Source organism: Microbulbifer litoralis (assembly GCF_023634065.1).
GTDB classification, from domain to species: domain Bacteria; phylum Pseudomonadota; class Gammaproteobacteria; order Pseudomonadales; family Cellvibrionaceae; genus Microbulbifer; species Microbulbifer litoralis.
This window is the reverse complement of sequence record NZ_JALKCV010000007.1, coordinates 57,672-114,169: the sequence shown is the minus strand read 5'-3', so window position 1 is coordinate 114,169 and position 56,498 is coordinate 57,672. Positions and strand designations below refer to the sequence as shown.

At 62.2% G+C, this 56,498-nt stretch carries 57 protein-coding genes (2 of these 57 cut by a window edge); 27 read left to right on the top strand and 30 right to left on the bottom strand.

The genetic code is table 11. The annotated features are described in order from the left end of the window. The 6 genes from MWN76_RS12250 to radC all read right to left on the bottom strand — a co-directional run. Positions 1-101, bottom strand: the 5' portion of a protein-coding gene (locus MWN76_RS12250; RefSeq protein ID WP_250461710.1) for a disulfide bond formation protein B. It extends 457 nt beyond the left edge of the window; the window shows 101 of its 558 coding nt (coding positions 1-101); it begins with the start codon at positions 99-101; its stop codon lies beyond the left edge, outside the window. A gap of 9 nt (positions 102-110) precedes the next feature. Further along, positions 111-263: a DUF5993 family protein gene (locus MWN76_RS12245; RefSeq protein ID WP_250461834.1), complete on the bottom strand. Its 153-nt coding sequence runs from the start codon at positions 261-263 to the stop codon at positions 111-113. Positions 264-364: 101 nt separating this feature from the next. Beyond that, entirely contained in the window at positions 365-1,180 is an 816-nt protein-coding gene (gene mutM / locus MWN76_RS12240) for a bifunctional DNA-formamidopyrimidine glycosylase/DNA-(apurinic or apyrimidinic site) lyase (RefSeq protein ID WP_250461709.1), read from the bottom strand. Positions 1,181-1,501: 321 nt separating this feature from the next. Then, complete coding sequence (gene rpmG / locus MWN76_RS12235) at positions 1,502-1,657, bottom strand: 50S ribosomal protein L33 (RefSeq protein WP_250461708.1); 156 nt, start codon at positions 1,655-1,657, stop codon at positions 1,502-1,504. 35 nt (positions 1,658-1,692) lie between these two features. Next, positions 1,693-1,929 carry a 50S ribosomal protein L28 gene (gene rpmB, locus MWN76_RS12230; RefSeq protein WP_250461707.1) on the bottom strand — a complete coding sequence of 79 codons (237 nt, stop codon included), beginning with the start codon at positions 1,927-1,929 and terminating at the stop codon, positions 1,693-1,695. A gap of 452 nt (positions 1,930-2,381) precedes the next feature. Further along, positions 2,382-3,056, bottom strand: a complete 675-nt coding sequence (radC, locus tag MWN76_RS12225; protein WP_250461833.1) for a RadC family protein — start codon at positions 3,054-3,056, stop codon at positions 2,382-2,384. A gap of 90 nt (positions 3,057-3,146) precedes the next feature. Between radC and coaBC the strand changes: the two genes are divergently transcribed. From coaBC to slmA, 4 genes are all read left to right on the top strand, one after another. Then, complete coding sequence (coaBC, locus tag MWN76_RS12220; protein ID WP_250461706.1) at positions 3,147-4,358, top strand: bifunctional phosphopantothenoylcysteine decarboxylase/phosphopantothenate--cysteine ligase CoaBC; 1,212 nt, start codon at positions 3,147-3,149, stop codon at positions 4,356-4,358. A 25-nt stretch (positions 4,359-4,383) separates the two neighbouring features. After that, positions 4,384-6,762, top strand: coding sequence for a phosphomannomutase/phosphoglucomutase (locus tag MWN76_RS12215; protein WP_250461705.1), 2,379 nt, complete (start codon positions 4,384-4,386; stop codon positions 6,760-6,762). A gap of 79 nt (positions 6,763-6,841) precedes the next feature. After that, positions 6,842-7,744 carry an acetylglutamate kinase gene (argB, locus tag MWN76_RS12210; protein ID WP_250461704.1) on the top strand — a complete coding sequence of 301 codons (903 nt, stop codon included), beginning with the start codon at positions 6,842-6,844 and terminating at the stop codon, positions 7,742-7,744. Positions 7,745-8,056: 312 nt separating this feature from the next. Continuing rightward, the gene (gene slmA / locus MWN76_RS12205) at positions 8,057-8,662 is read left to right on the top strand and encodes a nucleoid occlusion factor SlmA (RefSeq protein ID WP_250461703.1); all 606 of its coding nucleotides are present in this window, start codon (positions 8,057-8,059) and stop codon (positions 8,660-8,662) included. 51 nt (positions 8,663-8,713) lie between these two features. Here the strand turns inward: slmA and MWN76_RS12200 are convergent, their stop codons facing one another. Together MWN76_RS12200 and pyrE are read right to left on the bottom strand one after the other, a co-directional pair. Beyond that, complete coding sequence (locus MWN76_RS12200; protein WP_250461702.1) at positions 8,714-9,328, bottom strand: hypothetical protein; 615 nt, start codon at positions 9,326-9,328, stop codon at positions 8,714-8,716. Between the two features lie 75 nt (positions 9,329-9,403). Beyond that, on the bottom strand, positions 9,404-10,057 hold the full coding sequence (pyrE, locus tag MWN76_RS12195) for an orotate phosphoribosyltransferase (RefSeq protein WP_250461701.1): 654 nt from the start codon (positions 10,055-10,057) through the stop codon (positions 9,404-9,406). Positions 10,058-10,170: 113 nt separating this feature from the next. On the opposite strand from pyrE, the gene MWN76_RS12190 reads away from it, so the two are divergent. Then, positions 10,171-10,938, top strand: a complete 768-nt coding sequence (locus tag MWN76_RS12190) for an exodeoxyribonuclease III (protein ID WP_250461700.1) — start codon at positions 10,171-10,173, stop codon at positions 10,936-10,938. A gap of 127 nt (positions 10,939-11,065) precedes the next feature. Here MWN76_RS12190 and rph read toward each other — a convergent pair whose 3' ends face one another. Then, positions 11,066-11,785, bottom strand: coding sequence for a ribonuclease PH (rph, locus tag MWN76_RS12185; RefSeq protein WP_250461699.1), 720 nt, complete (start codon positions 11,783-11,785; stop codon positions 11,066-11,068). A gap of 170 nt (positions 11,786-11,955) precedes the next feature. Between rph and MWN76_RS12180 the strand changes: the two genes are divergently transcribed. Continuing rightward, positions 11,956-12,834 carry a YicC/YloC family endoribonuclease gene (locus MWN76_RS12180; RefSeq protein ID WP_250461698.1) on the top strand — a complete coding sequence of 293 codons (879 nt, stop codon included), beginning with the start codon at positions 11,956-11,958 and terminating at the stop codon, positions 12,832-12,834. Positions 12,835-12,977: 143 nt separating this feature from the next. Here the strand turns inward: MWN76_RS12180 and MWN76_RS21000 are convergent, their stop codons facing one another. From MWN76_RS21000 to MWN76_RS12160, 4 genes are all read right to left on the bottom strand, one after another. Beyond that, complete coding sequence (locus tag MWN76_RS21000; protein ID WP_284500453.1) at positions 12,978-13,142, bottom strand: helix-turn-helix transcriptional regulator; 165 nt, start codon at positions 13,140-13,142, stop codon at positions 12,978-12,980. Positions 13,143-13,705: 563 nt separating this feature from the next. Further along, the gene (locus MWN76_RS12170; protein WP_250461697.1) at positions 13,706-15,247 is read right to left on the bottom strand and encodes an MFS transporter; all 1,542 of its coding nucleotides are present in this window, start codon (positions 15,245-15,247) and stop codon (positions 13,706-13,708) included. Then, complete coding sequence (locus MWN76_RS12165; protein ID WP_250461696.1) at positions 15,244-16,380, bottom strand: HlyD family secretion protein; 1,137 nt, start codon at positions 16,378-16,380, stop codon at positions 15,244-15,246. The genes MWN76_RS12170 and MWN76_RS12165 overlap by 4 nt, the downstream gene beginning before the upstream one ends. Continuing rightward, positions 16,377-17,813: an efflux transporter outer membrane subunit gene (locus MWN76_RS12160; RefSeq protein WP_250461695.1), complete on the bottom strand. Its 1,437-nt coding sequence runs from the start codon at positions 17,811-17,813 to the stop codon at positions 16,377-16,379. The genes MWN76_RS12165 and MWN76_RS12160 overlap by 4 nt, the downstream gene beginning before the upstream one ends. Before the next feature lie 83 nt (positions 17,814-17,896). On the opposite strand from MWN76_RS12160, the gene MWN76_RS12155 reads away from it, so the two are divergent. Continuing rightward, positions 17,897-18,553: a TetR/AcrR family transcriptional regulator C-terminal domain-containing protein gene (locus MWN76_RS12155; RefSeq protein WP_250461694.1), complete on the top strand. Its 657-nt coding sequence runs from the start codon at positions 17,897-17,899 to the stop codon at positions 18,551-18,553. 818 nt (positions 18,554-19,371) lie between these two features. On the opposite strand, the gene MWN76_RS12150 is transcribed toward MWN76_RS12155, so the two are convergent. Then, complete coding sequence (locus MWN76_RS12150; RefSeq protein ID WP_250461693.1) at positions 19,372-19,830, bottom strand: winged helix-turn-helix transcriptional regulator; 459 nt, start codon at positions 19,828-19,830, stop codon at positions 19,372-19,374. Positions 19,831-19,952: 122 nt separating this feature from the next. On the opposite strand from MWN76_RS12150, the gene MWN76_RS12145 reads away from it, so the two are divergent. Both MWN76_RS12145 and MWN76_RS12140 read left to right on the top strand, forming a co-directional pair. Then, the gene (locus tag MWN76_RS12145; RefSeq protein WP_250461692.1) at positions 19,953-20,537 is read left to right on the top strand and encodes a glutathione binding-like protein; all 585 of its coding nucleotides are present in this window, start codon (positions 19,953-19,955) and stop codon (positions 20,535-20,537) included. Between the two features lie 352 nt (positions 20,538-20,889). After that, positions 20,890-22,959 (top strand): S8 family peptidase, encoded by a 2,070-nt coding sequence (locus tag MWN76_RS12140; protein ID WP_250461691.1) that lies wholly within the window; start codon positions 20,890-20,892, stop codon positions 22,957-22,959. Between the two features lie 79 nt (positions 22,960-23,038). Here MWN76_RS12140 and MWN76_RS12135 read toward each other — a convergent pair whose 3' ends face one another. Continuing rightward, entirely contained in the window at positions 23,039-23,584 is a 546-nt protein-coding gene (locus tag MWN76_RS12135; protein ID WP_250461690.1) for a DUF805 domain-containing protein, read from the bottom strand. Between the two features lie 229 nt (positions 23,585-23,813). Here MWN76_RS12135 and MWN76_RS12130 point away from each other — a divergent pair, with 229 nt between their 5' ends. From MWN76_RS12130 to MWN76_RS12110, 5 genes are all read left to right on the top strand, one after another. Next, the gene (locus MWN76_RS12130) at positions 23,814-25,058 is read left to right on the top strand and encodes a sterol desaturase family protein (RefSeq protein WP_250461689.1); all 1,245 of its coding nucleotides are present in this window, start codon (positions 23,814-23,816) and stop codon (positions 25,056-25,058) included. 287 nt (positions 25,059-25,345) lie between these two features. Next, on the top strand, positions 25,346-25,966 hold the full coding sequence (gene gmk, locus MWN76_RS12125) for a guanylate kinase (protein ID WP_250461688.1): 621 nt from the start codon (positions 25,346-25,348) through the stop codon (positions 25,964-25,966). A 144-nt stretch (positions 25,967-26,110) separates the two neighbouring features. After that, positions 26,111-26,380, top strand: a complete 270-nt coding sequence (rpoZ, locus tag MWN76_RS12120; RefSeq protein WP_250461687.1) for a DNA-directed RNA polymerase subunit omega — start codon at positions 26,111-26,113, stop codon at positions 26,378-26,380. Positions 26,381-26,444: 64 nt separating this feature from the next. Beyond that, a complete protein-coding gene (gene spoT / locus MWN76_RS12115; RefSeq protein ID WP_250461686.1) occupies positions 26,445-28,562 on the top strand; it encodes a bifunctional GTP diphosphokinase/guanosine-3',5'-bis pyrophosphate 3'-pyrophosphohydrolase in 2,118 nt (705 codons plus the stop codon). A gap of 357 nt (positions 28,563-28,919) precedes the next feature. Next, a complete protein-coding gene (locus MWN76_RS12110) occupies positions 28,920-29,303 on the top strand; it encodes a RidA family protein (RefSeq protein WP_250461685.1) in 384 nt (127 codons plus the stop codon). A 141-nt stretch (positions 29,304-29,444) separates the two neighbouring features. On the opposite strand, the gene MWN76_RS12105 is transcribed toward MWN76_RS12110, so the two are convergent. From MWN76_RS12105 to MWN76_RS12095, 3 genes are all read right to left on the bottom strand, one after another. Continuing rightward, positions 29,445-30,503 (bottom strand): zinc-binding dehydrogenase, encoded by a 1,059-nt coding sequence (locus MWN76_RS12105; protein ID WP_250461684.1) that lies wholly within the window; start codon positions 30,501-30,503, stop codon positions 29,445-29,447. Between the two features lie 13 nt (positions 30,504-30,516). Next, entirely contained in the window at positions 30,517-31,398 is an 882-nt protein-coding gene (locus tag MWN76_RS12100) for an NAD-dependent epimerase/dehydratase family protein (protein WP_250461683.1), read from the bottom strand. Positions 31,399-31,615: 217 nt separating this feature from the next. Then, a complete protein-coding gene (locus MWN76_RS12095) occupies positions 31,616-31,876 on the bottom strand; it encodes a GlsB/YeaQ/YmgE family stress response membrane protein (protein ID WP_250461682.1) in 261 nt (86 codons plus the stop codon). Positions 31,877-32,119: 243 nt separating this feature from the next. Between MWN76_RS12095 and MWN76_RS12090 the strand changes: the two genes are divergently transcribed. From MWN76_RS12090 to MWN76_RS12075, 4 genes are all read left to right on the top strand, one after another. Beyond that, positions 32,120-33,043 (top strand): hydrogen peroxide-inducible genes activator, encoded by a 924-nt coding sequence (locus MWN76_RS12090; RefSeq protein ID WP_250461681.1) that lies wholly within the window; start codon positions 32,120-32,122, stop codon positions 33,041-33,043. Positions 33,044-33,050: 7 nt separating this feature from the next. Next, a complete protein-coding gene (gene recG, locus MWN76_RS12085; protein ID WP_250461680.1) occupies positions 33,051-35,141 on the top strand; it encodes an ATP-dependent DNA helicase RecG in 2,091 nt (696 codons plus the stop codon). 175 nt (positions 35,142-35,316) lie between these two features. Beyond that, positions 35,317-35,997, top strand: coding sequence for a hypothetical protein (locus tag MWN76_RS12080; protein WP_250461679.1), 681 nt, complete (start codon positions 35,317-35,319; stop codon positions 35,995-35,997). 192 nt (positions 35,998-36,189) lie between these two features. Further along, complete coding sequence (locus MWN76_RS12075; RefSeq protein ID WP_250461678.1) at positions 36,190-36,861, top strand: hypothetical protein; 672 nt, start codon at positions 36,190-36,192, stop codon at positions 36,859-36,861. A 33-nt stretch (positions 36,862-36,894) separates the two neighbouring features. On the opposite strand, the gene MWN76_RS12070 is transcribed toward MWN76_RS12075, so the two are convergent. Further along, positions 36,895-38,196: a dicarboxylate/amino acid:cation symporter gene (locus MWN76_RS12070; protein ID WP_250461677.1), complete on the bottom strand. Its 1,302-nt coding sequence runs from the start codon at positions 38,194-38,196 to the stop codon at positions 36,895-36,897. 167 nt (positions 38,197-38,363) lie between these two features. Here MWN76_RS12070 and MWN76_RS12065 point away from each other — a divergent pair, with 167 nt between their 5' ends. The 4 genes from MWN76_RS12065 (at position 38,364) to phoR (ending at position 42,059) form a co-directional block, all read left to right on the top strand. Beyond that, positions 38,364-38,975: a chorismate--pyruvate lyase family protein gene (locus MWN76_RS12065; protein WP_250461676.1), complete on the top strand. Its 612-nt coding sequence runs from the start codon at positions 38,364-38,366 to the stop codon at positions 38,973-38,975. Beyond that, entirely contained in the window at positions 38,972-39,853 is an 882-nt protein-coding gene (ubiA, locus tag MWN76_RS12060) for a 4-hydroxybenzoate octaprenyltransferase (protein WP_250461675.1), read from the top strand. Before MWN76_RS12065 ends, ubiA begins: the two co-directional genes overlap by 4 nt. Positions 39,854-39,944: 91 nt before the next feature. Further along, the gene (phoB, locus tag MWN76_RS12055; RefSeq protein ID WP_250461674.1) at positions 39,945-40,649 is read left to right on the top strand and encodes a phosphate regulon transcriptional regulator PhoB; all 705 of its coding nucleotides are present in this window, start codon (positions 39,945-39,947) and stop codon (positions 40,647-40,649) included. A 108-nt stretch (positions 40,650-40,757) separates the two neighbouring features. Then, positions 40,758-42,059, top strand: a complete 1,302-nt coding sequence (gene phoR, locus MWN76_RS12050; protein WP_250461673.1) for a phosphate regulon sensor histidine kinase PhoR — start codon at positions 40,758-40,760, stop codon at positions 42,057-42,059. A 399-nt stretch (positions 42,060-42,458) separates the two neighbouring features. On the opposite strand, the gene MWN76_RS12045 is transcribed toward phoR, so the two are convergent. Genes MWN76_RS12045 through MWN76_RS12030 form a run of 4 tightly spaced genes read right to left on the bottom strand, consistent with a single transcriptional unit; the run spans position 42,459 to position 44,737 of the window. Beyond that, positions 42,459-42,818, bottom strand: a complete 360-nt coding sequence (locus MWN76_RS12045; protein WP_250461672.1) for a hypothetical protein — start codon at positions 42,816-42,818, stop codon at positions 42,459-42,461. Further along, on the bottom strand, positions 42,818-43,432 hold the full coding sequence (locus tag MWN76_RS12040) for a DUF938 domain-containing protein (RefSeq protein ID WP_250461671.1): 615 nt from the start codon (positions 43,430-43,432) through the stop codon (positions 42,818-42,820). Before MWN76_RS12040 ends, MWN76_RS12045 begins: the two co-directional genes overlap by 1 nt. Beyond that, a complete protein-coding gene (yaaA, locus tag MWN76_RS12035) occupies positions 43,429-44,205 on the bottom strand; it encodes a peroxide stress protein YaaA (RefSeq protein WP_250461670.1) in 777 nt (258 codons plus the stop codon). The genes MWN76_RS12040 and yaaA overlap by 4 nt, the downstream gene beginning before the upstream one ends. A gap of 52 nt (positions 44,206-44,257) precedes the next feature. After that, entirely contained in the window at positions 44,258-44,737 is a 480-nt protein-coding gene (locus MWN76_RS12030; protein WP_250461669.1) for a DUF4265 domain-containing protein, read from the bottom strand. A 63-nt stretch (positions 44,738-44,800) separates the two neighbouring features. On the opposite strand from MWN76_RS12030, the gene MWN76_RS12025 reads away from it, so the two are divergent. Further along, positions 44,801-46,081 carry a M48 family metalloprotease gene (locus MWN76_RS12025; RefSeq protein WP_250461668.1) on the top strand — a complete coding sequence of 427 codons (1,281 nt, stop codon included), beginning with the start codon at positions 44,801-44,803 and terminating at the stop codon, positions 46,079-46,081. 79 nt (positions 46,082-46,160) lie between these two features. On the opposite strand, the gene MWN76_RS12020 is transcribed toward MWN76_RS12025, so the two are convergent. The 7 genes from MWN76_RS12020 to MWN76_RS11990 all read right to left on the bottom strand — a co-directional run bounded on the left by MWN76_RS12020 (position 46,161) and on the right by MWN76_RS11990 (position 53,276). After that, positions 46,161-46,961, bottom strand: a complete 801-nt coding sequence (locus tag MWN76_RS12020; RefSeq protein WP_250461667.1) for a putative porin — start codon at positions 46,959-46,961, stop codon at positions 46,161-46,163. 272 nt (positions 46,962-47,233) lie between these two features. After that, positions 47,234-47,563, bottom strand: a complete 330-nt coding sequence (locus MWN76_RS12015; RefSeq protein WP_250461666.1) for an antibiotic biosynthesis monooxygenase family protein — start codon at positions 47,561-47,563, stop codon at positions 47,234-47,236. Between the two features lie 154 nt (positions 47,564-47,717). Then, entirely contained in the window at positions 47,718-48,419 is a 702-nt protein-coding gene (phoU, locus tag MWN76_RS12010; protein WP_250461665.1) for a phosphate signaling complex protein PhoU, read from the bottom strand. Between the two features lie 27 nt (positions 48,420-48,446). Then, positions 48,447-49,322 carry a phosphate ABC transporter ATP-binding protein PstB gene (gene pstB, locus MWN76_RS12005; RefSeq protein WP_425606619.1) on the bottom strand — a complete coding sequence of 292 codons (876 nt, stop codon included), beginning with the start codon at positions 49,320-49,322 and terminating at the stop codon, positions 48,447-48,449. A 59-nt stretch (positions 49,323-49,381) separates the two neighbouring features. Further along, positions 49,382-50,668: a phosphate ABC transporter permease PstA gene (pstA, locus tag MWN76_RS12000; RefSeq protein ID WP_250461664.1), complete on the bottom strand. Its 1,287-nt coding sequence runs from the start codon at positions 50,666-50,668 to the stop codon at positions 49,382-49,384. Next, positions 50,661-52,040, bottom strand: coding sequence for a phosphate ABC transporter permease subunit PstC (gene pstC, locus MWN76_RS11995; protein ID WP_250461663.1), 1,380 nt, complete (start codon positions 52,038-52,040; stop codon positions 50,661-50,663). Before pstC ends, pstA begins: the two co-directional genes overlap by 8 nt. Positions 52,041-52,205: 165 nt before the next feature. Continuing rightward, a complete protein-coding gene (locus tag MWN76_RS11990; protein WP_250461662.1) occupies positions 52,206-53,276 on the bottom strand; it encodes a PstS family phosphate ABC transporter substrate-binding protein in 1,071 nt (356 codons plus the stop codon). Positions 53,277-53,622: 346 nt separating this feature from the next. Between MWN76_RS11990 and MWN76_RS11985 the strand changes: the two genes are divergently transcribed. From MWN76_RS11985 to MWN76_RS11970, 4 genes are all read left to right on the top strand, one after another. Next, positions 53,623-54,198, top strand: a complete 576-nt coding sequence (locus MWN76_RS11985; RefSeq protein ID WP_250461661.1) for a TRAP transporter small permease subunit — start codon at positions 53,623-53,625, stop codon at positions 54,196-54,198. Next, the gene (locus MWN76_RS11980) at positions 54,195-55,550 is read left to right on the top strand and encodes a TRAP transporter large permease (protein ID WP_250461660.1); all 1,356 of its coding nucleotides are present in this window, start codon (positions 54,195-54,197) and stop codon (positions 55,548-55,550) included. Before MWN76_RS11985 ends, MWN76_RS11980 begins: the two co-directional genes overlap by 4 nt. Before the next feature lie 149 nt (positions 55,551-55,699). Further along, positions 55,700-56,089 carry an acyl-CoA thioesterase gene (locus MWN76_RS11975; protein WP_250461659.1) on the top strand — a complete coding sequence of 130 codons (390 nt, stop codon included), beginning with the start codon at positions 55,700-55,702 and terminating at the stop codon, positions 56,087-56,089. Between the two features lie 332 nt (positions 56,090-56,421). Beyond that, positions 56,422-56,498, top strand: the 5' portion of a protein-coding gene (locus MWN76_RS11970) for a type I restriction-modification system subunit M (RefSeq protein ID WP_250461658.1). It continues 2,017 nt past the right edge of the window; only the first 77 of its 2,094 coding nucleotides appear in the window; its start codon is at positions 56,422-56,424; the stop codon falls past the right edge of the window.

Genomic DNA, 56,498 nt, shown 5'->3' with positions numbered 1-56,498 from the left:
AGGAGCAGCTGCCAGGCGAAGGCAAACCAGAGAATGCCGCTGACGCCGAGCAGCGCCAGGCTGTTGACGCAGGGGGCGGTGCGGCCGAGGGTAATTTTCACCGGGACCTCCTACAACGACAGGTTCATGGGGTCGGTCATATGGTAGAAGCACCAGGCGATGAAAGTTGCCAGGGTCAGCCACCAGGCACCGATACTCGCGCAGCGATGTCCGCGCCAGGCGAACCAGGCGGACAGCAGCACGGTGACAAAGGGCAACATCATGATCACGGGAGAGCTCCCCAATCGCCGATACCAATGGCGATTTATAGTCTGGGGAGAATATTTTCCCAAGGAAGGGCGTGGTAGCAGTTGATAAAGAGCCTTCAGCGCTGGCAGGAACCGCAGAAAAAGGTGCTGCGCTGGCCCAGCACCGCCTCGCGCACCGGGCCGCCACACTTGGGGCAGGGCTCGCCGGTACGACCGTAGACGTTGAGCTGCTGGGCGAAGTAGCCGGGCTGGCCGTCGCCGCCAGTAAAGTCGCGCAGGGTAGTGCCGCCCTGTTCGATGGCGCGGGCCAGTACCCGCTTGATGGCGTCGGCCAGCCGCTGGCAGCGGGCGCGGGAGATGCGCCCGGCGGCAGTCTGCGGGCGGATACCGGCCAGGAACAGGGATTCGCTGGCATAGATATTGCCGACGCCGACGACAATACGGCCGTCCATGATGAAGGTTTTCACCGACTGGCGGCGGCCGCGGGAGCGCTGGAACAGGGTGTCACCGTCGAATTCGTCCGACAGGGGCTCGGGGCCCAGGTGGCTGAGCAGGTCGTGGGCGACCGGGTCTTCGTCGGTCCACAGCAGGGCGCCGAAACGGCGCGGGTCCCGGTAGCGCAGTACCCGGCCGCTATCCAGTGTCCAGTCGACGTGGTCGTGCTTTTCCGGCGGGCAATCCGGTTCCACCAGCCGCAGGCTGCCGGACATACCCAGGTGCCAGATGGCGCAGCCTTTGTCGGTATGCACCAGCAGGTACTTGGCGCGGCGCTCCAGGCGCAGGATCCTGGCGCCGGCGATGCGCTTTTCGAAGCCCCGATCTATCGGCCAGCGCAGCTGGCGCTGGCGCACTTTGGCCGCACGCACTTTGTGCCCCTCCAGGTGTGGGGCCAGGCCGCGGCGAGTGGTTTCTACTTCTGGCAGTTCCGGCATTTATCTTTATCCAGCAACCGGCTCCACGGTGCCTGTAAGTGAGCCAAGTGGCGGCCCCGCTGCCGGTAGCTGTTTGCTCAACAGCCTCATCGGCAATCGTTTCACAAACAGCCCCCGGCAGCGGGCCCTTCGCATCTGACCTGGATGTTCTTTTTTGGCATTGATCGGGCCGGTGCGCACGGCGCACCCTACTGGAGTCCCGAGTCCCGAGTCCCGAGTCCCGAGTCCCGAGTCCCGAGTCCCGAGTCCCGAGTCCCGAACACCGACGCATAAAAAAGCCCGGAAGTTCCGGGCTCTTTCGATCCAACTAAAGGCAAAATCTTACTTGATCTTGCCTTCCTTGTAGATCACATGCTTGCGAACGACGGGATCGTACTTCTTGATCTCCATCTTTTCCGGCATGTTGCGCTTGTTCTTGGTGGTGGTGTAGAAGTGGCCGGTGCCGGCACTGCTGTTCAGGCGAATTTTCTCTTGCATCTTCCTGTCTCCGATCTCTCAGCGGCTGACGCCGGTTAGACTTTCTCGCCGCGGGCGCGCAGCTCTTTCAGCACGGTATCGATACCTTTCTTGTCGATCACGCGCATACCTTTGGAGGAGACGCGCAGCTTCACGAAGCGCTTCTCTGACTCCACCCAGAAGCGGTGGCTGTGCAGGTTGGGCACAAAGCGGCGCTTGGTGCGGTTCTTGGCGTGGGATACGTTGTTACCGGTGACCGGGCGCTTACCGGTTACCTGACATACCTTGGACATCTGTTGGCCTCTTCAAAACTCTCGGTGCCCGCGTCAGGGAATGCGGGGACATAATTCGGGATTCTAATCCGGTTCCTGGGCGGCGGCGGAAACTGTTCAGAATCTGGCCCGGCCGCAAAGAGCGGCGTTTTATACCAGAAGAGGTCCCCGGGAGCAAGTTTTGTACAGTGAATACCGGGACTCGGGACTCGGGACTCGGGACTCGGGACTCGGGACTCGGGACTCGGGACTCGGGACTCGGGACTCGGGACTCGGGACTCGGGACTCGGGACTCCAGTAGGGTGCGCCGTGCGCACCGGCCCGACCAATGCCAAAAAAGAACATCCAGGTCAGATGCGAAGGGCCCCCGGCAGCGGGGCCGCCACTTGGCTCACTTACAGGCACCGTGAAGATGATGGGCACGTCCATCCCACGCTTTGGCGGACACCCGCCATTCGCCTTCAAGCAAAGACCTACAGCAACCCCTGCTCGGCAAACGACAGCGCCTCGCCCTCGCCGACGATCATATGGTCCAGCACCTTGATATCCACCAGTTCCAGCGCCTTGGCCAGACGCTCGGTGATCCAGATATCCGCCTGGCTGGGCTCGCTGACGCCCGACGGGTGGTTGTGGGCGAGGATGACCGCGGCGGCATTTTTCTTCAGGGCTGCCTGTACCACCTCCCGCGGATAGACGCTGGCGGCGTTCAGGGTACCCTCGAACAGTTCCTCGAAGGCGATTACCCGGTGCTGGGTATCCAGGTACAGGCAGCAGAAGACCTCGCGACGGCGGTGGCGCAGCTGCGCGGACAGGTAGTCGCGCACGGCGCCGGGGCTGCACAGGGCATCGCTGCGCTGCAGTGTCTCCGCCAGGTGGCGCCGCGCCATCTCCAGCACCGCCTGCAGCTGTACGTACTTGGCATCGCCCAGGCCCTTGCCACGGCAGAACTCGCGCCGGTCCGCCTCCAGCAGCGGCCGCAGGCCGCCGAAATCCGCCAGCAGCTGGCGCGCCAGGTCCACCGCGGACATGCCGGTCACGCCGGTGCGCAGGAAGATCGCCAGCAGCTCGGCATCCGACAGCGCCTCCGCGCCCCGTTCGAGCAGCTTTTCCCGCGGCCGTTCCGACGCCGGCCAGTCCTTGATGGTCATCTTTCCTTCCATGGAGTCGATTCCTTTCCTTATTGATCGGGCACAGAAATGCTAATCTTACCCGTTCCCTGGATCATGGAAACAGCGCCTATGTCCTCCCTGGCCGACAAACGCATTCTGCTGGGCATCAGCGGCGGTATCGCCGCCTACAAGAGCGCCGACCTGGTGCGCCGCCTGAAAGAGCGCGGCGCGGACGTGCGGGTGGTGATGACCGCCGGCGCACAGGAGTTCGTGCGGCCGATGACCTACCAGGCGCTGTCCGGCAACCCGGTGCATACCGACCTGCTGGACCCGGCCGCCGAGGCGGCCATGGGCCATATCGAGCTGGCCAAGTGGGCCGAGCTGATCCTGATCGCGCCCGCCAGCGCACAGCTGATGGCCAAGCTGGCCGCGGGCATGGCGGACGACCTGCTGACCACCCTGTGCCTGGCCAGCGAGGCGACTCTGGCCATAGCACCGGCCATGAACCAGGCCATGTGGCGCCACCCGGCCACCGCCGCCAATACCGAGACACTACACACCCGCGGCACGCGGATCTGGGGCCCGGACGCCGGCAGCCAGGCCTGCGGCGATGTCGGCCCCGGCCGCATGCTGGAACCCGACGCGCTGGTCGCCGAGGCGGAATCCCTGTTCCGCCCGCAGCAGCACCTGGCGGGCAAGAGGGTGGCGGTGACCGCCGGCCCCACGCGCGAGGCACTGGACCCGGTGCGCTTTCTCAGCAACCACAGCTCCGGCAAAATGGGTTTTGCGCTGGCCGCGGCGGCGCAGCGCGCCGGCGCCGAGGTCACGCTGATCGCCGGGCCGGTCAACCGGCCCACGCCGCCCGGGGTCAAGCGCGTGGATGTCATCGGCGCGCTGGAAATGCGCGATGCCGCCGAGCGCGCCGCCGACCTGTGCGATATCTTTATCGCCGCCGCCGCGGTGGCCGATTTTCGCCCGGAGAAAACCTCCGGGCAGAAGATCAAGAAAAAAGAGGACCACGAGCGCGAGAGCCTGGCGCTGGTGAAAAACCCGGATATCGTCGCCGGTATCGCCGCGCGCGAGAAACTGCGGCCATTTACCGTCGGCTTCGCCGCGGAGACGGAGAAAGTGCTCGAGCACGCGCGGGGCAAACTGGCCCGCAAGCATCTCGACCTGATCATCGCCAACGACGTCAGCGCCGCGGACAGCGGCTTCGACAGCGACCGCAATGCGGTCACCGTGATCGACCGCAGCGGCAGTTGCGAACTCCCGCCGGCACTGAAAACCGAACTGGCGGAACAACTGATCGAGCTCATCGCCGACAGAGTATCGACACAATAACAATCAGCGTTACTGGAATTTCCCCGTGGCTTCCAACAAAACCGATCGCCTTCCCCTGATACACGGCGGCCTGCTGTTGCCGGCACTGCTGGCCGTCGCCGCCTGGATGGGCGGTGCCTACTATCTCGAGCGCAATATCATCGCCCCGCGCAGCGCCGGGCAGATCGCCGCGGCCGCCGACCGGCGGGTGCAGCAACAGGCCGTCAAGCTGCAGAAGCAACTGGGCGCACGGGCCGGCAGGCTACAGCAGCTCGCCGGCAGCTTCACCCCCGCCAGCCTGGGCGATACCTCTGCACTGCCGACCGGTGCCCGCGCGCAGTACTTCGCCCGCGGCGATATCCGCGTTGGCGCCGGCAGTGACCCCCAACTCAACTTCGCCCTGGTGGACCTGCTCAAACGCAGCCTGGAGAAAGGGCCGCAACCCGTGGAGATACTGACCACCGGCAGCGACGACAGCCGGCAACTGCACAATGCGGTGCCGCTGCCAGATGGCGGCGCGCTGCTGGTCACGCAGCCGTTCGAAACCTATGCCGCAAAACTGCAGGCGCTGCACAGTGGCGGCGGACAGCTGGTCCTGCTGCAGAAATTTTCCGGCGGCCCCGCACGCGCCCAGTGGCGCGCGGGGCGGGGCAGTGGCCGCGCAGCCAGGGCCGAGGTGAAAGGCAGCCACCTGACGATGGAATTCACCCCGGACACCGCCTTCGCCCACGAACACGGTATCCCAGGGCGCTGGTGCTATATCGGCGGCGGTATCGGCCTGCTGGTCACACTGCTGCTGTTGCTGCGTTTCCTGCCCCGGGACACACCGGCGCCCTGGGAGCGCGACAACCATCGCAGGGCCGGCGGCGGCCACGCCGGCAATCCGGAACCCGTACGGGGCCAGGCGGACCTGCTGGCGGAGAGCAACCGGGAGCCGCTGCCACAGCGGGCCGCCGCCGCGCCCAGCGCGCAGGACGAGGACGAACAGCCGCAAACCGCGCCCCGCGCGCCGGACAAGTCGGAACTGCAGACCGCCACCGATTTCCCGCAACAGGTATTCCGCGCCTACGATATCCGCGGTATCGCCGGCAGCGAGATCAATGAACCCTTCGCCTACCAGCTGGGCCGCGCGCTGGGCAGCCTGGCACAACACGCCGGCGAGGAACTGCTGCTGGTGGGCCGCGACGGCCGCAACAGCAGCGAACTGCTGGCCAACTGCCTGATCGAGGGCATCCTCGACAGTGGCTGCAACAGCGTGAACCTGGGCCTGGTACCGTCGCCGCTGCTGTATTTCGCCTGCGCCAAGGGCAAGAACACCAGCAGTGGTATCGTCGTGACCGCCAGCCACAACCCGGCGGAATACAACGGTTTCAAGATTGTCATCAAGGGCCGGCCGCTGGCGGAGGGCAAGCTGCAGCGCCTGCACCAGCTGATGCAGAAGGGTCCGTTCAAGAGTGGCCAGGGCAGCAACCGCGAGCAGGACATTCGCGAAACCTATATCGACGAGATCTTCAACGATGTGGCCCTGGCCGGCCAGCCGCGACTGGTGGTGGACGCCGGCAACGGCGCCACCTCGAACCTGGCGCCGCGGCTGTTCGAGCAGTTGGGCTGCGCCGTCACGCCCCTGTTCTGCGAGGTGGACGGCAACTTCCCCAACCACCCGCCGGATCCATCGCGCCCGGAAAACCTCGAGGCGCTGATCGACAAGGTCAAGGAGACCGGCGCCGATCTCGGCATTGCGCTGGACGGCGACGGCGACCGCGTGACGCTGATCTCCGCCTCCGGCCGCATCGCCTGGGCGGACCAGCTGGTGATGCTGCTGGCGCGCGATATCCTGGCCCGCAACCCCGGCGAGGATATCGTCTTCGACGTGAAGAGCAGCCGCGCGCTGGCACAGCTGGTCAACCAGTACGGCGGCCGCCCGATCATGTGGAAGACCGGCCACGCACCGATGAAAACCAAGATGCTCGAGACCAGAGCCATTCTCGGCGGCGAGCTGTCCGGCCATATCTTTATCAGGGACCGCTGGCTCGGTTTCGACGATGGCATCTACGCCGCCGCGCGGATACTGGAGATCATGGCCCTGCGCGAACAGGGGCTGGACGAACTGCTGGACTCGCTGCCGCAACTGGTGAGCACACCGGAAATCCTGATCGAAGTGGACGAGCGCGAGAAGTTCGCGCTGGTCGAAAAACTGAAAAAGCAGGGCGATTTCGGCGAGGCCGACATCAATACCATCGACGGCCTGCGCATCGAGTACGCCGACGGCTGGGGGCTGGTGCGCGCCTCCAATACCGGCGCTGCACTGACGCTGCGCTTCGAGGCCGTGGACGAAGAGGCGCTGGCACGCATCCGCGAACGGATCATGGCGCAACTGAAGAAAATCGACCCCAAGCTGGCGGTGCCCGACTGGCAACTGGTGTAGGCTGCGCCCAGCGATCGGAGCCGGATTTATCAGCGGTGCGCCCGGCGCGCCCCCCATTCGAAGAAGGAACCTGAACCCTATGTCACTGGATAGCAAATCCGCCCTGCGCGTCGCCGAGGTCCTGAACGAGGCGCTGCCCTACATCCAGCGTTTTATCGGCAAGACAGTAGTGGTCAAGTTCGGCGGCAACGCCATGGTCGACGAGGCGCTGCAGAACAGTTTCGCCCGCGACATCATCCTGATGAAACTGGTCGGCATGAACCCGGTGGTGGTGCACGGCGGCGGGCCCCAGATCGGCGAGCTGCTGGACAAGCTCAGTATCGAATCCCGTTTTGTCGACGGCATGCGCGTCACCGACAGCGAGACCATGGATGTGGTGGAAATGGTCCTCGGCGGTACCGTGAACAAGCAGATCGTCAACCTGATCAACTCGAACGGCGGCCGCGCCGTGGGTGTGACCGGTAAGGACGGCCTGCTGATCCGGGCGCGCAAACTACAGATGCAGAATGAGACCGCCGGCCTGCACGCCTCGGAGATCATCGATATCGGTCACGTGGGCGAAGTGGAGCGCATCGACACCGATGTGATCGACATGCTGATCAACAGTGACTTCATTCCGGTAATCGCCCCCATCGGCGTGGGGGAGGACGGCACCTCGTACAATATCAATGCGGACCTGGTGGCGGGCAAGATCGCCGAATTCCTGAAGGCGGAAAAGCTGATGCTGCTGACCAATGTGGCGGGGCTGCAGGGCAAGGAAGGCGAGGTGCTCACCGGGCTGACCACGCTGCAGGTGGACGGGCTGATTGCCGATGGCACCATCTACGGCGGCATGCTGCCGAAAATCGCCTGCGCGCTGGACGCGGTCAAGGCCGGGGTGACGTCGGCACACATCATCGACGGGCGTGTGCCCCACGCGGTGCTGCTGGAGATATTCACCGACACCGGCGTCGGCACACTGATCACCAACAACGGCGAATAGTGGCAGGTGGGCCCGGAATTGGCGACGAAAGATCGCCCCCAGGAGACCACAGCAATTGAAGCGCGCCCGGCGAATCGTTAGGATTCCGGCGCCGCTTTGACCGAGTCTGGGGAACGGGCAGCCATGCGCTTCCCCGCCCCGGCAATGGGCAGCATGGAAACGATGGCGCCAACCTGTGACCGGTGCCATCCCGAAAAGTGCCGGCAGGCGCCGGTATTTTTTGACGGCCGGCCATAGACCGGGCGCTCTCGGGACGAAAGCGGCAACAAGAAGAAACCAGCACCCGGTGCAGGCCGGGTAACAAGGCACTCAATGAGCAGCGAAAAAATCAACCGGCGTCAACAGATTCTGCAGTCCCTGGCCCATATGCTGGAGGCCAGCCCCGGCGCCCGCATCACCACCGCGGCCCTGGCCAAGGAGGTGGGTTTTTCCGAGGCGGCGCTGTACCGCCACTTCCCCAGCAAGTCCAAGATGTTCGAGGGGCTGATCGAGTTTATCGAGGAGACGGTGTTCAGCCGCGTGTCCCTGATCCTGCAGGACGAACCCTCGGCCCTGGCGCGCTGCCAGAAGATACTGCACCTGCTGCTGGCCTTCTGCGAGCGCAACCCGGGGATCACCCGCCTGCTGACCGGCGACGCCCTGACCGGCGAGACCGAGCGCCTGCACGGGCGCATCCTGCAGTTCTTCGACCGCCTGGAGACCCAGTTGAAACAGATCCTGCGCGAGGCGGAGCTGCGCGAGCAGCTGCGCCCGGCCATTCCCCTGGGCGGCGCCGCCAACCTGCTGATGGCCAGTGCCGAGGGCCGCATCGTCCAGTACGTGCGCAGCGGCTTCAAGCGCAAGCCGACGGAATACTGGGCGGAGCAGTGGCCGGTGCTGATGGCGGGATTCTTCCGGGAGACGGCACTGGCGGAGTGATTTGTCCATACCCCGGGCGAGCGGCACTGCGGGAGCCTGCGCGGCTTCTCGCTATCTGGTGATTTCGGCAAAGCGCGCCGCGGCGCGATCGAACTCCCTGTCGAGGCGGTCCGCCTCTGCCTCGCGCCGCTCCAGGCGCTCGCGCACCACTTCCACTTCCTGGCGCAGGTCCTCGATACGCTGCAGCAGTTCCGGCGCCACTTCGCCACCGTTGCGCTGGGTGCGCGCGGCCTTGGTTTCTTCCTGCTCGATCTGGTTGCCGAGTGTGGCGATATTGGAGCGCATGATCGCCATATCCTGCTGCACCGTGGCCAGCTTGCGCGAGCGGGCGCTCTCGATATCGGCGACGCTGTTGTAGCGCTTGAGCAGCTTGCGGTCGGCCTCCTCCTGCGCCCGGCGGCGCTTCTGCGCCTCCAGCTGCTCGCCGGTGAGCTGCGGGGGCACCACCTTCAGCACGCGACCGGAAAGACTCAGTATCTCGTAGCCATCGGCCACATAGCGCGGCGGCACCGCATCGTTCAGTACCTGTACGCCATTTTCGTCGGTGTAGCGGTAGAGCACATCGCCCCGGATCTCCGGCTTCTCCGCGGCCGACGCGGGCAGGCAGCCGGCCGCAGCGAGGGCCGCGGCCAGGAGCAGGGCTGTTGGTGGCGGGGCGATTTTCATCGCGCTTCTCACTGAAGTTGTCCGCAGCACCGCGGCGTCAGGGCCCGGACCGCGGCCGGCCCGGCCGGGGTGGGGTCACTGGCTGGAGACGCCGTAGCGCTGCCGGTAATCGACGATTTTCTGTAGGGTCTCGCTGTCCTGCGACTCCTCCTGCAGGAAGCTGACGATATCATCCAGCTGCACGATACCGAACACGGGGATATTGTACTGCTGCTCGACCTGCTGGATAGCGGAGAGTTCACAGTCCTCGCCGGCTTTTTCCTGGCGATTGAGACCGATCACCACACCGGCCGCCTCGGCACCGTTCCGGCCGATGATCTCCATCACCTCGCGCACCGCTGTACCGGCCGTAATCACATCGTCGATGATCAAAACCTTGCCTTTAAGCGACGCACCTACTAAGGTTCCGCCCTCGCCGTGATCCTTGGCCTCTTTGCGGTTGTAGCAAAAGGGCTTGTCCACGCCTTTCTGCGCCAGCGCCACGGCGGTCACCGCGCCCAGCGGTATACCTTTATAGGCCGGCCCGAAGATGACATCAAACTCCACTCCCGATGCGATAATCGCCTCGGCGTAGGCCCGCCCCAGTGCCGCCAGTGCGGCACCGGTGTGGAAGCGGCCGGCATTGAAGAAATAGGGGCTCTGGCGCCCGGATTTCAGGGTGAATTCGCCAAAACACAGCACCTGATGATCCAGGGCCAGTTGGATAAAATCGCGCTGATACTGCTGCATGGAAATTTGATAACTATTGTCTAAGGTGAAGGGAGACCTCCCCGCGGGAACGGCGGGGAGTGACTGTACATAATGTTAGTAATCATACACAGTCCGCTGGTAAGGGGCTAATAATGCGAATAGTGAGTCTGTCGGTAGACGGCATTCATCAGGCGGCTCAACGCGGCCTCTACGATTGGCTGGCGGACCAGGATGCGGATGTCATCTGCCTCCAGGACCTGCGCTCGCTGGAACCGGAACTGGACCACCCGGTCTTTCACCCGGACGGCTACTACAGCTATTTCTTCGACTCCGGTACGCCGCACGAAAACGGCGTCGCCATCTATACCCGCAACCAGCCGAAGGCAATCATCTTCGGTATGGGCTTCTCCAATGGCGAGGATATGGTCGGCCGCTACCTGCAGGCCGATTTCGAGCGCCTGAGCATCGGCTCGCTGCTGGCCCCGATGGCCACCGACGAACCGTCGCTGGAAAAGAAGGTGCAGTTCTTCGACGACATGCAGGCGCACCTGACCAAGATCAGCCGCAAGCGGCGCGACTTCATCTTCTGCGGCAACTGGGGCATGGCCCACCGCCGCGCCGATGTGCAGAACTGGCAGGACCACCAGGACACCCCCGGCTTCATGCGCCATGAACAGCGCTGGCTCGATCAGCTGTTCAACGATATCGGCTATATCGACGCCTTCCGCAAGGTGGTCAAGGACGCGGACGAGTTCACCTGGTGGCCGAGCGGCAAGGTGGGCGAGGGCGACGGCTGGCGCACGGATTTCCAGGTGGTGTCACACAGCCTGCGCAACCGAATCGAGTACGGCGCCATCAACAAGAACGTCGACTTCTCCAGCCACCTGCCGGTGATCATGGATTACGAACTGGAAGTGTGATGCGCATTGGTCGGAGCCGCAGGGTGCGCCGTGCGCACCGCTGATCCGATCGGTGCGAGACCGCCATGGATGGCGGTCATGCAGAGAACGCATGGAGCAATTGCCTGCGACGGCGCACCCTACCCAATCACTCTGCCAGTGCCTTCTTCTGCCTGGCGATCAGATCGTCGATCCCCGCCTTGCCCAGCGCCAGCATCTGTGCGAACTGCTGTTCGGTAAACGGCGCCCCCTCGGCGGTGCCCTGCACCTCGATCATGCCGCCATCTTCTGCCATCACCAGGTTCATGTCGGTGTCGGCGCGGCTGTCTTCCGGGTAGTCCAGGTCGAGTACCGGCTCGCCCTCGTAGATGCCCACGGAAACCGCCGCCACCATATTGTTGAGTGGGTCGGTCGCGATCATCTTCTCCCGCTGCATATACCTGAGCGCGTCCACCAGTGCCACACAGGCGCCGGTGATGGACGCGGTGCGGGTGCCGCCATCCGCCTGGATCACATCGCAGTCCAGGGTGATCTGGTGTTCACCCAGCTTCTCCAGATCCACCGCCGCCCGCAGCGATCGGCCGATCAGGCGCTGGATCTCCACCGTGCGCCCACCCTGTTTGCCGCGGGCCGCCTCTCGGCCCATGCGCGAACCGGTGGAGCGGGGCAGCATGCCGTACTCGGCGGTGATCCAGCCGCTACCCTGGCCGCGCAGGAATCGCGGCACCTCCGCAGCCACGGATGCGTTGCACAGCACCTTGGTATCGCCGAATTCCACCAGCACGGATCCCTCCGCGTGGCGGGTGTAGTTGCGGGTAATGCGGACTTCGCGCAGTTGCTCGGGTACTCGACCGCTGGGACGCTGCATGCTTCACCTCTCCATTTCTCAAAGCGCTCCATTATAACCATGCAGCCACCTCAAATAACCACGCCGCACGCTATTGAGCCATGCCCGACCCAACGACCGCGGGCCCTCCGCGCTGCAGCCGCGTGCTATGATGCCCGACCAATTCCAGGACGCCTTCAGGGGAAACAGTTATGGGCAGTAAAACAGTGCGCAGCATGACCGCATTCGGCCGCGCCGAGGCCTCCTACGCCACCGGCACCGCCACCTGGGAGCTGCGCTCGGTCAACCACCGCTACCTGGAACCGCACTTCCGCCTACCCGAAGCCGCGCGTCCACTGGAGACGAAGCTGCGCGAAGCCCTGCGCAAGCAGCTTTCCCGCGGCAAGCTGGAGCTGGGCCTGACCCTGAAGGCCAACACCGGCGAGCAGACCTCGGTCCAGGTGGATGAGGACTTGGTGCGCGCCCTGGTCCGTGCGGCCGGGCAGGTCTCGTCCCAGATCGACCAGGCGGCGCCGCTGAATCCACTGCAGGTACTCCAATGGCCGGGCGTGATCGCGGAACCGGAGACCGATGCCGAAGCCCAGTCCACGGCGATCCTGAAAGCCTTCAGGGAGGCCCTCGAGCAGCTCACTGCCAATCGCGAGCGCGAGGGTGCCGAACTGCGCAGGTTTATCGAGACGCGCCTGGAAGGCATCGAACTCCAGGTGACCGAAGTCCGCAAACTGCTGCCACAGATCCTCGACGCCCAGCGGGAAAAGCTGCGCACACGCCTCGAGGAACTGCTCGATGAACTGGACCAGGATCGCGTCGAGCAGGAAATCGTCATACTGGCGCAGAAGGCCGACGTAGACGAGGAACTCGACCGCCTCGACGCCCACGTCGCCGAAGCCCGCCGCGTACTCGCCGGCGGCGGCGCCATCGGCCGGCGGCTGGACTTCCTGATGCAGGAATTCAACCGCGAGGCCAATACCCTGTCTTCCAAATCCGTGGTCACCGACACCACCCAAGCGGCGGTGGAACTGAAGGTTTTGATTGAGCAGATGCGGGAGCAGATCCAAAACATAGAATGATGTTCTCGGGTATTCAATGCCGTTCTTTAATGCCTTTTAAATCAATCAGTTAATAAATTTTGATGATCACCACGAGGCGCTCTGCGAATGGCTAGCGCCCATCGTGAGAGGTGAGATCAGTTCTGGAGAGTAAAAGGGGCCACTCAGACCCCCTGCTGCTCAATCCAGGCCAGAAGATCCGATAATCGCCAAGCCACTGAATTACAGCCCACTTTGAGCCGTGCCGGAGCAGCTTGCTTTCGTTCCAGCGACCACCACTGAGTTCGGCTGACGCCAGTAATCGCGCGGCGATCAGGTTCTCTGACCAGTCACTCGCTCTGCCCGGAACGGGCCAGCAACTTGGTTCGCAGTTCTTTCTGGGGCGGGCTAAAGGCTTTGTCACTCATCCTTTGCTACCTCCGGATCACCACTGGGATAAGCGGGAAACTGGGATAGCCCATCTCCGTCCGGTAGAGAATCCCAATACGCCTTGATGCGATCAGGCCACAGAGCGAAAAAACGCTCCGACCGATCCCGCAGCTTAATCTTCATGGTGCCACGGCTCTGCTCATTGGTTTCCAGGAAATCTCTCTGGATAAACGGCTCAATTTCCCGAGTGTATCGACTACGAAGGCCAAGCTCGTTGATAAGAGTATTTTTGGATATCAGCCACTGCGTCTCACCGGCCACTTTTCGTCGCAGACCAATTGCTCTTCCGTAATCGCCCCGCTCTATGTCAACGAGACGGCGGCTCCATTTGTAAATGGCATCGCGAAGGCGAGCTAAAATGCGGCGCTCCTCCGAAATGAAGATGTGTAGTGGTCAAGTTGAATTTCGTCGCCATGCTTCGTTTTTCCTGGCATCCATTACTTGTCCTGTCAATAGGAGGGATCTATATCCTTTCTGCAACGGCTCTCGGAGGAGTAATTGGGTTAGGAGGCGATGAACGTAGAAATGTAGCCAGGGCCAGTGACAAAACGCATACCCAAAAAACCAAGTGAAATCCACTAATATCGGCGAGAACATGTGATTCTCGAGTGAGCACTTGTGCAATACCCGACAACCCTGTACTGGATAGTCTTTCAACGACGACAGGATCCCCTTCCTGCAAATACATACTTAGTGATGCTCGACTCGTGTCCCCTGCCACCCGTAGCCAAGTCGACATGATAGTGCCTGCCACTACGGGAGTCATGACACGAGCGACAGGAATGTAAGCGCCCAGTGCTATTGTATGCTGTGGATTAATGTTTGTAACAAAAGCCGCAATCAAGCCAATTAGCATAATGCTTTCACCCAGCGCTTGGAAAATAACCATGGAGATAAACTGCTCAGTTCTCCAGCTATGATTGATGTACCCCCCCATCCATGCAACAACACCAATCATCGTGAGTCCTAAAATGATAAGAAGCCGTGCCTCTATCCGTCGAGCCAAGAAGATGGCCATTGGTATCGAGGCCAAGTAAGAACCGAATGCAACGAACGTGGCAGTGCTAACCTGCAGTGGCTTGAGACTTCCCATTTCTTGAATAAATGTCGGAATAAGCAGTGAAGTAGGTGTCATCAAAATGCCAAACAAGCAGGCTATCACCATGCAAATTCTGACATTCCAGTTGCTCAGCCCGATAAGTTCGCCAAACTTGCTCCCCTTACTTATCACTGCCCGCACGACGGCAGAGGAAAAAAGGACACCTCCGCCTATCAAAGAGGAAACGACAACCCCAGAATCCCACCATCCCAGACGCTCTGCCGATTCAAGACCAATAAAGATCAGTATCAATCCACTGCAAAATATGGCCATGCCTCCCCAATCTATCTGATGCCATTGCTCATGATCGACGGCAGTCAGCGGTATGGCCTTCCAGCACAACAGAGCTATCAGTGGCGCAACAACGGTCGTCGTCCAGTAAATCCAGTGCCAACTGATCTCTTCTACAAAAAAACCGGATACCCCCACACCTGCATCCATTCCCGTTGATACACGCAGGCTATAGGCGGCCATGACCATCAGCCAGAATTGTGGTTGTAGATTGCGTAGTGCTAGAGAAACCGTCAGAGGGAGGTAAATACCCAGGCATAGCCCCGCGATGGAATGCAGAATAAGTAGCACTGGATAGTTCTGCGCGAACACGGGAATCAAGAAGGACGCCAAACCCAGAACGAGACTAGGAGCGACCAACACACGTGTCGGACCGATTACCGTGGCCAGCCAGGGGACTATCGGCATGGTAATCAACTGTGCGCCATTCAGTGCCGTACCCAACCACGCAGCCTCCAGCACATCCAACCCAAATTGACCACGCAGGTCGGGCAGCGCCATCGAAAACAGGCGCCCCTGCAAGGTCGTCAGGACCGCTCCCAGAAAAATCGCCATTACGGTCAAGACGGGCCGCGGCCGTACAGTATTGGAAAACATGTCCGGGAGTTTCATCATTGACCCGCTCCCTTACGAGAGGCGGAACTCACCACCTCTAACGAAGAGGACAGATAAGACGCTATCGGCTTTCCCTCGGTATTGATGGAAGTTTCAGCCGACATCCCCGGCCGCAACTTCGAGATGGAGTCCTGCCCTGGCTCCAGTTCAATACGAACCGGTATTCTCTGCACGACCTTGGTAAAATTGCCTGAAGCATTGTCAGCTGGCAGTAATGCAGTTTCACCACCACTCATAGGAGAGATTTCCGCCACACGGCCTCGGAACGTCATCCCGGGAAACGCATCGACGGTCAGTTCGACCGGCTGACCAGCCATAACATGGGCAAGTTGCGTTTCCTTATAATTGGCTATGATGTAAAGCCGCGCTGAGGGAACGAGAGAAACAATCTGCGTTCCAGTGGTGACCAGGCTGCCACGCTGAACCTTCAGCTTGCCAATGACACCATCGAATGGTGCCACGATCCGCGTATAGTCAAGGTCATGACGAGCAGCTTCGAGATCAGCGGTGGCTGCATCCAGCTTAGCTCGACGAATTTCCCTCTGGCCTTCTAGAACACTCAGCGAAGTATTTGCCAGTTCTAATTCTGCAATCGCCTCATCATGTTGACTTTCGGCGTGGTCTAAATCTGCCTGCGCTCTTTCAAACACTTGACGAGATAGTGCCCCCTCCTGAACCAGCTCAGACTGGCGTTCCGGGCTGGTTCGATACTGGTGTACTCTAACTTCAGCCGCGCGTACTTTGGCCTGAGATTGTTCAATACGTGCATGCTGCTGAGCCACCTCTCGATCTAGGTTTTCCAACTCAGCCTGGGCCTTGGCTTGGGCCGCTTCTCTGGCAGAGATCCTTAGCCGGATATCTACATCATCAATCTTCGCAATAAGGTCACCAGCCTGGACGGTGTGATAATCACCGACTGGTAATGCATCTATATACCCGGAGATCTTGGCGCTCAGTATCGCGAAATTCGATTTTACAAAAGCATTTTGAGTCGTTTGTATCGTTCGATTACTTGTCCAGTGATGCCAATGTGTCGTGGCCAGTACCACCAACACGAAAATAGCAATACACCCTATCCATGGTGTCAAGCGCATAGCCCAGAACTGCCGTTTACTCACTTCAGATTTACTCATGATGATTTACCCGTAAAATGCATGGTTGCGTTAGCGGTATGGAAACCGCCCCCCAGAGCACGGTTGAGTTCGGCGTCCAGCACCATGGCTCGAGACCTTAAATTTGCTTGCTGTTTACGTGCTTGAAGTAAGGCATTCTGGGCATTCAACACCGTTAGATAGTTGGTCAGACCAGACGCGTATTGTCGCTTGGCTAGATCAAATGCCGTACGTCTAGCAGACAAGGCTCGCTCTTGGGCCTGAAGCTGTGGCTCCAGCGCGTCCAACGAGATCATTTGATTCGCTACATCGCGAACAGCCTCCAGCAACACTTGGTTATAGGTTTCAACGGCGGCATCAAGATCCGATACTTGCTCTTTTAGCCGAGCATGTAATCGACCAGCATCGAAAATAGGCAAACTGATGGCGGGTTCAACACTGTAGGTGCGGCTACCTGCATCCAACCAGTCAGACAACCCCACGGATAGGCCTTGTCGAACCACACCTGCAAAGGCACGCAAGTTGATGCTGGGATAAAAATTAGTTTGGGCCACTTCAACGCCCTGAGTGGCCGCCTGGACGCGCCAACGCGCCGCCACAACATCAGCGCGCTGTCCAATTAGTTCAGCAGGTATTGATGTTGGTAAGAGGGAGTCCCGTGTTGGCTCCACGTGTGGCACCGCATCGGCCAACGCATTCATCGGTAACCCTGCCAAGGCTGCCAACGTATTTCGCTGCAAGCTGATCCGTTCATCGAGCTCAGCAATATCGCGTTCCGTCGCGGGCAGGTCACCCTCAGCTTGCCAGCGCTCAACTTCGGTATCGAGTCCCGCCTTAACCCGGGACTGGACAATACGCAGAGTTCTGGTGCGCAATTTGAGAGCGTCCTCAGCTAACTTTTTTCTCTCCAGCAATCTGGATAGCTCAAACCAACTTTCGGCAATCTGACTGGAAAGTAAAATTTTTGCGTCTTGCGCCTCGGCTTGCCGTGCTGCCGTTTCTCCCAGGGCAATGTTCAAGGCAGCACGTTGGCGCCCCCAGAAATCGAAGGTATAGCGAGCTTCCGCCCCGAGAGCATAAGTCGAACCATAGTGTCCCGCCAAAGGTGCATCGACATCGTATTGCTCTGCATAACGTTTACGCGTTGCACGAGCATTTCCTTCCACCGTAGGTGCACGTTCTGCGCTGGCTTGATCGGCAACAGCCGCTGCTTGCGAGACGCGTGCTTGGGCCAACCGTATATCAGGACTTTGGGAAAGCGCTCGATCTATCAACGCATTCAAGTCGGAATCATGATATCGCTCCCACCAATGCGATGATGGCTGATTCCACCCTGTATCTACGGCTCCAAAAGATCCCGGGCTCTGCAAAGTCGACTGTGGATTTTGTACATCTCGCATGCTAGCGCAGCCCGAAAGCGCAATTGCGAATATAAGTATCCAGGAGAGCTTCATAATCAATACCAATCTAACATTGTTAGTTTATGGCAAGAATGTTAGACTAACAGCGTTAGATGTCAATCCCTGTAGAGAAAATCATGACAACAAAAGCACCACGAATCGAGCGATCCAAGGTCATCGATACCGCACTGGTATTACTTGATCGGTATGGGATTGAAGGACTGACCATGCGCAAGCTGGCGCAAGCGCTCCAGATACAGGCCCCCTCACTGTATTGGCATTTCGAAAATAAACAGTCACTTATTGACGGTATGGCCGATGCCCTAGTTGATGCTGTTGCAAAAGATCTATCTGAAGCCCAGCCATGGGAGGAGCGCATTCGACAAGTTGCCGTAGAACTTCGACTCGCTCTGTTACGTCACCGTGATGGCGCGCGAGTATTCGCTGGAACCTATATCGTTACCGACAATGTGTTGCGTACAGGCGAAGCTATGATTTCCGCTTTTATGCGAGCGGGGGCAGATGCGGAACTGGCCGCAACCTCTAGCTTCACTGTGACATATTATGTTTTGGGTCTAGTCATGGAGGAGCAAGCATTGGGTCCCGAGAGCAATTTGGACCTCGCTGCACGCAAGCAAACTTTTCTTGACTCAGCACAAGATGAATATCCACATAGCTGGGCTGCACGCGAAGCGATCTTTTCAGAAAATTTCGGCCATCGTTTTGAAATTGGCCTAGATCTGATAATAGAAGGAATTAAGAAACGAATCACTTTGTCTCATCATCGACTGTAACTAATTCGAGAAGTGTTATATGCATATTGACACCAGCCACTTTCCAATAGTTTGGATGTCTTCTGTTGGGGTGCCAAATTGGGAGTCGAAACTAGATAGCTTACTACAACAGAACGAACAGTTCGTCTTGTTAACGTGCGAGATACCCGGTCGGGAACAGGATTCCGATAAGGAAGAGAGAAGGCGCTTCGCCCGATGGTTAAAGTGTAATCGGGAACAACTCAAGCGTGTGTGTGCAGGTAGCATCGTCGTCGTCACCAACCCAGTCGTGGCGTTATCTTTGCGAGCGACCTTGGTACCTTTTGGAAAAGCATTTGGATATCCAGTGCGAGCGGTAACAGAGAGTTCGGTCGACGATGAAATCCATAATCTACTTGCTGGCGTTTGAACTCAGGGTTACAGCAAAACAAATGGTCTTCAACTTGGTCATTTCGAACTCCTGCGTTTTCTAAAGTACTCGCACGAAGTTTCAAATATGCGAGAGCAAAATAAAAAAATAACTAATAAAACAATGGGGTGTTCTGTCGGTACAAACTTCGGGGTATCAACAGTGAAGCATCGGGGGTGCCGCTCTTGCTAGGCTTGCCAGCAGGTTTTTTCGGTTGAGACAATGTGTTGGTAAATCGGAAAAGGATCAGAAATTCCCAGTTTCCCACTTATCCCAGTTTATGATCATGGGTAGTAACCGATTGGGCCAATCAGAGATAAAGCTTCTACCCATGGCTAGTAAAATGGGTAGTATTGAGCGAACATCGATGCAAAAAATAAAGGAACAATCTGTTTTTAAAAACTTTTAAATTGTTATTCTTCGAGCAGGTTCAGAATATTGAATAGCTGTTCATGTCACGGGCCTCTGTCGCCATACGCTCCCAATTGAAAGCCCCGGGAAAATAAACGGGGCCCTTTCCTGAATATAACGAATATTCGTACTGAAGGCGATTTCTCTCGATCACTTCCTGATTTGTGATCGTCCATTCAGCCAATTGTCGCACGTTGTCGGCCAAAGAATGGCCAAGCGAAGTGAGGGAGTATTCGACCCCTGGCGGAGTGCCTGCAAGCACTATTCGAGCCAACATTCCATCACGCTCCAGGGTTTTAAGAGTCCTCGTTAGCATCTGTTGCGAGATGCCATTTACCTTTCGGGCGATCTCGTTGAAGCGTTGTGAACCGGGACGAAGCGCAACCACTACTTGAATTGTCCATTTCTCACCGACCCGGCTGAGCATTTCCCTTACGCCTTTACATTCAATTTCAGTTTCTGAGGTAGTCACATTCATCTGACTTACTCCTAAATATATGCTTTGACGGAATTTATTGTACTCCATACGCTTGAACTTCCAACTAACGAAACATCCACAATCTGGGAAGTTGGAAACACTACCGTCATATGGAGACTACGATGATTCTGTACTACTATCCGGGAGCCTGCAGCCTTGCCGTTCACATGGCACTTATCGAAGCAGGCCTGGACTACACGCTCATCAGCATCACTCACGAGAAAAAAACCGAAGATCGTCGTGACTTTCTGTCAATCAATCCGAAAGGGTATATTCCAGCACTTGCGCTCGACGATGGGGAAGTAGTGACGGAAAATATGGTTATTCTCAATTATATCGCGGAGATCAGTGGCAAGCTTCTTCCCCAAACAAATATCCTAAGATGGCGATCATTAGAAGCACTGGCTTTTATGTCCAGCGAGATCCATGGAAGCTATGCCCCCTTCTTCAGGAATTTTCCGGAGACTGAAAAAGAGCGGGCTCGAGAAAAGCTCGCAAGGGCGTTCTCCCTGCTAGACAACCAGCTGGGCGACAAAAACTATCTCATATGCGAGGAGCTTACGATCGCCGACTTCTACCTTTTCTGGGTCCTGATGGCATCTGCGAGAACAGGGCTCGAACTCACGAAAGGACTTCAAAGTTATTATGCACGAATGAAGCTATTGCCCTCCGTAGCCCGTGCACTCAATGAAGAAGGTTTAAGCTAAAGAGCGGCTAGCGTGCTGCCATTCCCCCAAGCCCACCCCTCCAACCAGCTTTACGGCAGCGATGAGACCTGCTTCTCAGATAGAAGACCATTTGTGCGACCGGACTACTGAGAATTGGCTTTTGGCGCACATTTCAAAAAGTTGTCTTTCTTTTGAGCTGAGGTAAAGAAATCCATCTCCGTTAAAACTAGGCATTAGGATAATTATCCCGATGCAATCCGGCCTCATAGTGAAAACTATTCCAATAAACTCGTGGGGCCGATTTGTTGTAAACGAGGTATCGGAAGCACCTGGATGCATCGGAGCCAGCTCCGGTCGCACCATAAAAATAATCACGGAGATCCAAGCAACAATGAAATTACCCTTCAACAAACTACTGCAGAAATCGGTACTAATGGGGGCGGCCGCCGTGGCGCTGGCCGCACCCATGGCCACCCAGGCCGTCGAGACCAGCAACCCGGCGGCGACACCCGCGGCCGCACAGCCGGTCACCGACCGCATCATCGTTAAATACAAGAACTCCACCCAGATGGGCATCGCCAGCAGCCTTTCCCAGACGGCGCTGGAACAGGCCTCGCGCATGGCCGGCACCGAGCTGAAGCATATGCGCCGGCTGGCCACCGGCGCCCAGTTGATGCGCCTGAATGGCCGCAAGGGGGAAACGGAACTGGCGGAAATTGTCGGCCGCCTGCAACAGGACCCGAACGTGGAGTACGCGGAACCGGACCTGCTGCTGCAACCGCTGGCGACCCCCAATGATCCCAACTACAGCCAGCAGTGGCACTACTTCGAATCCACCGGCGGCCTGAACCTGCCCACTGCCTGGGATACCACGGCCGGCGCGGGCGTCGTGGTGGGCGTGATCGATACCGGCTATCGCCCGCACGCCGACCTCAGTGCCAACCTGCTGCCGGGCTACGACATGATTTCCGACAGCACCGTGGCCCAGGATGGCGGCGGCCGCGACAGCGACGCCAGCGATCCGGGCGACTGGGCACCAGCGGGCGCCTGCTACTCTGGTTCCCCGGCCAGCAACAGCAGCTGGCACGGCACCCATGTGGCCGGCACCGTGGCCGCGGCCACTAACAATGGTACCGGCGTTGCCGGCGTCGCCTACGACGCGAAAGTGGTACCGATTCGCGTACTGGGCCGCTGCGGCGGCTATACCTCGGATATCGCCGACGCGATCATCTGGGGCGCCGGCGGTTCCGTCAGCGGCGTACCCGCGAACGCCAACCCGGCACAGGTGCTGAACCTGAGCCTGGGCGGCAGCGGCAGCTGCGGCAGCACCACCCAGAACGCGATCAATACCGCCCGCGGTCTCGGCGCCACCGTCGTGGTGGCCGCCGGTAACTCGAGCGCCAACGCCGGCAACTACACACCGGCCAGCTGTTCCGGCGTCGTCAGCGTCGCCTCCGTGGACAGGTCCGGCGGTCGCGCCTGGTATTCCAACTACGGCAACGTGGTGGATGTGGCGGCGCCGGGCGGCGACACCTCGGTCTCCAGCAACGGCGTGCTGTCGACACTGAACAGCGGCTCGCAGAGCCCGGGCAGCGACAGCTACGCGTTCTATCAGGGCACCAGCATGGCGGCGCCCCACGTGGCCGGCGCCGCGGCACTGCTGTACGCCGTGGACGGCACCCTGACGCCAACCGAAATCGAGTCGATCCTGACCAGCACCGCACGCAGCTTCCCGGCCTCCTGCAGCCAGTGCGGCTCCGGTATCGTCGATGCCGCCGCGGCGGTGGCGGCTGCCGGTGACGGCGGCGGCGATCCGGATCCGGAGCCCGGTGATGGCGAGCTGGAAAACGGCGTGGCGGAAACCAACCTGTCCGGTGGCAGCGGTGAAGAGCTGCTGTTCACCCTCGAGGTTCCGGCCGGGGCCAGCAACCTGCAGTTCGAGATTTCCGGCGGCAGCGGCGACGCCGACCTGTACGTCCGCTACGGGGCTGCACCCACCACCTCCAGCTACGATTGCCGTCCCTACCAGGGTGGCAACAACGAGACCTGCAGTATCTCCAATGTGCAGGCCGGCACCTACTATGTGATGCTGCGCGGCTATTCGGCCTTCTCCGGCGTCAGCCTGGTGGGCAGCTTCGACGAGAGCGGTGGCGGCAGCGGCAGCAGCTGGACCGAGACCAACCTGTCCGGCAGCCAGGGTTCCTGGCAGCACTTTACCCTGGACGTGGATACCGGCATGTCGACACTGGATGTGCAGATGTCCGGCGGCAGTGGCGACGGCGACCTCTACGTGCGCTACGGCAGCCAGCCCACCACCGGCAGCTACGATTGCCGCCCCTACAACTGGGGCAACAGCGAAAACTGCAACTTCAGCAATCCGGCGGCGGGCACCTGGTATATCAGCATCCGCGGTTACAACAGCTACTCCGGCGTGACGCTGGAAGCCGAAGCCAGCCCCTGATGAAAGCGGGTTGAAACAACGGCATAAAAAAGGGGCGGCCAATGGCCGCCCCTTTTTCATGGTATTGCCGCGCGGATGACTACTGCAGCTGCGACTGCTGGGCGCGCTGCACATAGTCCTGGTAGGCGGGAATGCTGACCGCAGCCAGTACCGGCACCAGCACCGCAAACACCAGGGCCAGCACGAAGCCGGCCTTCACCCCGGTTGAGTTGGGCGTGGTCTCCGGGCCGTACTGGTTGGCACCGTCGGTACCGCGGAAGAAAAGCAGGTAGATCAGCAGGCCCAGGTTCACCAGCGGCAGTACCAGCAGCAGCACCCAGATCCCCGACTGATTCAGGTCGTGCAGGCGGCGCACATATAGGGACAACCCGAACACCAGGCCAATCGCGAGTACCGCGACATAGACCAGCGTACCCAGCAGCCAGTTACCACTGAACATCAAAGCCATCGCGCCCCACCCCAGCGGCATGGTAATCAGGGACATGTAAAAAGTGTATGCAACCAGGCGCATACGACCGAGGCGACCGGAGTACGACATCAGCTTCGGCGCGACCGGCGTTCCATCGGTCCCCCCTGTGAGGTCGGTGGTTTGCGGTGAGGTGTAAGGGTTGGCAGCTGTCGTCATGATGCTTCCTGTTTCCATTTGTTTGTCATTATGTCCAGAACAATCCGGCCCCGCCGTACCGGCGGGAGGGAAATTATTCCAGCCCAGGCACGTCGCCACAAGCCGCATGTACCGGCGCCGGCAAACCTAACGGATTTTGAAAAACACGCTATTCCCCGCCTGTGCCGCCACTGCAACCTGTGGCAAAGTGGCTGCAATGCGACCGATATAAAAACATAAAGAGGTACCCGTGAGTCTCGTCACCCTGGCCATTCCCTTTTTCCTGGTTTCCGTCCTGGTGGAGCTGGCGCTGGACCGCTGGCGCGGCTGGGGCCTCTACCGGCTGAACGACGCCATCGGCAGCCTCGGCGCCGGCATCATGAGCCGCATTACCGGCTTGGTGCGCAAGGGCGTGGGACTGTTGATCTATATACCGCTCTACCAGTTGCTGACGCCCTACTACGAGGCGGCGGGGTTCAGCTGGTCGGCGGCCAACCCCTGGCACCTGTTGCTGGCGGTAGTGGCCTACGACTTCTGCTACTACTGGAAGCACCGCTTCGCCCACGAGATCAACCTCTTCTGGGCCGACCACCTGGTGCACCACCAGAGCGAGGACTACAACCTGACCACGGCGCTGCGCCAACCCAGCGGCGGCCTGCCGATCGGCTGGATCTTCTACCTGCCGCTGCTGCTGATCGGCCTGCCGGCGGAGCTGATGATCACCGCCGGCGCCATCGACCTGATCTACCAGTTCTGGGTCCATACGCAGAAATTTCCCAAGGTCCACTGGATGGAGTGGATCCTCGTCACACCGTCGAACCACCGGGTCCACCACGCCCAGAACAGGGTCTACGTGGACCGCAACTACGGTGGGGTCTTTATCATCTGGGACCGGCTGTTCGGCAGCTACCAGGAGGAGCTGGACGAGGCGCCCTGTATCTACGGTGTACGCAAGCCGCTGAACAGCTTCGACCCGCTGGCGGCCAACCTGCAGCACTACAGGCGCATGGCGCTGGACGCCTGGTACACAAAGAGCTGGTGGGACAAGTTCACCCTCTGGTTCCGCCGCACCGGCTACCGGCCGGCGGACGCCGAGGCGGCCATGCCGGTGCCGTCCTGTGACCTGGACGATTTCCACCGCTTCGACCCACAGATTGGGCGCGGCCGGCGCGCCTACGCACTGCTTCAGCACCTGTGCTATTCCGGCGCCACCCTGGCACTGCTGTGGTTCGCCGGCCAGATGAGCTACAGCGAACAGTTGCTGGCCGTGGGCCTGCTGGCCTCCGGCCTGATCATCAACGGCCGTATCCTCGACGGTCACCGGCTGGCCCGGCAGGGGGAGATGGCACGCCTGGCACTGCTGCTGGCGGTCACCCCGCTGTTGTCGACCGGCCTGGCAGCGGCCCTGGCGACGTACGCCACGGCCAGTGGTGTCGCCTGGTGGCAGTTGGCATTTACCGACAAAGAGGATACAGTCGTTGCCGTTAGCGATTAGCAACAGGAAGTAGAACCCGGTCACAGGGGGTATGTGGTGACCGGCAGTGCTTCCGCCGGGCGACCCCGGTCGGGCTCGGCGGCGCGGCGCGCACCTGCAGTACAGTGCGCGCCACGCTACCGAAAATCCCAACACTCCCCCCCAACCCGACCGGGGTTCAGCCTTTTACCCACACCGAGTGCCCCGTTAACAACCGTATCCCCCCGGCGGTCTTCCGCATTTAGTATCTGGCACCGCAGCGCGGTTATAATGCCGGCGCATTTGTCCCGATCGATACAGGATCCGTTGTGCAGACAGGAACTCTCTACACCGTGTCAGCGCCCTCCGGCGCGGGCAAGACCAGCCTGGTAAAGGCCCTGGTGGACGGCGACAGCCGCATCACCGTCTCCGTCTCCCACACCACCCGCGCCATGCGCCCGGGCGAGCAGCACGGGGTCAACTACCACTTCGTCGAGCAGGGGGAGTTCGAGGCCATGCTGGGCCGCGGCGCCTTCCTGGAGCACGCGCAGGTCTTCGGCAACTACTACGGCACCTCGCAGGAATGGGTGGAGCAGACCCTGGCCGCCGGCCGCGACGTGATCCTGGAGATCGACTGGCAGGGCGCCGCCCAGGTGCGCAGGCTGCTGCCGGATACCGTGAGTATCTTTATCCTGCCGCCATCGCAGGAGGCACTGCGCGAGCGGCTCACCGGTCGCGGCCAGGACGACGACAGCGTGATCGAGCGGCGCATGGAGCAGGCCATCGATGAAATGTCCCACTACAACGAGGCCGATTTCCTCGTGATCAACGACAATTTCGACCAGGCGCTGACAGAACTGAGCGCCATCGTCACCGCCCAGCGCCAGCGTCTGGTGTACCAGCAGCAGCGCTTCGCCGACCTGCTGCAGAAACTGCTGCGGCGCAACTGAACACCGGCCCGGCGCCGGTTGATCGATTTACGTACACCGCGCGCTGCGCTAGAATAGGGGGTCCCGCGGAGACTGTGTGGAGCCCCCACACCACCGCCACCGAATTCGCCCGATCGGGCACTGTTAAGTTGGAATCGAAAGTCTATGGCACGTATCACCGTTGAAGATTGCCTCGAGCATGTCGACAACCGCTTCGAACTGGTTATCGTGGGCAGCAAGCGCGCCCGCCAGATCGCCACCGGCGGCCGCGATCCACTGCTCCCGGAAGAGAACGACAAACCCACGGTCATCGCCCTGCGCGAGATCGAGGAGGGCCTGGTGGATGCCGGTATTCTCGACGAGCCGGAAGAGGAGGAGATGGCTGCCGAACCGACATCGGCGCCGGTCTACCTGTCCGAAGGGAACCTCGGCTGATCCCGCCAGAGTGATATTCCCTTCGACCCCGTTGAACGAACGATATTGAGAGGCGCGCGCGGCTTTGCACACCATCGATAGTCTGGCCCACCGCCTCTCGTCGTACCTTCCCCCCGACCAGATCCAGACAGTCCGCCGCGCCTACTTCTACGCGGAGCAGGCCCACGACGGGCAACAGCGCCGCTCCGGCGAACCCTATATCACCCACCCGCTGGCGGTCGCCACGATCCTGGCCGGCATGCACATGGATCACCAGAGCCTGGCCGCGGCCATGCTCCACGATGTGATCGAGGACACCGGCATTCCCAAGGCGGCGCTGATCGAGCAGTTCGGCGACGAGGTGGCGGAGCTGGTGGACGGCGTCTCCAAACTGACCCAGTTCGAGACCGACAGCCCGGCGGAAAAGCAGGCGGAAAACTTCCAGAAAATGGCCCTGGCGATGGCGCGGGATATCCGCGTGATCCTGGTCAAGCTCGCCGACCGGCTGCACAACATGCGCACCCTGGGTGCACTGAAACCCGCCAAGCGCGCGCGCATCGCCCGCGAGACGCTGGAGATCTATGCCCCCATCGCCAACCGCCTGGGCATGAACGATGTGCGCATCGAGTTCGAGGATCGCGCCTTCTTCGCCATCTACCCACTGCGCGCCAGCCGCCTGCGCGCGGCGCTGGTTGCCGCGCGCGGCAACCGCAAGGAACTGCTGGAGAAGATCCAGAATGCGGTGGAACTGCGCCTGCAGCGGGAGGGCATAGACGCGCTGGTGATCGGCCGCGAAAAGCACCTCTACAGCATCTACCAGAAGATGCGCACCAAGAAGAAGTCGTTCAAGGAAATCATGGACGTCTACGCGTTCCGCATCATCGTCGACAGCGTGGACGCCAGCTACCGGGTGCTGGGAGTCATGCACAACCTGTACAAGCCGGTGATCAGCGAGTTCAAGGACTATATCGCCATTCCCAAATCCAACGGCTACCAGTCCCTGCACACGGTGCTGCTGGGCATGCACGGCGTGCCGATCGAGGTGCAGATCCGCACCAAGGAAATGGACGAGATGGCCAACAGCGGCATCGCCGCGCACTGGCTCTACAAAGCGGCTGGCGACGAGGTCATCAACACCGGCGGCACCAGCCAGATACGCGCGCGCCGCTGGGTGCAGGGGCTGCTGGAAATGCAGCAGCGCGCCGGCGATTCACTGGAATTCATCGAGAACGTCAAGATCGACCTGTTCCCGGACGAGGTCTACGTCTTCACCCCCAAAGGGCAGATCGTCGACCTGCCGGCCGGCGCCACCGCGGTGGACTTCGCCTACTCGGTGCACACGGATATCGGCAACTCCTGCGTCGCCGTGCGTATCAACCAGCGCCTGGCACCGCTGTCGCAACCGCTGCAGAGCGGGCAGAAGGTCGAGATTCTTACCAGCAAGAACGCGCAGCCGAACCCCAACTGGCTCAATTTCGTCGTCACCGCCAAGGCCCGCAGTGCCATCCGCCATTTCCTCAAGCACCAGCGCCACCACGATTCCGTGGCCCTGGGCCGGCGCCTGCTGGAAAAGGCCCTGGGCAAGTTCGACCTGCGCCTGCAGGACCTGACTGAGGAGCAGCTGCAGCGGGGGCTGGAAGAGACCCGCTGCGCCACCCTGGACAAGCTGCTGGAAGAGATCGGTCTCGGCAACAAGGTGGCCTTCTCCGCCGCCAAACAGCTGGTGCCCGAGGGCAGCCGGGAAGTGGAGGCCAGCAATATCTCCTCGCCGCTGACCATCGACGAGCAGGAGGGCATGCTAATCAGCTTCGCCCGCTGCTGCCGGCCGATTCCCGGCGATACCATCGTCGGCCATATCAGCTCCGGCAAGGGCGTGGTGGTGCACCGCGACACCTGCCGCAACACCATCGAATTCCGCGAGCACCCGGAAAATATCATGCTGGTGAACTGGTCGCCGGACGTGAAGGGCGAGTTCCTCGGTGACGTGCGCGTGGAAGTGGAATCCGAACGCGGCATCATTGCCCGCCTGGCCACCCGCATTACCGAAGAGGGCGCCAGTATCGAGCAGATCCATGTGGACGAGAAGGACGAGCGCAACAGCGTCATCGCCATGACACTGGAAGTCGGCAACCGCGTGCACCTGGCGCGGGTCATGAAACGGCTGCGCAACCTGCCGGCGGTGATTCGCATCGCCAGGCCATAGGCCGGGACTCGGGACTCGGGACTCGGGACTCGGGACTCGGGACTCCAGTAGGGTGCGCCATGCGCACCATCCGGGCCAACGGCGCGCCCTACGACTGGAAAAGAATATCGAGCCAGATGTAAAGGTCCTGCAGCCGGGGGCTGTTTGTGAAACGATTGCCGATGAGGCTGTTGAGCAAACAGCCCCCGGCTGCGGGGCCGTCCCGGAATCCGCTTACGGGCCAGTCAACGGTGCGCACGGCGCACCCTACGACTCGTATCGCCCCGCGCGGGACCGCATGTTCCGGATTCGGACATTTCGCGCTATAGTCTCCCGCTTTCTTTTTCCGCAAGCGCCCCCACGGGGAAGGAGTACAGCATGCCCAATCGCGCGGTGATAAAAACAGACCGGGCACCGGCAGCCATCGGCAGTTATTCACAGGCGGTCAAGGTAGACAACACCATCTACCTGTCCGGGCAGATTCCGCTGGATCCGCAGACGATGGAAATCGTCTCCGACGACTTCGCCGAGCAGGCGCGCCAGGTGTTCAAAAACCTGCGGGCAGTGTGCGAAGCCGCCAACGGCTCACTCGGCCATATCGTCAAGCTGAACCTCTACCTGACCGACCTGGGCCACTTCGGTACCGTCAACGAAGTCATGACCGAACTCTTCGAGCAGCCGTTTCCGGCCCGCGCGGCGGTGGGCGTGAAAGAGCTGCCCAAGGGAGCGCTGTTCGAGGCGGAAGGGGTGATGGTTATCTGACAAATCTGCCGGGAGCAGATTTGCACAGCCGAAGGCTACCCGCGCAGCGGGTGGAGCGCAGGACGCGCTTCGTAAATGCGGAGCCGGTGCGCCGCACGGCACCGTAGAGCCCTTCGGGCGTTCAGGCGCCGCGGCTGTTCCCTAGCTCAAATCGCGTATTCCGTATTCAAGCACCACTTTGCCCACCGAACGCCCCGAGCGCAGTAGCGCCAGCGCTGCGTGGACATCGCCAAACGGGAAGCGGTGGCCCACCAGCGGCGGCGCCAGCGGTACTGCTTGCAGCTCGGCCAGCAGTGCCCGCATTTCCGCCTTCTGTTCCCACAGCCAGATCAGGTTGAACGCCAGTACCGAGCGGTTGCTGCTGATCATGTCCATCACGTCGTAGCGCGGGCGTCTCAGGTAGCGCCAGGCCGCCCTTAGGTAGTTCGGGCGCCGCCCTGTCGGGGTGAACTCGGCCGCACCGAACACCACCAGCCGCCCCATCGGCTTGAGCGCATCGAAACTGGCTTGTTGCACGGCGCCGCCGATCGCGTCCAGTACCAGGTCGAATCTCAGCCCCTCGCGCCTGAGCTGTCGGGCAAAATCCTTCTCCCGCACCAGCACTCTGTCGAAACCCTGTTCGGACAACGCGGAAACTTTGTCTCTATTGCCCACGGTGCCCACCGGCTCGCCGCCCAGCGCGCGCGCCAGTTTCATGGCCTGCAGTCCCACGCCGCCGGCGGCGCTGTGCACCAGCACCTGCTGGCCCGGCCGCAGCGCGCCCAGCCGGGTCAGCGCATACCAGGCCGTCAGTGTCTGCGCCGGCCAGGCGGCGCCCCGGGTGAAGTCCCAGCCGTGCGGCAGCGGTATCAGGGTATCCGGTTCGCTGTCGATCACCGACGCATAGCCCCCGAAGCGGGTCACGCCCATAACCCGATCCCCCGGCGCGAAGCCGGAGGTATCGGCACCGCATTCGGACACGGTGCCGGAGAATTCCAGCCCGGGAATAAAGGCGCCTGTCGGCGTGGCGGAGTAGAGTCCGGTCAGGGCAAAAATATCGGCGAAGTTGAGCCCGATCGCGCGCACATCGACGCGCACGCGATCGGCGGGCAGGGCGCCCAGCGGCGCGGATTTCTGTTCCAGCCTGGAGATATCGCCGGCCTTCGGCGTCTGCCAAAAGACGCGTTCGATCCCGGACCGGTCGTCGCCGCCACTGCGCATGCCGTATTATTTCTCAACCTTCAGATTCGAGCAGGGCGCTGTAACCGATCTTGTAATTCGGATATTTCATTTCGTAGCCACTGTCCAGCATGCGCTGGTTGCTGAGCTTTTTCGAGCGGCGCTCGCTGGTCTGCACGATCTCCCGCAGGTGGGCGCTGGTGTAACCCATCGCCTTGACCAGCCACTGCTGCAGGTCGTGCATCGGTACCGGCATGCAGTCGGCGCCGATATAGAGTTTTTCCGGCGACCAGCCGCGTTTCTGTTTTTCCATCAGGTGGATCAGGAAGCCGATACTGTCGTCCACGTGGATGCGGTTGCTGAACTGCGGCGGCTGCGGCGGTGCACAGCGACCCGCGCGCACCTGCGACAGCAGTCGGTCGCGGCCCGGCCCGTAAATACCGGCGAAGCGCACGATACAGGTGGTGGGCACCGCGTTGCTGATGATTTCCTCCGCCGCCAGCAGTGTATCGCCCTGGAAGCCGCTCGGGATCGGCGGCGTGTGCTCGTCGAGCAGTTGCTCGCCGCTCTGCCCGTAAACCCGCGTCGAGGAGACCCAGATCAGCAGGCGCGGCGGGCGCGGCAGGTTGGGCAGTGCCTCGGCGAGGGCATTGGCGGTGTCGATATAGGCCCGGTAGTAGCCGCTCTGGGTATGTTCATCCGGGGTAAAGGTCGCCAGTATCACATCGGCGCCGTCGGTCAGCAGCCGCTCGATGTCTTCCCTGCTGGTGGCATCGCCGCGGCGCCAGTTGACCGCGTCCGCGCGGCGCTTGGTCGCCAGCGCCACCAGCGGATTGCGCCGCACGCCGTAGATGCTGTATTCCTGCCGGTTCAACCGCAGGGCCAGGCGCGCACCCAGGTCGCCGCAACCGAAAATCCAGAGCTTTTCTTTTTCCATAAAATAACTGTGCGACAGATGCAGGCCTCCAGTGGGCCCGGATGTCGCTATCCCCTTGTTGTTGTGCTTGTAACCCCGATAGAAGAAGCGCGGAGTCCGGAACCAGGTGGCCCGGAAACCGCAACGCCTCTTCAACCCCGCTTTACTGCGGTTCTTGTCATTCTCTGTGTCGCCGCCCCTGCGCGGCAGCGGCCCCGCAAAAGTGGCTGTCGCGTACTCAGTGACTGCGACGCTTCAGCATACGATAAATGAACAGGAAAATGATCGCCCCGATCGTCGCAGTGACAATGTCGCCGATACCGAAACCGGTCACCGGCCCGCCGATACCCACCAGCGACCCCAACCAGCCGCCGATAAAGGCGCCGACAATACCGATCACAATGGTGACGATCCAGCCACCCGGGTCCGGGCCCGGCATGACCCATTTCGCCAGCGCGCCGGCGATCAATCCGAGAATAATCCAGGAGAAAATGCCCATGGAGGAACTCCTCGCTTTGTGTCCCTACACGTATAGCAAAATTCTGCGCCTTTATCGTCGAATTCGTCGAATTAATAGCAAATTTTACTAACAGCCTCCCCCGGTATCCCCAGTCACACCGCCACTTCCGGAAGAAACCCAATTACTTTCGAATAGTTGCCGGCAATGGCCCCGAAGGTATTGGCGCACAGCTATGATTTATGAATAATTGCTATTACCCTGAAATATGTGATTGCCTGAACAATGACACTGAACGAACTGCGCTATATCGTGACCCTGGCCCAGGAGCAGCACTTCGGCCGCGCCGCCGAACGCTGTTTTGTCAGCCAGCCGACCCTGTCGATCGCCGTCAAGAAGCTGGAGAAAGAGCTGGGTGTGGCGCTGTTCGAGCGCTCCAAGACACGGGTACAGGCGACACCGCTGGGCGAGCAGATCGTCGCCCAGGCGCAACTGGTACTGGAACAGTCGGCGGCGATCAAGGATATCGCCAGCGCCGGCAAGGACCAGCTGTCGAGCCCGCTGTCCGTCGGGGCCATCTTCACCATCGGCCCCTACCTGTTCCCGCACTTTATCCCGCAGTTGCAGCGGCTGGCGCCGGACATGCCTCTCTACGTGGAAGAGGGCTACACCGCGACCCTGCGCCAGCGGCTGCGCAAGGGCGAGCTGGACGCGATCATCATCGCGCTGCCGTTTACCGAACCGGACGTGGTCACCCAGCCACTGTACGACGAGCCCTTCGTGGTGCTGATGCCGGCCGATCACCCGCTGGCCAAGCACGAGACCATCGACCCGGAACAGCTGTCCGACGACAACGTGCTGCTGTTGGGCGAGGGCCACTGTTTCCGCGACCAGGTACTGGAGGCCTGCCCGCAGCTGCAGCACTCGATCGAGCGCGAGTCCGGCAGCGGCAATATCCGCACCGCCGCCGACGGCAGCTCGCTGGAGACACTGCGCCATATGGTGGCTTCGGGCCTCGGCATCACCGTGCTGCCGCTGTCCGCCGCCACCGCCTCACAGTACGCCAGCGGCCTGCTGGAGACCCGCCCCTTCTCGTCGCCGGCGCCGCAGCGCACCGTGGCGCTGGCCTGGCGCGCCAGCTTCCCGCGCCACCGCGCCATCGACATACTGCGCGAGGCGATCAGCCAGTGCCACCTGAAAGAGCAGTGAACCGGTCGTGAGCGCAGGCAAGTCCCTGGCGGAAACGCCGATCACCGCACTCAAGGGCGTGGGCGACAAGTTCGCCCAGGTGCTGGGCAAACTGCATATCGCCACGGTACAGGACCTGCTGTTCCACCTGCCATTGCGCTACCAGGACCGAACCCGAGTGGTGCCGGTGGCCGCGCTGGCGCCGGGCATGGACGCGGTGATCGAGGGCGAGGTGCGCGCCGCCGACGTGGTCTTCGGCCGCCGCCGCAGCCTGCTGGTCAAACTGCAGGACAACACCGGTACCCTGTCGCTGCGCTTCTTCCATTTCACCGCCGCGCAGAAAAACCGCTTCGCCCGCGGCGCGCGCCTGCGCTGTTACGGCGAGGCGCGCCGCGGCGCCGCCGGCCTGGAGCTGTACCACCCGGAGACCGAAATCGTCGGCGCCGAGACACCGCAGCGGCCCGACACGCTGACACCGGTCTACCCGCTGACCGAGGGCGTCAGCCAGGCGCGGCTGCGCGGCCTGGTGCAGCAGGCGCTGGCGATGATCGAGCGCGGCGTCACCGAACTGCTGCCCGCGGGCGCACTGCCGGCAGACCTGCGCTACCCGCTGGCGGATGCGCTGCAGTACCTGCACGCACCGCCGGCGGGCGCCGACCTGGAACAGATGGCCGAGGGCCAGCACCCGGCGCAGCAGCGGCTGGCGCTGGAGGAACTGCTGGCCCACCACCTGAGCCTGCTGGAACTGCGTCGCAACCACTCGGCCGTGGCCGCGCCGCCGCTGACCGGCGACCCGGCACTGGAGCGGGACTTTCTCGCGCAACTGCCGTTCGCCCTGACCGGCGCCCAGCAGCGCGTCTGTGCGGAGATCGCCGACGATCTGTCCGGCGGCCGCCCGATGATGCGGCTGCTGCAGGGCGACGTCGGCGCCGGCAAGACACTGGTGGCGGCGCTGGCGGCACTGAAAGCCATCGGCACCGGTGCCCAGGTGGCGGTCATGGCGCCGACGGAAATACTCGCCGAGCAACACCGGCGCAATTTCAGCGGCTGGCTGGAGCCGCTCGGCATCGGCGTGGCCCAGCTGACCGGCAGCCTCAAGGCGGCCCAACGGCGCGAGCAACTGGCCGCGATCGCCGGCGGCGAAGCGCAGCTGGTCGTGGGCACGCACGCACTCTTCCAGGCCGAGGTGGCCTTCCACAACCTGGCACTGGTGATCATCGACGAACAGCACCGCTTCGGCGTGCGCCAGCGGCTGGAGCTGCGCGAAAAGGGTGCCGCCGACGGTGTATCCGGCCGCCTGCAGCCGCACCAGCTGATCATGACCGCCACACCCATCCCGCGCACCCTGGCCATGTCCGCCTTCGCCGACCTGGACTGCTCGGTGATCGACGAACTGCCACCCGGGCGCCAGCCGATCGAGACAGTGGCCATCTCCAGCGAGCGCCGCGACCAGGTCATGGAGCGGGTGCAGGGGGCGGTGACCGACGGCCGCCAGGCCTACTGGGTCTGCACCCTGATCGAGGACTCCGAGACACTGCAGGCCCAGGCCGCCGAGACCACCGCCAGCGAGCTGGCCGAGACCCTCGACGACGTGCGCATCGCGCTGGTGCACGGGCGCCTGAAACCGGACGAGAAAGAGCGCGTCATGAACGCCTTCAAGGCCGGCGAGGTGGACCTGTTGGTGGCCACCACCGTGATCGAGGTGGGTGTGGACGTGCCCAACGCCAGCCTGATGATCATCGAGAACCCCGAGCGCCTGGGCCTGGCGCAGCTGCACCAGCTGCGCGGGCGGGTAGGGCGCGGCTCCATCGCCAGCTTTTGCGTACTGCTCTACGGCACACCGCTGTCACAGAATGGCCGCGCGCGCCTGCAGGCGCTGCGCCAGCACAGCGACGGTTTTGCCATCGCCGAGGAGGACCTGCGCCTGCGCGGCCCCGGCGAGATCCTCGGCACCCGCCAGACCGGCGAGATACACCACCGCGTCGCCGACCTGCAGCGGGATGCCCACCTGCTGCCGCAGGTACAGCGCATCGCCGCCTCCCCGGAACTCAGCGGGGAAATCCGCCGCCAACTGATTGCCCGCTGGCTGCAGAACCGGCCCCGCTATGCCGAGGCCTGACCCGCAGGTCCACTTTTCGAAACCAGATCTCCATTTCTGGTCACCAATATTTTTGCGCTCCGTCAACGGCGGTGGCAGCCTGCCATTGCTGACATAAAAGCAAAAATATTTGACCGCCCTTCTCTAAAACCACCGGGCCACAGAGCATCCAAAACAAAAAATTGGGGAGAGACTCGTGAACATACGACGTATACGCAGCCGGCTGGCAGCCGGGCTGCTGTTTCTGATTGCCAGTTGCGGCGCCTCCGCCGAGGGCGGCTTCCTCGGCTTCGGCGACGACGGGGAGACCCCCAGCCTGGCACTGGTCCCGGCGGAAATTGCCCTGGACGTACCCACGCCGGTCCAGGGCGACGACCTGGACCTGTTGCTGGCCCAGGCCGGCAGTGGCCACGGTCTCAGTGCGCTGAAGGAAAAGGCGGCACGCGAATTTACCGCCCACCTGCAGCGCGAACTCTACGTGCAGCTGCAGGCCTTCTTTACCGACGAGGAGGTACCGGTGGTACAGCAGGAGGGCTACCTGACCCTGCACAATTTCCTGGACATTTCCGCCGGCAAGAAGCTCAACGACCTGAAAAACAGCGGTGGCCGCCAGGTGGAGCGGGGTATCCTGGAACTGGCCGGCGATTACCACTACCGGCTGGAAAACAGTGCCGGCGAGCCGCTGCGGGAAAGGCGTATCGATATCGCCGAACTGGGCGTGAAGAAAAGGTACCGGGTCAGCCGCAGTGGCGGCGAGGTCGAGGACACCACCGGTGAGGCGATCGAAATGGCGCTGACGGAAATGGTGGAACGGCTGCTGGACCGGATCGAGGACGACCTGGAGGCAGACGAATTGCGGGAACTGGCGAGGCTCTGATCAGCCCCTAACAGACACTTTTTTGCCCAGCCGTGGCAGATATCACAGAAACAGGCTTCTGACCAACCGGTCACCGAAAAATTTTGCCCTATCCCTGTGCAGGTGGCAGCCTTTACCTTCTGCACCAAAGCGAACACCAACAGATTCGCCGCAGTTAAAAAACAATAAACATAAGAACTCAGGGAGAGTCTGGTGATGAGATCTACAGCTGGCGGGCTGATTATGGCCGGCCTGATGACCTTTTCCTGCGCGGCCGCCGCCCAGAGTGGTTTTCTGGGCGACGGGCAAACCCCCACGCTACACGTAACCTCCGCCGACATCGCCATGGACGTCCCCATGCCGGTGAGCGGTGCCAACCTGTCGCTGCTACTGGCCGACGCCGGCAGCGGCAGCAGCCTCAGCGAGCTCAAGGAAGCCGCACTGCAGAAGTACCGCAGGCACCTCCAGGGCGAACTGTCGCTGCAGCTGAATACCTTTTTTGCCGACGAGGAAGTGCCGCTGGTGGCGCGCGAGGGGCAGTTGACACTGCAGAACCGCCTCGACATCAAGGTGATCAAGCACTTCAGCAACCTGCAGCGCGACGGTGACTACGACCTCGAACGCGGCACCGTGCAGCTGGAAGGCCATTTTTACTACCGGCTGCGCGACCTGTCCGGCCGCACCCTGCGCGAGCGCAACCTGGATATCGCCAGCCTCGATGTGCGCGAGGCGTACCGCGTGCGGACCTCCCGCAGCGGCGATACCGCCGAGGACAACACCGAGGAGGCGATCAAACGGGCGCTGGCGGCGATGGTCGAGGAAATCCTGGACAGGATCGATGGCGAACTGGATGCCGGCGAGCTGGAGGACCTGGCCGCCGGCTGACGCGCGCGGGGCCGCCGTGCGGCCCCGGCGGTTTCACTGCGGGCTGGCCCCGGCGGTGCCGGATACGCTGTTATAGTTGCGGTCGTTGAAGGTCTCTTCCGACAGGGCGCCCTCGCTCCTGGCAACGATGGTGCTCACCACCGCATCGCCAGTGATATTGACCGCCGTGCGCACCATATCCAGCAACCGGTCCACGCCCATCACGATGGCGATACCCTCCAGTGGCAGCCCCACCTGCTGCAACACCATCGCCAGCATGATCAGACCCACACCCGGCACGCCGGCGGTGCCGATGGATGCCAGGGTCGCGGTCAGGATCACCGTCAGGTAGCCCATCAGGCCGATATCGATTCCGTACATCTGCGAGATGAACACCGTCGCCACGCCCTGCATGATTGCAGTGCCGTCCATATTGATGGTGGCCCCCAGCGGCACGGTAAAGGCGGCGATCTTGTTGTCGACTCCCAGGCGTTTCTCCACCGTGGACAGGGTCACCGGAATAGTGGCGGCGGAGGAGGCGGTACTGAACGCAAATACCTGCGCCGGGCGCATCTTCTTGATCAGCTCCAGCGGGTTCAGGCCCGACAAGAGCTTCAGCAGTATCGAGTAGAAGCCCAGCGCGTGCACCAGCAACGCCCCCAGCACCACCAGGAAGTACTTGCCCAGGTCGAGGATGAACTCCATCCCCAGGGTGGCGAAAGTCTTGGCCAGCAGCGCGAAGACCCCGTAGGGGGCGAACACCATCAGCACCCCGACCATGCGCAGTATCACTTCGTTCAGGTCGTTGAAGAAGCTGGCGATACGCCGGCCCGGCTCACCGCAGCGGGATATCGCATAGCCCATCAGCAGGGCGAATACGATGATCTGCAGCATATTGCCCTGGGCCATGGCCTCCACCGGGTTGGTGGGGAAGATGTTCACCAGCACATCCGCCAGCGGCGGCGATTCCTGGGCCTCGAAGGTCGCGTCCGCCGTCACCTCCACCCCCACACCGGGCTGGATCACCATGGCCAGGCACAGCGCCAGGGTAATGGCGGCGGCGGTGGTCAGCAGGTACAGCAGCACCGTCTTGCCCGCCAGCGGACCGATACGGCTGCCCTCGGACAGGGCACAGGCGCCGCACACGAGCGATACCAGCACCAGCGGCACCACCATCAGTTTCAGCGAGGCGATAAAGATGCGGCCGACCACATCGAACAGCCCCTCGGTGATATAGGCGTTGATAAAACCGGTGAAGCCGCTGCCCAGCAACTGGCTGGTATTGAGGAAATTGAACAGTACACCGATGACGATGCCCGCGAGCATTGCGATCAGGATTCTGGTGGTGAGGCCCATGGGGTAACTTCCCGTCTCGATTGTTTTATTTCGGTAGCCGGGCACTATATCAAATGATGCGGGCGCGCGGCGCCGGCCTCTTTCCCGGATTCCGCTGCGCTCCATCCGGTCTACACCTGACAGCCGACCACGGTACAATACCCCTTTGCAAAAAAGCGGAGTCGCAGTTGTACCAACCTCCCTACGAACCGGTCGGCGACTGGCTGGGCCAGCCTCTCGAATCCCTGCACCGGCAGCCGCCGGCAGCGCTGATGCCCTGGCTGCTGCACCCGGGCTCACTGACCGCGGCACTGAAACACCTGAGCGACAACCGGTTCCGGGTGGAGGTACTGAGCCAGCGCTGGCAGCAACCGGATCTGGAGGAGCGCCGCGCACTGGGCCTGCGCGACCGCAGCCGCGCGCTGGTGCGCGAAGTCTTGCTGTGCGGCCGCAACCAGCCCTGGGTCTACGCCCGCAGTGTGCTGCCGCTGCGCAGCCTGCAGGGCAAATCCCGCTACCTGCGCAGCCTCGACAACCGGCCGCTGGGGGAGCTGCTGTTCAGTGAGCCGGAGATTCGCCGCGGCCCGATCGTACTCAACTGCCTGCGCCGCAACCCGCACTGCCGGCTGCCGCAGCTGGCGGCGGAAAACGAGCGCGCCTGGGGCCGGCGCTCCACTTTCTGGCTGCGGGACAAGCCGCTGCTGGTGTCGGAGACTTTCCTGCGCGCCTTCGAGCCCGGCGCGGCCCCCTTTGCACGCGCGGCGGCGACCGAAGAACCGGAAAAGGGGGGATCACCGTGATCAGCCAACAACTCAACCAACGCTGGCCGGCGGCGCTGCCCTACTGGCAGCTGGCGCGCCTGGACAGGCCCATCGGCTCGCTACTGCTGCTGTGGCCCACCTGGTGGGCACTGTGGCTGGCCGCCGGCGGCTGGCCGGGCCTGCACCTGTTCGCGGTATTTACACTCGGCGTGATCCTGATGCGCGCGGCCGGTTGCGCCATCAACGACTTCGCCGATCGCCGCATCGACGGTCGTGTAAAACGCACCTCGACGCGGCCGCTGGCCACCGGCCGCGCGACACCGCGCGGTGCGGTGCTGCTGTTCCTGGGCCTGAGCCTGCTGTCGCTGCTGCTGGTGCTGACCACCAATACCCTCACCATCCTGATGTCGCTGCCGGCGGTGGCCCTGGCCTTCTGCTATCCGTTCGCCAAGCGCTACACCAACCTGCCGCAGGTGGTGTTGGGAGCCGCCTTCAGCATGGGTATCCCGATGGCTTTCGCCGCGGTCACCGGCGAGGTGCCGGCGGCGGCCTGGCTGCTGTACACCGCCAATCTGCTGTGGACCGTCGCCTACGACACTTTCTATGCGATGGTGGACCGGGACGACGACCTCGAGATCGGAGTCAAATCCACCGCGGTGCTGTTCGGCGATATGGACCGGGCCATGACCGGCCTGCTGCAGCTGATGACGCTGTTCGCGATGCTGCTGGTCGGCCAGCGCTTCGAGCTGGGGGCAAGTTACCACCTGGGCCTGGCGGGGGCCGCAGCACTTTTCGCCTACCAGCAGTGGCTGGTGCGCGACCGGCAACGGGATCCATGCTTCAAAGCCTTCCTGAACAACAACTGGGTCGGCGCCTCGCTGTTTGCCGGAATACTGTTCCACTACCTGCCGGGATAGGGCATCGCTGGGGATCGCCTGCGGACTGTCATATATTTGTCACGTCAATGTCGTTAAATGTCTGATATCACAAATGGGGTATGACAGGCAGATGCAGAACAAGACAATCCTGATAGTCGACGACGAGGCGCCGGTGCGCGACATGCTGCGGGTGGCCCTGGAAATGGCTGACTACCGCTGTATTGAGGCGGAGAATGCCCAGGAAGCCCACGCGATGGTTATCGACGAGCAGCCGGACCTGATCCTGCTCGACTGGATGCTGCCGGATGTGTCCGGCATCGAGCTGGCCCGGCGCCTGAAGCGCGACGAACTCACCTCGACGCTGCCGATCATCATGCTCACCGCCAAGGGTGAGGAGGACCACAAGATCAAGGGCCTCGAAACCGGCGCCGACGACTACATCACCAAACCCTTCTCGCCGCGGGAGCTGGTGGCGCGCCTGAAAGCGGTGCTGCGCCGCGCCGGACCGTCCACGCCGGAGGAGCCGCTGACCGCCGGCGAGCTGGTACTGGACCCGCTCAGCCACCGCGTGACCATCCGCGGCCAGTCGGTGGATATGGGGCCGACCGAATTCCGCCTGTTGACCTTCTTCCTCTCCCACCAGGAGCGCGCCTACACCCGCACACAGCTGCTGGACCACGTCTGGGGCGGCAACGTCTATGTGGAGGAGCGCACCGTGGACGTACATATCCGCCGCCTGCGCAAGGCGCTGGCCGTGGACGGCCACGACCGCTTCATCCAGACGGTGCGCGGCACCGGCTACCGCTTTTCCGTACAGACCGCGGAGAACGTGTAGGACCCGGCTCCCCGGGGCGGGGGCCCGGCAAATGCGCCCGTTCCGGCCTGTGCCATCGGCGACCCAAAAGTGTAAGATTTCCCCGCCAACCGCAACAACGACACCACTATGCTGGACCGCAGTATCGGCGAATTTTCCCGCTTCGTAGTCATCGCCCTCGGCTGCACCATTTTCGGTTTCGCCAGCGGCCACTGGCTGCTGGCGCTGACCCTGGGTCTCGCCGTCTACCTGGTCTGGATCTTCTGGCAACAGAACCGCTTCGACCGCTGGCTGGCCAACGGCCGCCGCGGCCCGGCGCCGACCAACTTCGGTGTCTGGGGCGATATCTCCGACGATTTCTACCGCATCCAGCGCCGCCACCGGCGCGAAAAGCAGAAGCTGCACGCGATGCTGCGCCGGGTGCAGGACAGCACCAGCGCCCTGCGCGAGGGTATAGTGGCACTGGAGGACGACGGCAACCTGGCCTGGTGGAATCCCGCCGCTGGCGAACTGCTGGCACTGCAGCCAACCGATGCCGGCCAGCCGCTGGTCAATTTCGTGCGCGATCCCGGCTTCGTGCGCTATATGCACAGCGAAGATCGGAACACCCGCGAGCCGCTGACCATGCCGGCGCCGGGCAACGAGGCGCGCGTGCTGCAGCTGGAAGTGACCCGCTTCGGGCGCGACGAGGCGCTGGTGATCGTGCGCGACGTGACCCGCCTGCACAACCTGGAGCAGATGCGCCGCGACTTCGTCGCCAATGTATCCCACGAGCTGCGCACGCCGCTGACTGTGATTGCCGGCTACCTGGAAACCCTCGAGGGCAGCGGCATGGCGCCGAACGGCTGGCAGAAACCGATGACCCAGATGCGCGAGCAGACCGAGCGCATGACCACACTGGTCAACGACCTGCTGTTGCTGGCGCGGCTGGAAACGTCGGAGCGCGACAGCGGCCGCGAGAAAATTGCCGTGGCGGAGCTGGTGGAGCGCATCGCGCGGGAGGCGCGCAGTTTCAGCGCCGGCCGCCACGAGATCGGCGTCGACTGCCAGCAGGATGCCACCCTGATCGGCGACGCCACCGAGCTGCACAGCGCCTTCGCCAACCTGGCCCTGAATGCGGTGAAATACAGCCCCGCCGGCGGTCCCGTGCAGCTGCGCTGGTGGGTGGACGAGCGCGGCGGACATTTCTCGGTCAGCGACAGCGGCATCGGCATAGACCCGATCCATATCCCGCGCCTGACCGAGCGCTTCTACCGCGTGGACGCCGGCCGCTCCCGCGAAAGCGGCGGCACCGGCCTGGGCCTGGCGATCGTCAAGCACGTGCTGCTGCGCCACAGCGCCGAAATGAGTGTGGAGAGCGTGCCCGGCCGCGGCAGTACCTTTACCCTGCACTTCCCGCCGCAGAAACTGGTGTCCGAGACCGCCGCCTGAGAATTGCAAGAAAGCCGTAGATGCTCTTTCACCACACCCGGACATGACGAGCTTCTACCGTAGGGGCGAACGCGGTGTTCGCCCTTTTTACAGTGCCCGTCTGGCTTCAACCGTTAGGCGGTCAGTTGGCGGCGCTGGTACCGGTAGAGGTTTGCCAGACACGCGGTGAATACGTCCCTGTACGCTCTAATCGACATCCCTGTCTCATAAGGTCTGGCAAACCTCTACCGGTACCAGCGCCTTCGCCCCAGCGCTCGATTTCTATTTGGCTATGCAGATAGTTCGACAAGAACACTGAAGCTGATGCGAAGGTCCTGCCGCCTCTGGATGAGCTTATTGGCACCAGTCAGAAGTTCCCCTGTAAACAGGGCGCCCCCCAACCGATGACAGCAGAGAGTATTACTCCAGCTCTTCGAGCGGTACCTCTTCGCCATTGCTGGTGTAGGTCACCACATCCCCCTCGCTGACCGCATTGCACTGGCGGCGCAGGGTGATGTGATGAAGCTGCAGGTCGCCGTCGCGCAGCAGCAGGTGTTCGCGGCCGTCGTCGTCCACCGGCAGGCCGTCGGCGCTGACCATGGCGTCGCGCAGCGCGCGCAGGCGCGGCATATCGCGGTAGCGGTTCAGGTCGTTGGAGAGGCGCTTTTTCATACGCTCGCTCTCGTGCAGCGCCGTGGCCGTCTCGCGGTACTTGGCAAAGAAAAATACCGCGGCAATCGCAAAGGCGACGACCACGCTCATCTCAAACCACTCGGGCATTACTGCTCCCCTCCGTTTTGCAGGCGCCAGACCAGCAGTTGATTGTTGGCCGGCAGATAATTCAGTTCCTCGCGCGCCAGGCCGGCCTCGCCGGCCAGCCGATCCAGCCACTCCAGGTCGCGGATACCACTCAGTGGATCCCGCTCCCGCAGCCGGCGATCGAAGTCGCCGTTGCTGGGGCCGATAAACTCCCCGGCCATTTTGACCGGGCCATAGACTATCAGCAGCCCCCCGGGCTGCAATAGCTGCGGCAATGTGCGGAAGAAGGTGCGCACCGACTCGGCGGACATGATATGCAGCGTATTGGCGGTAAAGACCGCGTCGACGGACAGGTCCGGCCAGTGGCCGTCGACATCCAGGTGCAGCGGCGGCGGCAGGTTGTCGGCGGGCTCCGCGGCCAGCCAGGCGCGAATGCCGGGCAGGTTCCCGACCCGATCCGAGGCCTGCCAGACCAGGTGCAGCAGGCGCGGGGCAAAATAGACCGCGTGCTGGCCGGTACCGCTGCCCACCTCCAGCACATGCGTGCGGTCCGCCAGCAGGCGCTGCAGCTGTTCGAAAATGGGCCCGCGGTTGCGCCCGCAGGCCGGTGCGTCCGGCAGTGGCGATTCGCTCATTCGGCCTCGTCGCGGGTGAAGACCCAGTCATTGCCCCTGGAAAGCTCCGCGTTGTAGCGGTAACCGGCCACATCGAAGCCTTTCAGTTCCTCCGCCTTCCGGACCCGGTTGTCGATCGCCCAGCGGCTCATCTGGCCGCGCGCTTTCTTGGCGTAGAAGCTGATCATCTTGTACTGGCCGTTTTTCCAGTCCCTGAAATGCGGGGTGACGATCTCCGCCTCCAGCACCTTGGGCTGTACCGCCTTGAAGTATTCGTTGGAGGCCAGGTTGACCAGCTCCCTGCTTTTCAGCGTTTTCAGCTGTGCATTGAGCGCCCCGGTGATCCTGTCGCCCCAGAATTCGTACAGATTGCGGCCGCGGGCATTCTCGAATTTGGTGCCCATTTCCAGCCGGTAGGGCTGCATCAGGTCCAGTGGCCGCAGCAGGCCGTAGAGGCCAGACAGCATACGCAGGTGCTTCTGCGCATAGTTGAAGTCGCGCTTGCCCATGGTCCCGGCCTCGAGCCCGCTGTAGACGTCACCCTTGAACGCCAGCGCGGCAGGGCGGGCATTTTTGGCGGTAAACGGGCGCTTCCAGCTCTGGAAACGGTCGTAGTTCAGGCTGCCCAGCTTGTCGGAGATTTTCATCAGGCTGGAGATATCCTGCGGACTCAGCGCCCGCAGTTCTTCAATCAGCGCCGAGGACTCCCTGAGGAATTCCGGCTGGGTGGTATCCAGCGCGGGGATCTCGCTTTCGTAATCGAGGGTCTTGGCCGGGGAAATAACGATTAACATCGGATTCCTTGTGTCAGTGGGTTTTGTTCACCAGATTCAAAGGAGGACGGGACTATTCCGGCTTGAGGATATCCACCCACCAGTTCAGCGGTGTCTGGCCGTCCTCGGGGTCGTAGACATTGCCGTAGTTCCAGAGACTGTTGGCGCCGTCGCAGACACTGTTCAGTATCTCCTCGATCTCGGCAAAGCCGCAGCTGACGTGGATGGAATAGACCAGCAGGCGCGGGTTCTCCATATCCAGCTCGCCGCCGAGCTTCTCCAGCTGCGGTGTCAGCTTGTCGGACAGCGCGGCGCTGTCGCCGCGGCACAGCACCCGCACCGCCAGGTTGCCGGAACGCCTGACCAGCTCGAACTGCTGGCTGTCCCTGTCCACCTTGATGGTGTCGCCACTGGCGATGCCCTTGATAAACGCCGGCGAGCGCACCAACTGGCAACTGTCGTCCTCGTTCACGCGTACCTGCAGCCGCTCCACCACCGGCTGTCCATCCGGATCGATACCGGCGAATAGTTCGATAATCTGCAGTGCCGCCATAACCTCACTCCCGGGACTGTGTAAAATAGCTCCATAAACCAGACATTATACAGGGAGGAGGCGATGATCTCGCGCACACTCAAGATAACCGCGGCCGCCGCGGCCGTGTCCTTGCTGGCCGGCTGTGCGGTCAACCCGGTGACCGGCAAGAAGGAACTGTCACTGATGTCCCAGGGCCAGGAGCTGGCGCTGGGCGAGGAACAGTACCCGATCAACCAGCAGCAGCAGGGCGGCAAGTATATCGTCGACCAGTCGCTGCAGGATTACGTCAACCGTATCGGCCAGAAGCTGGCGCGGGTCTCCGACCAGCCGCAACTCCCCTACGAGTTCGTGGTGCTGAACAACTCCACGCCCAACGCCTGGGCGCTGCCCGGCGGCAAGATCGCCGTCAACCGCGGCCTGCTGACCATTCTCGAGGACGAATCGGAGCTGGCCGCGGTGCTCGGCCACGAAATCGTGCACGCCGCCGCGCGCCACTCCGCCGCCGCCATGTCCCAGCAGCAGGTGCTGGGGGCCGGCCTGGCGGTATTGGGCGCCGCCACCCAGGACACCGGTTACGGCGACCTGGTGGCCCTCGGCGGTCAGCTTGGCGGCGGCGCCTATATCGCCCGCTACGGCCGCGAGAACGAACTGGAATCCGACAAGTACGGCATGCAGTATATGGCTGCGGCCGGCTACGATCCCCAGGGGGCCGTGCGGCTGCAGGAGAAGTTTGTGGAGCTGTCCAAGGGGCGCCAGTCCGGCGGCCTGCAGGCACTGTTCGCCAGCCACCCGCCGTCCCAGGCGCGGGTGGAAGCCAACAGGAAGCGCGCCAAGCAGCTGCCCGGGGGCGGCGTCACCAACCGCGCCGCCTACCAGAAGGCCATCGCCCAGCTGAAGCGCGACGCCGACGCCTACAAGAACTACGACGACGCCGTGGCCGCGATCAACAACGAACAGTACGACCGCGCCCTGACGCTGGTGCGCCGCGCCCAGCAGCAACAGCCGAAAGAGGCCGCCTTCTACGCCCTGGAGGGCGACCTGCTGGCCCACCAAAAACAGTACAAGAATGCCCACCGGGCCTACGATACCGCGGTACAGAAAAACCCCGGCCTCTTTTCCAACTGGCTCAAGCGCGGCGTGGCCAGCGCGCAGCTGAAAAACTACACCGCTGCCGAGCGCGACCTGAGCCGCTCACTCGGCTACCTGGAGACGCCCTACGCCCATTACTACCTGGGACAGGTCTACGAGCAGCAGGGCAATGTCAACAACGCCTACAGCCACTACCAGACCGCGGCCCAGGCCGGCGGCGATATCGGCAGCAAGGCCCAGGCGCGGATGCAGGCGCTGGGCAACCAGGGCTGAACAGGATCCGGGAACAATAAAAAGGGCCGCAGATGCGGCCCTTTTTATTACTGCGAACGATTGACGCGCACGGGCGCCATCAGAGCTGGACGGTTACACCCAGCAGGAACTGGTCCACATCGGTATCGTTGTTGGTGGCGTAGGTCATATTGCCAGCCACATTGCGATTGAAGAAGTGGGAGACACTCAGGTCGAAGGTCTCGCGCTCGTCATAACCCGCACCTACGGATGTCTCTTTGCTGAAGTAGTACTCGGCACCGACATTCCAGTAGTTGTCCGCTTCGTCGAAGTTGACATATCCGGCTTCGACGGCCACCCAGGTCTCATTGCCCAGGCCCTTGAACAGCTTGGAGGACAGGGACTGGGTGTCGAAATCGTCATCGGTCTCGAAATCGAAACCGATATAGTCGGTACCACCCAGGCTGTGGTTATAGCGCGCACCGACATAATTCTCGGCATCGCTGTTGTCCTGATCCACCCGGTGAACGCTCAGCAGGAAATTTGGGTTGAACAGGTAACCAGCGGAGAGCGTATTGCCATCGTTACCGTCGCTTTCGGTCACCTCGGCACCGACCATAAAACCGTTGGCCGCAAAGTACTCACCGCCCAGTGTCATGGTATCGGTATCACCACCGTCGTAATCGGTATAACGATAGTTGCCATAGAGATTGGTTGTATCGATGATATATTCAAATTCTTTCAACGGCCCCATGGTCTCCAGCGGGGCGAAGTAATATTTGCTGCCGATATCGAAAGTATCCAAATCGGTAGTCGGGTACTCAGCATTCTCGTAGGTAGCAGTAGTGATGGAGTTGTAGCTTTCGGCCGATGCAGTCGCAGCGAAAACCATCAGCGGCAGGACAGCGAATCTGAACTTCATTGCAATTTCCTTTTTAACACTTGGGGGTCCAATTGGGCCGCGGATTCTAGCAAAAGTTTTATCGCTGGCAACAAGAATTGGCGCAAATGTGGAGTCTCTCGAAAAAAAGAAAAATATCCGGCGAAGGCGCTTCGGGTTCAGCATCCGTTCAGTTTGAGCGCTGTAGGTTGCTGCCGAAAACGAATTGATTATTATTTTCTGGAGAGAGGCTGTTCAGACGCTGTTTGTATGACAATTGCGCCGGCGGGTTTTCCGGTTCGGGTACGCCCGGGTTAGTCATCAAAACGTCGATTCGATGACGGTCGTACCACCCATTCCGGATCCTCGAATTCCCCCAGGGGATGAATTTCCACAAAGGGCGCGGCACTGCGAATGATTTCCGCAATCTCCGCATCGTGCCGGGATTCCATCGCATCCCGCTGCGCCTTGCTGTCCCAGCTGGCGATGGCGATCAGTGTATCGGGGTCGCCTATCTTGCGGTGCAGTTCGGTGCCGCGGGCACCCGGGGCGCGCTGGATCAGCTCGGAGGCACGCACCCAGGCCCTGGCGTATTCCTCGGCGGTGTGACCCTCCTTGATACGGACTTCGAAAATATATTTCATTGGCGCGATCTCCCTGTTGCCACCATAAAAAATGGCCGCATAGCGCGGCCATTTTAATTCGCCTGCAAGCAGGCTTCTACAGCGAGTCCCGAGTCCCGAGTCCCGAGTCCCCAGTCCCGAGTCCCGAGTCCCGAGTCCCGAGTCCCGAAAATTATCAGGCCTTTTTCAGGTTGTCCTCGTGGCCGTGACGGATATCGGTGCCTTCCACCAGGTAAACCACCTGCTCGCAGATATTCTTGGCGTGGTCGCCGATACGCTCCAGCGAGCGCAGGGTCCAGAGGACATTCATCACGCGCGAGATACTGCGCGGGTCCTCCATCATGTAGGTGATCATTTCCCGCACCGCGGTGCGATAGTCCATATCCACCTGTTCGTCCTCGGCCAGGGTGCGCATCGCGGACTGCACATCGAAGCGGGTATAGGCATCGAGTGAATCGTTCAGCATCCGGCGCACGGCGCTGGCGATATGGCGGATCTCGGTGTAGCCGCGCGGCGAGGTGCCCTCGTCGGTCAGTGCGATGGCCATCTTGGCGATCTTGCCGGCCTCGTCGCCGACGCGCTCCAGGTCGCGGGCAATGCGGATTACCGACATCACCATGCGCAGGTCCGACGCGGCCGGCTGGCGCTTGGCGATGATCAGCGTGGCGTGTTCGTCCAGCGCCATTTCGCGCCGGTCGATCTCCTCCTCGACGCGCAGCACCTTTTCCGCCAGCTCGCTGTCGGCGTTGGCCAACGACTCGACCGCGTCGGCCACCTGGCGGGTGACCATGCCGCCCATTTCCAGCATCTCGGTCTTGATGCTTTCCAGGTCCTCGTTGAACTGGCGGGAGATATGTTGATCGAAATGCATGTCCATAATTCTGTCGCTTCTGTTCGCCAGAGTTTAGCCGAAGCGGCCGGTAATATAGGCTTCGGTCAGCTCGTGCTGCGGATTTGTGAAGACCGTCTCGGTATCGTTCACCTCCACCAGGTGGCCGAGATGGAAATAGGCGGTACGCTGGCTGACGCGCGCGGCCTGCTGCATCGAGTGGGTGACGATGGCGATGGTGTAGTTTTCGCGCAGTTCGTCGATCAGCTCCTCGATGCGCGCGGTGGCAATCGGGTCCAGGGCCGAACAGGGTTCGTCCATCAGGATCACTTCCGGGCTCACGGCGATGGCGCGGGCGATGCACAGGCGCTGCTGCTGGCCGCCGGAGAGGCCGGTGCCGGGTTTGTCCAGGCGCTCCTTTACTTCATTCCACAGGCCGGCGCGGCGCAGGCTGTTCTCGACGATGTCGTCCAGCTCGGCGCGGCGGCTGGCGATACCGTGGATTTTCGGACCGTAGGCGACATTGTCATAGATGGATTTCGGAAACGGATTGGGTTTCTGGAACACCATGCCCACGCGCGCGCGCAGCGGCACCACGTCCACTTTCGGGCCGTAGATGGGCTCGTCGTCCAGCGTCACTTCGCCCTCGACGCGACAACTGTCGATGGTGTCGTTCATGCGGTTCAGGCAGCGCAGGAAGGTGGACTTGCCACAGCCGGACGGGCCAATCATCGCCACCACCTCGTTGCGGCCGATATCCAGGCTCACCTCGTGGATCGCCTGCGCCTCGCCGTAAAAGACATTGACGCCGCGCATGCGCAACTTGGCATCGTCGCAGAAGGGCTGGCCGACGGTTTCGCGTACCTTGGTCTGGCTGTCCACAGTTTCTTTTTCCAGGCTCTCGGGTTGTGCCGGTGCCGCGTGGCCGGCATCCAGGGTCATGGTATTCATAAAGACAATCCCGTTATCTTAGCACTCGCGGTGCGGGCCGATCATTTCCGACAACACCGCTACCAGCGGCGCTCGAGTTTCTTGCGCAGCCACACTGCGCTGGCGTTCATTGCGATCAGGACACTCAGCAGCACCATGATCGCGGCGGAAGTGCGCTCGACGAAGGCGCGCTCGGGGCTGTCCGCCCACAGGAAAATCTGCACCGGCAATACCGTGGCCGGGTCGGTGATGCCGTGGGGCACGTCGACGATAAAGGCCACCATGCCGATCATCAGCAGCGGCGCCGTCTCGCCCAGCGCCTGCGCCATGCCGATGATGGCACCGGTGAGCATCCCCGGCATCGCCAGCGGCAGCACATGGTGGAACACCACCTGCATGCGCGAGGCGCCCATGCCCATGGCCGCCTCGCGGATCGACGGCGGAACCGCCTTCAGCGATGCGCGGCTGGAGATGATGATGGTGGGCAGGGTCATCAGCGTCAGCACCAGGCCGCCCACCAGCGGCGCCGAGCGCGGCATCTCGAAGAAATTGATGAAGATCGCCAGGCCCAGCAGGCCGAAGACGATGGACGGCACCGCGGCGAGGTTGTTGATGTTCACCTCGATCAGGTCGGTCCAGCGGTTCCTGGGCGCGTACTCCTCCAGGTAGATGGCCGCCGCCACGCCGATCGGGAAGGACAGCATCAGGGTCACCAGCAGCGTGAACAGCGACCCCACCAGCGCCGCGCGGATACCGGCCTGTTCGGGCTCGCGCGAGTCGCCGTTGGTGAAGAAATTGCTGTTGAAGCGCTTCTTCAGTTCGCCGGCGACCAGCAGCTGGTCGATCCAGCCGGCCATGCGGTCCGAGGTGCGGCCGCGGAAACCGTTCCTGGAATCGGACAGGCTCTTGACGAAGGTGTCCACGTCGTCGTCCGCCGTCAGCCACACCTTCTCGGTCTGGCCGAGCAGTTCCGGATCGGCTGCGAGCCGGTCGCGCAGCGCGAAAGGTGCGCCGGTGGACACCAGCGAGTAGAGCTCCCGCTTCTCGGCGCGGCCACTGACGTCGGGGAAACGTTCGCGCAGCGCCTCGCGGATGACACCGGTGAAGTTGGCCCAGGTAAGGCTTTCCTGGTCCACCTGTTCGATACCCAACACCGCCGGGTCGTAGGTGATCTCCAGCTGGATGTCACTCTGCACAAAGGCGCCGCTGCCCTTGGCGATGATATCGGCAAACAGGATGGCCACCGCCAGCACGCCGAAGGCGATACTGGCGATCCCCAGGCCGCGGAAGATTTTTTCCTTGAGGTGGCGGCTGGCGAGGCGCCGCTCGATGCGCTCACGTACCTGCTGTTGCGTAAGGTCAGTCATACTGTTCCCGGTATTTTTTCACGACGTGCAGGGCGATGAAGTTCAGCACCAGCGTGGTGAGGAACAGCATCAGGCCCAGGGCGAAGGCGGCCAGGGTTTTGGGGCTGTCGAATTCCTGGTCGCCCACCAGCAGGGTGACGATCTGCACCGTCACGGTGGTGACCGAGTCGAGGGGATTGGCGGTCAGGTTGGCGGCCAGGCCGGCGGCCATGACCACGATCATGGTCTCGCCGATCGCCCGCGACACCGCCAGCAGTACACCGCCGACAATGCCGGGCAGGGCGGCGGGGATGACCACCTTGCGCACGGTTTCCGAATGGGTGGAGCCGAGACCGAGGGCGCCGTCGCGCAGCGATTGCGGCACCGCATTGATCACATCGTCGGACAGCGACGATACGAACGGAATGATCATCACCCCCATCACCAGACCCGCCGCCAGTGCACTCTCGCTGGAGGCCTGCAGGCCGATGGCCGCCGCGGCGTCGCGCACAAACGGCGCCACGGTCAGCGCGGCGAAGAAGCCGTACACCACCGTGGGCACGCCGGCGAGGATTTCCAGCACCGGCTTGGCGAAGTTGCGCACCCGCTTGCTGGCGTACTCGGCCAGGTAAATGGCCGACATCAGGCCCACCGGCACGGCCACGAACATGGCGATGGCGGAGACCATCATGGTGCCGGTAAACAGCGGCACGGCGCCGAAGGCGCCGCTGGAGCCCACCTGGTCGGCGCGCAGCGCCATCTGCGGGCTCCAGTGCAGGCCGAACAGGAATTCCGTGATCGGCACCGCGTGGAAAAAGCGCAGCGACTCGAACAGCACCGACAGCAGGATGCCGACGGTGGTGAAGATGGCGGCGCAGGCGCAGGCCACCAGCACCCAGCGCAGCACGCTTTCCACCTTTTCCCGCGCGCGCAGTTGCGGCGAGAAGCGCAGTAGCGAAAAGGCGCCGAGACCGGCGGCGATCACCAGTGTCAAACCCGCCTGGACCATTCCCGTGGTGCTGCGCAGCTCGGTGAGGTGCGCCGCCGCCGCGGCAACCTGTGGCTCCGGCTCGCCGAACAGGTTACCCGCGGCAACATTCTGGATCTGGGCCCACAGCAGGTTCTGGTCCGACAGCGCCGCCGGTTTGTCGGCGAGGCTGTTCATGACCATGGCGCGGATGATCCCGTCGTCGAATACCAGCCAGGCTGCCAGCAGCAGCAGCGCCGGCAGGCCGCACCAGAGCGCGGTGTACAGGCCGTAGTAGCTGGGCAGCGAGGCCAGGTTGCGCAGGCCGCCGCTGCCGCGCGCGGCCGTCACCGCGCGGGTAAAGCCGGTGCCGTAGGCCACCAGCACCAGCAGCAACAACAGCGCGAATAGGGTAGGTGTTTGCATCGATTCGCTCAGCCAAAAGGTTCGCCGGGCATTATCCGGGCTTTTAACGACGTTTCCATTGCCCTTGTGGGCGGCATTCCAATAAAACAAAGGCCAAGCCCCGTTACATGGGGGCTTGGCCGGCAAATCCGTTTGCTTGGTATTTTTCCCGGAACCCTGCCGTTCTTACTGCTTGGCAGCCAGGTTGGTCAGCGCGTTCAGCTTGCGCACATCGGCGACCACCTGCCGGCGCTTGGCGGCGGGCAGCGGGATCATGCCCTTGTCCGCCAGATAGCCGTCCTCGCCCCAGGCGCGCTCGCTGGTGAACTCGGCCAGGAACTGCTTCATGCCCGGAATCACCTTGGCGTGCGCCCGCTTCACATAGATGAACAGCGGCCGGGAAACCGGGTAGCTCTGGTCGGCGATGGAGTCGAAGGTCGGTGCCTTGCCCTCGATCAGCGAGCCCTGCACCTTGTCCGAGTTCTGGTCCAGGAAGCTGAAGCCGAAGATGCCCAGGGCGTTGGGGTTGGCCACCAGCTTGTTGACGATCAGGTTGTCGTTTTCACCGGCCTCAATGTAGGCGCCGTCCTCGCGCATGTTGTGGCAGATGGCCTTGTAGGCGTTCTTGTCTTCTTTCTTCCTGGCGGCGATCCAGTCGTACTGCTTGCAACCGCCTTCCAGCGCCAGCTCGGCGAAGGCGTCGCGGGTACCGGAGGTCGGCGGCGGACCCAGCACTTCGATCCGGTGCGCCGGCAGCGCCGGGTTCACGTCCTTCCAGGTTTTGTACGGGTTCGGCACCAGGCTCTCGGAACCGTCCGGGTTCGGCACCTCCTTGGCCAGGGCCAGGAAGATGTCCTTCCGGGACAGCTGGAAGGGCTCGGCGGTCCTGGCATTGGCCAGCACGATGCCGTCGTAGCCCACCTGGACCTCCACCACATCCACGCCGTTGCCGTTGCACATATCCAGTTCGGACTGCTTGATACGGCGCGAGGCACCGGTGATATCGGCGGTGTTCTCGCCCACGCCCTGGCAGAACAGCTTCATGCCGCCACCGGTACCGGTGGATTCCACCACCGGGGTCTTGAACTGGGTTGCGCGGCTGAAGCGCTCCGCCACGGTGGTGGTGAAGGGGTAGACGGTGGAGGAGCCGACGATACTGATATGGTCGCGCGCGGCCATGGCGGCCTGGGAGGCGGCGATGCTCAGGGTCGCCAGGGACGCGGCCACCAGTTTCTTGCTCAGGGAGCGCTTGTGCATGGATAACTCCGGGGTGTTCGTATTTGTGTCACGCGGCGATGCTAGTGGGCCGCTCGCAAAGTTAGGTAACAGTTCACTTCGCCAAATCGCCCAGCTCTGCGTTGAGAAAGCTTGAAATAACGCTGCTATTCCAGCGCTTTCTCGCCTTGATCTGAACGATTTGGCTGTGCTCCTTTGTTACCGAACTTTACAAGCTGCCCACGAGGAATAACGGGTGACGATTCTATAAACCAAAGATGACAAACAGGTTACAGATACCGACATCCGGAATCTGGCGCCGGCTTCGGGGAGGCGTTAGTCTGTCGCACACAGAACAAAACAATAAGATGTCACGAGAGATCTCCCCATGTCCCCACTCCTGACCTGCGCCCGCGGCCTGGATCGGCTGGCCGGCGGTGCCGGACGCCTGCTCGCCTGGTTCACCCTGGCCATGGTGCTGCTGCAGAGCGCGGTGGTGCTGCTGCGCTACGCCTTCAACGGCGGCTCGGTGGCGCTGCAGGACTCGGTGGTCTACCTGCACGGTGCCGCCTTGATGCTGGGCCTCGCCTACGCCCTGCAGTGCGACGCCCACGTGCGGGTGGATGTCTTCTACCGCCGTATGGGCGAGCGGGCCCGGGCCTGGGTCGACGCGGTGGGCACGCTGGTGTTCCTGCTGCCGCTGTGCGCTTTTATCGCCGCCGGCAGCTGGCAGTTCGCCGCTTCCAGCTGGTCGGTGTACGAGTCGAGCGGCAGCGCCGGCGGCCTGCCGGGCATCTTCCTGCTGAAGAGCCTGATTCCGCTGGCGGCGCTGACACTGGCACTGCAGGGCATCGCCCAGCTGTGCCGCGCGCTGGCGCGCCTGATGCGGGCGGAACAGCCGCCGGCGCCCGCCCGGCAGGTCCGCGCCAGCGGCGCCGAGGCGGTCGAGGAGGTGGGCGCGTGATAGAGCTGGTACCGCTGCTGATGTTCGCCGCCGTCTGCGGCCTGCTGATGTTCGGCTACCCGGTGGCCTTTACCCTCGGCGGCACGGCGCTGTTGGCCGCCGGCCTGGGTATCGTCTGCGGGGTTTTCGACCCGGCGCTGCTGCGCGCCTTTCCCGATCGCCTCTGGGGCATCATGCAGAACGGTACCCTGATGGCGGTGCCGCTGTTCGTGCTGATGGGCGTGATGCTGGAACGGGCGCGCATCGCCGAGGAGTTGCTGGTCAACCTGGCCAAGGTGTTCTCGCGGCTGCCCGCCGGCATGGCCGTATCCGTGGTGGTGGTGGGCGCGCTGCTGGCCGCCAGTACCGGCATCGTCGGCGCCACGGTGGTGACCATGGGGCTGATGTCGCTGCCGACCATGCTCAATCGCGGCTATTCACCGCGGCTGGCCACCGGCACCATCTGCGCCACCGGTACCCTCGGCCAGATAATCCCGCCGTCCATCGCCCTGGTGCTGCTCGGCGATACCCTGTCCAATGCCTACCAGCAGGCACAGCTGTCCGCCGGTATTTTCAATCCGCAGCCGGTCAGCGTCGGCGACCTGTTCGTCGGCGCCATCATCCCCGGAATGCTGCTGGTAACTGCCTATATCGTCTACCTGCTGTTCGTGGCCGAACGCGAGCCGGCGGCCTCCGGGGTGCCGGAGGACGTGGACTACCTGCAGACGGCCAAAAGCCTGCTGCCGCCGATCCTGTTGATGCTGCTGGTACTGGGCTCGATCATCAGCGGCGCCGCCACGCCCACCGAGGCCGCCGCCGTGGGGGCTCTGGGCGCGGGGCTGCTGGCACGCAGCCGCGGCGCACTGGGCTGGCACCGCGCCGGCGAGGTGGGGCGCAGCACACTGCAGGTCACGGCAATGGTGTTCGCGATACTGATCGGCGCCTCGCTGTTCTCACTGGTATTCCGCGGCTACAACGGCGAGGAGCTGGTCACCGGCTTGTTCCACAGCCTGCCGGGCGGCGTGATCGGCGCGACACTGCTGGTGATGGCGGTGATCTTCCTGCTCGGTTTCATCCTCGACTTTATCGAGATCACCTTTGTGGTGGTGCCCATCGTCGGCCCGGTATTGCTGGCCATGGGCGTCGACCCGGTGTGGCTGGGCATCATGATTGCATTGAACCTGCAGACCTCTTTCCTGACCCCGCCATTCGGTTTTGCGCTCTTCTATCTGCGGGGGGTGGCGCCGGCGGAAGTGGCTACCGGGGCCATCTACCGGGGCGTGATGCCGTTTATCGCCATCCAGCTGCTGGTCATGTGTGTGCTGGCACTGTGGCCGGCACTGGCCACCTGGCTGCCCGGCCAGGTTTCATAGGCTTTTGCGCCAGCCCCCCCGCGAAAGCGGCAACCGCCACTGGTTAATTGATCACCAGTTTGTGCTAGAATGCGCCACCCGTGCGGCCGCCGGGCAATCGACAGACCGGGCCGGCGGAACCAATAAATCTAACAATGCGTGAGCTTTCGATGTCAGCACTTGATGAAGATCCGAAACCCATCGGGACCCTGACCCTGCAGACACAGACCATGCCCCGCGACACCAACCCCCAGGGAGATGTGTTCGCCGGCTGGCTGATGTCACAGATGGACGTGGGCGGCGCCATCCTCGCCCAGAGTATCGCCCGCGGGCGCGTCACCACCGTCGCCGTCGGCAGCATGGTGTTCCTGCGTCCGGTACCCGTCGGCTCCACCGTCAGCTGCTACGCCGAGGCCATCGAAGTGGGCCGCTCCTCGATCCGCACCATGGTGGAGGTGTGGCTGACACGGGTGGACTCCGGTGAACAGGAAAAAGTCACCGAAGGCGAGTTTGTGTTTGTGGCCATTGACGAGGGTGGGCGCACCAGGCCGCTGCCCTGAGCTGAGCAATCAAGCAATGGCAGGGAAGTAGCAGCGCCTACAGTCCTGCCCTATCCCCAGGCTGCGGCTCGCCAGTCAAAGACGGTGTTAGCCGGATTGGCAGTGTCCACTTCGCTTGTCGGACACAGCAGGTTTATACAGCCCGTTCCCTCGAACATATCCCCGCAATCAGCAATCACACGGCGAAAGCTCACCACTCCCCGCTCTAACGGATGCCGTCCCCGAGAATCAGCAAATCGCCCCGCACGCCCCAGGTCTTTCTCCGTGCGGAACAGTTTGTGGCAGAATGTTTCGGCTAGGACCCCACCAATGATTCAACAAGCAGTAACCCCATGAACGCAGAACAGCTCAAACAACTCGAGGCCTACCTCTGGTCCGCCGCAGACAACCTGCGTGCCAACAGCGACCT

Coding starts and splice junctions, on each gene's coding strand:
- MWN76_RS12245 (WP_250461834.1), bottom strand. CDS start 263: ATGATGTTGCCCTTTGTCACCGTGCTGCTGTCCGCCTGGTTCGCCTGG.
- mutM (WP_250461709.1), bottom strand. CDS start 1,180: ATGCCGGAACTGCCAGAAGTAGAAACCACTCGCCGCGGCCTGGCCCCA.
- rpmG (WP_250461708.1), bottom strand. CDS start 1,657: ATGCAAGAGAAAATTCGCCTGAACAGCAGTGCCGGCACCGGCCACTTC.
- rpmB (WP_250461707.1), bottom strand. CDS start 1,929: ATGTCCAAGGTATGTCAGGTAACCGGTAAGCGCCCGGTCACCGGTAAC.
- radC (WP_250461833.1), bottom strand. CDS start 3,056: ATGACCATCAAGGACTGGCCGGCGTCGGAACGGCCGCGGGAAAAGCTG.
- coaBC (WP_250461706.1), top strand. CDS start 3,147: ATGTCCTCCCTGGCCGACAAACGCATTCTGCTGGGCATCAGCGGCGGT.
- argB (WP_250461704.1), top strand. CDS start 6,842: ATGTCACTGGATAGCAAATCCGCCCTGCGCGTCGCCGAGGTCCTGAAC.
- slmA (WP_250461703.1), top strand. CDS start 8,057: ATGAGCAGCGAAAAAATCAACCGGCGTCAACAGATTCTGCAGTCCCTG.
- MWN76_RS12200 (WP_250461702.1), bottom strand. CDS start 9,328: ATGAAAATCGCCCCGCCACCAACAGCCCTGCTCCTGGCCGCGGCCCTC.
- pyrE (WP_250461701.1), bottom strand. CDS start 10,057: ATGCAGCAGTATCAGCGCGATTTTATCCAACTGGCCCTGGATCATCAG.
- MWN76_RS12190 (WP_250461700.1), top strand. CDS start 10,171: ATGCGAATAGTGAGTCTGTCGGTAGACGGCATTCATCAGGCGGCTCAA.
- rph (WP_250461699.1), bottom strand. CDS start 11,785: ATGCAGCGTCCCAGCGGTCGAGTACCCGAGCAACTGCGCGAAGTCCGC.
- MWN76_RS12180 (WP_250461698.1), top strand. CDS start 11,956: ATGGGCAGTAAAACAGTGCGCAGCATGACCGCATTCGGCCGCGCCGAG.
- MWN76_RS12170 (WP_250461697.1), bottom strand. CDS start 15,247: ATGATGAAACTCCCGGACATGTTTTCCAATACTGTACGGCCGCGGCCC.
- MWN76_RS12165 (WP_250461696.1), bottom strand. CDS start 16,380: ATGAGTAAATCTGAAGTGAGTAAACGGCAGTTCTGGGCTATGCGCTTG.
- MWN76_RS12160 (WP_250461695.1), bottom strand. CDS start 17,813: ATGAAGCTCTCCTGGATACTTATATTCGCAATTGCGCTTTCGGGCTGC.
- MWN76_RS12155 (WP_250461694.1), top strand. CDS start 17,897: ATGACAACAAAAGCACCACGAATCGAGCGATCCAAGGTCATCGATACC.
- MWN76_RS12150 (WP_250461693.1), bottom strand. CDS start 19,830: ATGAATGTGACTACCTCAGAAACTGAAATTGAATGTAAAGGCGTAAGG.
- MWN76_RS12145 (WP_250461692.1), top strand. CDS start 19,953: ATGATTCTGTACTACTATCCGGGAGCCTGCAGCCTTGCCGTTCACATG.
- MWN76_RS12140 (WP_250461691.1), top strand. CDS start 20,890: ATGAAATTACCCTTCAACAAACTACTGCAGAAATCGGTACTAATGGGG.
- MWN76_RS12135 (WP_250461690.1), bottom strand. CDS start 23,584: ATGACGACAGCTGCCAACCCTTACACCTCACCGCAAACCACCGACCTC.
- rpoZ (WP_250461687.1), top strand. CDS start 26,111: ATGGCACGTATCACCGTTGAAGATTGCCTCGAGCATGTCGACAACCGC.
- MWN76_RS12110 (WP_250461685.1), top strand. CDS start 28,920: ATGCCCAATCGCGCGGTGATAAAAACAGACCGGGCACCGGCAGCCATC.
- MWN76_RS12105 (WP_250461684.1), bottom strand. CDS start 30,503: ATGCGCAGTGGCGGCGACGACCGGTCCGGGATCGAACGCGTCTTTTGG.
- MWN76_RS12100 (WP_250461683.1), bottom strand. CDS start 31,398: ATGGAAAAAGAAAAGCTCTGGATTTTCGGTTGCGGCGACCTGGGTGCG.
- MWN76_RS12095 (WP_250461682.1), bottom strand. CDS start 31,876: ATGGGCATTTTCTCCTGGATTATTCTCGGATTGATCGCCGGCGCGCTG.
- MWN76_RS12090 (WP_250461681.1), top strand. CDS start 32,120: ATGACACTGAACGAACTGCGCTATATCGTGACCCTGGCCCAGGAGCAG.
- MWN76_RS12070 (WP_250461677.1), bottom strand. CDS start 38,196: ATGGGCCTCACCACCAGAATCCTGATCGCAATGCTCGCGGGCATCGTC.
- phoB (WP_250461674.1), top strand. CDS start 39,945: ATGCAGAACAAGACAATCCTGATAGTCGACGACGAGGCGCCGGTGCGC.
- phoR (WP_250461673.1), top strand. CDS start 40,758: ATGCTGGACCGCAGTATCGGCGAATTTTCCCGCTTCGTAGTCATCGCC.
- MWN76_RS12045 (WP_250461672.1), bottom strand. CDS start 42,818: ATGCCCGAGTGGTTTGAGATGAGCGTGGTCGTCGCCTTTGCGATTGCC.
- MWN76_RS12040 (WP_250461671.1), bottom strand. CDS start 43,432: ATGAGCGAATCGCCACTGCCGGACGCACCGGCCTGCGGGCGCAACCGC.
- yaaA (WP_250461670.1), bottom strand. CDS start 44,205: ATGTTAATCGTTATTTCCCCGGCCAAGACCCTCGATTACGAAAGCGAG.
- MWN76_RS12030 (WP_250461669.1), bottom strand. CDS start 44,737: ATGGCGGCACTGCAGATTATCGAACTATTCGCCGGTATCGATCCGGAT.
- MWN76_RS12025 (WP_250461668.1), top strand. CDS start 44,801: ATGATCTCGCGCACACTCAAGATAACCGCGGCCGCCGCGGCCGTGTCC.
- MWN76_RS12020 (WP_250461667.1), bottom strand. CDS start 46,961: ATGAAGTTCAGATTCGCTGTCCTGCCGCTGATGGTTTTCGCTGCGACT.
- MWN76_RS12015 (WP_250461666.1), bottom strand. CDS start 47,563: ATGAAATATATTTTCGAAGTCCGTATCAAGGAGGGTCACACCGCCGAG.
- phoU (WP_250461665.1), bottom strand. CDS start 48,419: ATGGACATGCATTTCGATCAACATATCTCCCGCCAGTTCAACGAGGAC.
- pstB (WP_425606619.1), bottom strand. CDS start 49,322: ATGAATACCATGACCCTGGATGCCGGCCACGCGGCACCGGCACAACCC.
- pstA (WP_250461664.1), bottom strand. CDS start 50,668: ATGACTGACCTTACGCAACAGCAGGTACGTGAGCGCATCGAGCGGCGC.
- pstC (WP_250461663.1), bottom strand. CDS start 52,040: ATGCAAACACCTACCCTATTCGCGCTGTTGTTGCTGCTGGTGCTGGTG.
- MWN76_RS11990 (WP_250461662.1), bottom strand. CDS start 53,276: ATGCACAAGCGCTCCCTGAGCAAGAAACTGGTGGCCGCGTCCCTGGCG.
- MWN76_RS11985 (WP_250461661.1), top strand. CDS start 53,623: ATGTCCCCACTCCTGACCTGCGCCCGCGGCCTGGATCGGCTGGCCGGC.
- MWN76_RS11975 (WP_250461659.1), top strand. CDS start 55,700: ATGTCAGCACTTGATGAAGATCCGAAACCCATCGGGACCCTGACCCTG.